At 72.2% G+C, this 53690-nt stretch carries 53 protein-coding genes and 8 pseudogenes (2 of these 61 only partly in view); 37 read left to right on the top strand and 24 right to left on the bottom strand.

Annotation, left to right across the window (positions count from 1 at the left end; genetic code table 11):
• Positions 1-897: the 5' portion of an MmgE/PrpD family protein gene (locus ACQ86J_RS30790; protein WP_431268488.1), read on the bottom strand. Its footprint begins 642 nt before the window's first position; 897 of the gene's 1539 nt are visible here — the first part of the coding sequence; its start codon is at positions 895-897; its stop codon lies off the left edge, out of view.
• A 160-nt stretch (positions 898-1057) separates the two neighbouring features.
• Between ACQ86J_RS30790 and ACQ86J_RS30785 the strand changes: the two genes are divergently transcribed.
• Both ACQ86J_RS30785 and ACQ86J_RS30780 read left to right on the top strand, forming a co-directional pair.
• The gene (locus tag ACQ86J_RS30785) at positions 1058-2077 is read left to right on the top strand and encodes a LysR family transcriptional regulator (RefSeq protein ID WP_431268487.1); all 1020 of its coding nucleotides are present in this window, start codon (positions 1058-1060) and stop codon (positions 2075-2077) included.
• Between the two features lie 31 nt (positions 2078-2108).
• Positions 2109-2573 (top strand): hypothetical protein, encoded by a 465-nt coding sequence (locus tag ACQ86J_RS30780; protein ID WP_431268486.1) that lies wholly within the window; start codon positions 2109-2111, stop codon positions 2571-2573.
• Here the strand turns inward: ACQ86J_RS30780 and ACQ86J_RS30775 are convergent.
• Positions 2568-2918, bottom strand: a complete 351-nt coding sequence (locus ACQ86J_RS30775; protein ID WP_431268485.1) for a hypothetical protein — start codon at positions 2916-2918, stop codon at positions 2568-2570. The genes ACQ86J_RS30780 and ACQ86J_RS30775 overlap by 6 nt on opposite strands.
• Positions 2919-3201: 283 nt before the next feature.
• Between ACQ86J_RS30775 and ACQ86J_RS30770 the strand changes: the two are divergent.
• Positions 3202-3357 (top strand): annotated as a pseudogene (locus ACQ86J_RS30770) (amidohydrolase family protein); the annotation flags it as partial.
• A 157-nt stretch (positions 3358-3514) separates the two neighbouring features.
• Positions 3515-4648: a nitrilase-related carbon-nitrogen hydrolase gene (locus ACQ86J_RS30765; protein ID WP_431268484.1), complete on the top strand. Its 1134-nt coding sequence runs from the start codon at positions 3515-3517 to the stop codon at positions 4646-4648.
• Here ACQ86J_RS30765 and ACQ86J_RS30760 read toward each other — a convergent pair.
• Positions 4623-5513: a DUF1186 domain-containing protein gene (locus tag ACQ86J_RS30760; RefSeq protein WP_431268483.1), complete on the bottom strand. Its 891-nt coding sequence runs from the start codon at positions 5511-5513 to the stop codon at positions 4623-4625. The two genes, ACQ86J_RS30765 and ACQ86J_RS30760, sit on opposite strands and share 26 nt — an antisense overlap.
• 65 nt (positions 5514-5578) lie before the next feature.
• Between ACQ86J_RS30760 and ACQ86J_RS30755 the strand changes: the two genes are divergently transcribed.
• A complete protein-coding gene (locus ACQ86J_RS30755) occupies positions 5579-6967 on the top strand; it encodes a carotenoid oxygenase family protein (protein ID WP_431268482.1) in 1389 nt (462 codons plus the stop codon).
• On the top strand, positions 6960-7430 hold the full coding sequence (locus ACQ86J_RS30750) for a DUF5662 family protein (RefSeq protein WP_431268481.1): 471 nt from the start codon (positions 6960-6962) through the stop codon (positions 7428-7430). The genes ACQ86J_RS30755 and ACQ86J_RS30750 overlap by 8 nt, the downstream gene beginning before the upstream one ends.
• Here the strand turns inward: ACQ86J_RS30750 and ACQ86J_RS30745 are convergent, their stop codons facing one another.
• Positions 7431-8858, bottom strand: a complete 1428-nt coding sequence (locus tag ACQ86J_RS30745; RefSeq protein ID WP_431268480.1) for an alkaline phosphatase family protein — start codon at positions 8856-8858, stop codon at positions 7431-7433.
• Between the two features lie 99 nt (positions 8859-8957).
• On the opposite strand from ACQ86J_RS30745, the gene ACQ86J_RS30740 reads away from it, so the two are divergent.
• Positions 8958-9158, top strand: a complete 201-nt coding sequence (locus ACQ86J_RS30740) for a hypothetical protein (RefSeq protein ID WP_431268479.1) — start codon at positions 8958-8960, stop codon at positions 9156-9158.
• The gene (locus tag ACQ86J_RS30735) at positions 9110-9781 is read left to right on the top strand and encodes a class I SAM-dependent methyltransferase (protein WP_431268478.1); all 672 of its coding nucleotides are present in this window, start codon (positions 9110-9112) and stop codon (positions 9779-9781) included. Before ACQ86J_RS30740 ends, ACQ86J_RS30735 begins: the two co-directional genes overlap by 49 nt.
• 29 nt (positions 9782-9810) lie before the next feature.
• On the opposite strand, the gene ACQ86J_RS30730 is transcribed toward ACQ86J_RS30735, so the two are convergent.
• Complete coding sequence (locus ACQ86J_RS30730) at positions 9811-10686, bottom strand: Bug family tripartite tricarboxylate transporter substrate binding protein (protein WP_431268477.1); 876 nt, start codon at positions 10684-10686, stop codon at positions 9811-9813.
• Positions 10687-11320: 634 nt separating this feature from the next.
• On the opposite strand from ACQ86J_RS30730, the gene ACQ86J_RS30725 reads away from it, so the two are divergent.
• Both ACQ86J_RS30725 and ACQ86J_RS30720 read left to right on the top strand, forming a co-directional pair.
• On the top strand, positions 11321-12262 hold the full coding sequence (locus ACQ86J_RS30725) for a calcium-binding protein (protein ID WP_431268476.1): 942 nt from the start codon (positions 11321-11323) through the stop codon (positions 12260-12262).
• Between the two features lie 224 nt (positions 12263-12486).
• Entirely contained in the window at positions 12487-12666 is a 180-nt protein-coding gene (locus ACQ86J_RS30720; protein WP_431268475.1) for a hypothetical protein, read from the top strand.
• Between the two features lie 40 nt (positions 12667-12706).
• Here the strand turns inward: ACQ86J_RS30720 and ACQ86J_RS30715 are convergent, their stop codons facing one another.
• From ACQ86J_RS30715 to ACQ86J_RS30700, 4 genes and pseudogenes are all read right to left on the bottom strand, one after another.
• On the bottom strand, positions 12707-13090 hold the full coding sequence (locus ACQ86J_RS30715) for a response regulator (RefSeq protein ID WP_431268474.1): 384 nt from the start codon (positions 13088-13090) through the stop codon (positions 12707-12709).
• Between the two features lie 112 nt (positions 13091-13202).
• Positions 13203-13439 (bottom strand): annotated as a pseudogene (locus ACQ86J_RS30710) (ATP-binding protein); the annotation flags it as partial.
• A gap of 17 nt (positions 13440-13456) precedes the next feature.
• Positions 13457-15469 (bottom strand): PAS-domain containing protein, encoded by a 2013-nt coding sequence (locus tag ACQ86J_RS30705; RefSeq protein ID WP_431268473.1) that lies wholly within the window; start codon positions 15467-15469, stop codon positions 13457-13459.
• A 274-nt stretch (positions 15470-15743) separates the two neighbouring features.
• The gene (locus ACQ86J_RS30700) at positions 15744-16499 is read right to left on the bottom strand and encodes an aspartate/glutamate racemase family protein (RefSeq protein ID WP_431268472.1); all 756 of its coding nucleotides are present in this window, start codon (positions 16497-16499) and stop codon (positions 15744-15746) included.
• An 89-nt stretch (positions 16500-16588) separates the two neighbouring features.
• Between ACQ86J_RS30700 and ACQ86J_RS30695 the strand changes: the two are divergent.
• A pseudogene (locus tag ACQ86J_RS30695) lies at positions 16589-16939 on the top strand (DUF983 domain-containing protein); the annotation flags it as partial.
• Between the two features lie 134 nt (positions 16940-17073).
• Positions 17074-17602, top strand: a pseudogene (locus tag ACQ86J_RS30690) (UPF0262 family protein).
• A gap of 82 nt (positions 17603-17684) precedes the next feature.
• Here ACQ86J_RS30690 and pal read toward each other — a convergent pair.
• Positions 17685-18206 carry a peptidoglycan-associated lipoprotein Pal gene (gene pal / locus ACQ86J_RS30685; protein WP_431268471.1) on the bottom strand — a complete coding sequence of 174 codons (522 nt, stop codon included), beginning with the start codon at positions 18204-18206 and terminating at the stop codon, positions 17685-17687.
• A 131-nt stretch (positions 18207-18337) separates the two neighbouring features.
• On the opposite strand from pal, the gene ACQ86J_RS30680 reads away from it, so the two are divergent.
• From ACQ86J_RS30680 to ACQ86J_RS30655, 6 genes and pseudogenes are all read left to right on the top strand, one after another.
• The gene (locus tag ACQ86J_RS30680) at positions 18338-18682 is read left to right on the top strand and encodes a glutathione S-transferase N-terminal domain-containing protein (RefSeq protein ID WP_431268470.1); all 345 of its coding nucleotides are present in this window, start codon (positions 18338-18340) and stop codon (positions 18680-18682) included.
• The gene (locus tag ACQ86J_RS30675) at positions 18676-18981 is read left to right on the top strand and encodes a glutathione S-transferase C-terminal domain-containing protein (RefSeq protein ID WP_431268469.1); all 306 of its coding nucleotides are present in this window, start codon (positions 18676-18678) and stop codon (positions 18979-18981) included. The genes ACQ86J_RS30680 and ACQ86J_RS30675 overlap by 7 nt, the downstream gene beginning before the upstream one ends.
• Positions 18982-19070: 89 nt before the next feature.
• Complete coding sequence (gene mtnA / locus ACQ86J_RS30670) at positions 19071-20162, top strand: S-methyl-5-thioribose-1-phosphate isomerase (RefSeq protein ID WP_431268468.1); 1092 nt, start codon at positions 19071-19073, stop codon at positions 20160-20162.
• A 124-nt stretch (positions 20163-20286) separates the two neighbouring features.
• On the top strand, positions 20287-22380 hold the full coding sequence (locus tag ACQ86J_RS30665; protein ID WP_431268467.1) for a porin: 2094 nt from the start codon (positions 20287-20289) through the stop codon (positions 22378-22380).
• Between the two features lie 20 nt (positions 22381-22400).
• The gene (locus tag ACQ86J_RS30660; protein ID WP_431268466.1) at positions 22401-23267 is read left to right on the top strand and encodes a transporter substrate-binding domain-containing protein; all 867 of its coding nucleotides are present in this window, start codon (positions 22401-22403) and stop codon (positions 23265-23267) included.
• A pseudogene (locus ACQ86J_RS30655) lies at positions 23153-23725 on the top strand (amino acid ABC transporter ATP-binding protein); the annotation flags it as partial. The gene ACQ86J_RS30660 and the pseudogene ACQ86J_RS30655, both read left to right, overlap by 115 nt.
• Here the strand turns inward: ACQ86J_RS30655 and ACQ86J_RS30650 are convergent.
• The 3 genes from ACQ86J_RS30650 to ACQ86J_RS30640 all read right to left on the bottom strand — a co-directional run bounded on the left by ACQ86J_RS30650 (position 23699) and on the right by ACQ86J_RS30640 (position 24625).
• On the bottom strand, positions 23699-23998 hold the full coding sequence (locus ACQ86J_RS30650) for a hypothetical protein (protein WP_431272759.1): 300 nt from the start codon (positions 23996-23998) through the stop codon (positions 23699-23701). The pseudogene ACQ86J_RS30655 and the gene ACQ86J_RS30650 sit on opposite strands and share 27 nt — an antisense overlap.
• Positions 23999-24040: 42 nt before the next feature.
• Positions 24041-24283 (bottom strand): hypothetical protein, encoded by a 243-nt coding sequence (locus ACQ86J_RS30645; RefSeq protein WP_431272758.1) that lies wholly within the window; start codon positions 24281-24283, stop codon positions 24041-24043.
• Positions 24284-24355: 72 nt separating this feature from the next.
• A complete protein-coding gene (locus ACQ86J_RS30640; protein WP_431272757.1) occupies positions 24356-24625 on the bottom strand; it encodes a hypothetical protein in 270 nt (89 codons plus the stop codon).
• A gap of 83 nt (positions 24626-24708) precedes the next feature.
• Between ACQ86J_RS30640 and ACQ86J_RS30635 the strand changes: the two genes are divergently transcribed.
• From ACQ86J_RS30635 to ACQ86J_RS30605, 7 genes and pseudogenes are all read left to right on the top strand, one after another.
• Positions 24709-25389 (top strand): amino acid ABC transporter permease, encoded by a 681-nt coding sequence (locus tag ACQ86J_RS30635; protein ID WP_431268465.1) that lies wholly within the window; start codon positions 24709-24711, stop codon positions 25387-25389.
• 7 nt (positions 25390-25396) lie between these two features.
• A complete protein-coding gene (locus tag ACQ86J_RS30630) occupies positions 25397-25633 on the top strand; it encodes a hypothetical protein (protein WP_431268464.1) in 237 nt (78 codons plus the stop codon).
• A gap of 124 nt (positions 25634-25757) precedes the next feature.
• Positions 25758-26075 carry an ABC transporter permease subunit gene (locus ACQ86J_RS30625; RefSeq protein ID WP_431268463.1) on the top strand — a complete coding sequence of 106 codons (318 nt, stop codon included), beginning with the start codon at positions 25758-25760 and terminating at the stop codon, positions 26073-26075.
• A 693-nt stretch (positions 26076-26768) separates the two neighbouring features.
• On the top strand, positions 26769-27881 hold the full coding sequence (locus ACQ86J_RS30620) for an MBL fold metallo-hydrolase (RefSeq protein WP_431268462.1): 1113 nt from the start codon (positions 26769-26771) through the stop codon (positions 27879-27881).
• 756 nt (positions 27882-28637) lie between these two features.
• Positions 28638-28913, top strand: a pseudogene (locus ACQ86J_RS30615) (tripartite tricarboxylate transporter substrate-binding protein); the annotation flags it as partial.
• A 91-nt stretch (positions 28914-29004) separates the two neighbouring features.
• Entirely contained in the window at positions 29005-29190 is a 186-nt protein-coding gene (locus ACQ86J_RS30610) for a hypothetical protein (RefSeq protein WP_431272756.1), read from the top strand.
• A complete protein-coding gene (locus ACQ86J_RS30605) occupies positions 29184-29588 on the top strand; it encodes a tripartite tricarboxylate transporter substrate-binding protein (RefSeq protein ID WP_431272591.1) in 405 nt (134 codons plus the stop codon). Before ACQ86J_RS30610 ends, ACQ86J_RS30605 begins: the two co-directional genes overlap by 7 nt.
• A gap of 302 nt (positions 29589-29890) precedes the next feature.
• Here ACQ86J_RS30605 and ACQ86J_RS30600 read toward each other — a convergent pair.
• Positions 29891-30505, bottom strand: a pseudogene (locus ACQ86J_RS30600) (NAD(P)-dependent oxidoreductase); the annotation flags it as partial.
• Positions 30506-30695: 190 nt separating this feature from the next.
• Between ACQ86J_RS30600 and ACQ86J_RS30595 the strand changes: the two are divergent.
• Both ACQ86J_RS30595 and ACQ86J_RS30590 read left to right on the top strand, forming a co-directional pair.
• Positions 30696-31361: an aldolase gene (locus ACQ86J_RS30595; RefSeq protein ID WP_431268461.1), complete on the top strand. Its 666-nt coding sequence runs from the start codon at positions 30696-30698 to the stop codon at positions 31359-31361.
• Between the two features lie 129 nt (positions 31362-31490).
• Complete coding sequence (locus ACQ86J_RS30590; protein WP_431268460.1) at positions 31491-32396, top strand: GGDEF domain-containing protein; 906 nt, start codon at positions 31491-31493, stop codon at positions 32394-32396.
• On the opposite strand, the gene ACQ86J_RS30585 is transcribed toward ACQ86J_RS30590, so the two are convergent.
• Together ACQ86J_RS30585 and ACQ86J_RS30580 are read right to left on the bottom strand one after the other, a co-directional pair.
• Positions 32381-32695, bottom strand: a complete 315-nt coding sequence (locus tag ACQ86J_RS30585; RefSeq protein ID WP_431268459.1) for a DUF3237 domain-containing protein — start codon at positions 32693-32695, stop codon at positions 32381-32383. The genes ACQ86J_RS30590 and ACQ86J_RS30585 overlap by 16 nt on opposite strands.
• Positions 32696-32876: 181 nt before the next feature.
• The gene (locus ACQ86J_RS30580; RefSeq protein WP_431268458.1) at positions 32877-33293 is read right to left on the bottom strand and encodes a rhodanese-like domain-containing protein; all 417 of its coding nucleotides are present in this window, start codon (positions 33291-33293) and stop codon (positions 32877-32879) included.
• A 217-nt stretch (positions 33294-33510) separates the two neighbouring features.
• On the opposite strand from ACQ86J_RS30580, the gene ACQ86J_RS30575 reads away from it, so the two are divergent.
• Positions 33511-33960, top strand: coding sequence for a hypothetical protein (locus ACQ86J_RS30575; protein ID WP_431268457.1), 450 nt, complete (start codon positions 33511-33513; stop codon positions 33958-33960).
• A 411-nt stretch (positions 33961-34371) separates the two neighbouring features.
• Here the strand turns inward: ACQ86J_RS30575 and ACQ86J_RS30570 are convergent, their stop codons facing one another.
• Positions 34372-35376, bottom strand: coding sequence for a hypothetical protein (locus tag ACQ86J_RS30570; protein WP_431268456.1), 1005 nt, complete (start codon positions 35374-35376; stop codon positions 34372-34374).
• 343 nt (positions 35377-35719) lie between these two features.
• Here ACQ86J_RS30570 and ACQ86J_RS30565 point away from each other — a divergent pair, with 343 nt between their 5' ends.
• Positions 35720-36646, top strand: coding sequence for an FG-GAP repeat domain-containing protein (locus tag ACQ86J_RS30565; protein ID WP_431268455.1), 927 nt, complete (start codon positions 35720-35722; stop codon positions 36644-36646).
• Between the two features lie 327 nt (positions 36647-36973).
• Positions 36974-38332 (top strand): hypothetical protein, encoded by a 1359-nt coding sequence (locus ACQ86J_RS30560; RefSeq protein ID WP_431268454.1) that lies wholly within the window; start codon positions 36974-36976, stop codon positions 38330-38332.
• Between the two features lie 26 nt (positions 38333-38358).
• On the opposite strand, the gene ACQ86J_RS30555 is transcribed toward ACQ86J_RS30560, so the two are convergent.
• The 5 genes from ACQ86J_RS30555 to ACQ86J_RS30535 all read right to left on the bottom strand — a co-directional run bounded on the left by ACQ86J_RS30555 (position 38359) and on the right by ACQ86J_RS30535 (position 41284).
• Positions 38359-39177: a dienelactone hydrolase family protein gene (locus ACQ86J_RS30555; RefSeq protein WP_431268453.1), complete on the bottom strand. Its 819-nt coding sequence runs from the start codon at positions 39175-39177 to the stop codon at positions 38359-38361.
• A 115-nt stretch (positions 39178-39292) separates the two neighbouring features.
• A complete protein-coding gene (locus tag ACQ86J_RS30550) occupies positions 39293-39787 on the bottom strand; it encodes a gluconate 2-dehydrogenase subunit 3 family protein (protein WP_431268452.1) in 495 nt (164 codons plus the stop codon).
• A 12-nt stretch (positions 39788-39799) separates the two neighbouring features.
• Complete coding sequence (locus ACQ86J_RS30545; RefSeq protein WP_431268451.1) at positions 39800-40174, bottom strand: GMC oxidoreductase; 375 nt, start codon at positions 40172-40174, stop codon at positions 39800-39802.
• The gene (locus ACQ86J_RS30540; protein WP_431268450.1) at positions 40168-40863 is read right to left on the bottom strand and encodes a GMC family oxidoreductase N-terminal domain-containing protein; all 696 of its coding nucleotides are present in this window, start codon (positions 40861-40863) and stop codon (positions 40168-40170) included. The genes ACQ86J_RS30545 and ACQ86J_RS30540 overlap by 7 nt, the downstream gene beginning before the upstream one ends.
• Before the next feature lie 19 nt (positions 40864-40882).
• Entirely contained in the window at positions 40883-41284 is a 402-nt protein-coding gene (locus tag ACQ86J_RS30535; protein ID WP_431268449.1) for a hypothetical protein, read from the bottom strand.
• 254 nt (positions 41285-41538) lie between these two features.
• Between ACQ86J_RS30535 and ACQ86J_RS30530 the strand changes: the two genes are divergently transcribed.
• The 3 genes from ACQ86J_RS30530 (at position 41539) to ACQ86J_RS30520 (ending at position 46132) form a co-directional block, all read left to right on the top strand.
• A complete protein-coding gene (locus tag ACQ86J_RS30530) occupies positions 41539-42309 on the top strand; it encodes a maleate cis-trans isomerase family protein (RefSeq protein WP_431268448.1) in 771 nt (256 codons plus the stop codon).
• 9 nt (positions 42310-42318) lie between these two features.
• Positions 42319-44409 (top strand): TonB-dependent receptor, encoded by a 2091-nt coding sequence (locus ACQ86J_RS30525; RefSeq protein ID WP_431268447.1) that lies wholly within the window; start codon positions 42319-42321, stop codon positions 44407-44409.
• A 142-nt stretch (positions 44410-44551) separates the two neighbouring features.
• A complete protein-coding gene (locus ACQ86J_RS30520) occupies positions 44552-46132 on the top strand; it encodes an FG-GAP-like repeat-containing protein (RefSeq protein ID WP_431268446.1) in 1581 nt (526 codons plus the stop codon).
• Between the two features lie 75 nt (positions 46133-46207).
• Here ACQ86J_RS30520 and pncA read toward each other — a convergent pair whose 3' ends face one another.
• Complete coding sequence (gene pncA, locus ACQ86J_RS30515; protein WP_431268445.1) at positions 46208-46861, bottom strand: bifunctional nicotinamidase/pyrazinamidase; 654 nt, start codon at positions 46859-46861, stop codon at positions 46208-46210.
• Positions 46862-47066: 205 nt separating this feature from the next.
• Between pncA and ggt the strand changes: the two are divergent.
• The 4 genes and pseudogenes from ggt to ACQ86J_RS30495 all read left to right on the top strand — a co-directional run bounded on the left by ggt (position 47067) and on the right by ACQ86J_RS30495 (position 52149).
• Positions 47067-48778, top strand: a pseudogene (gene ggt, locus ACQ86J_RS30510) (gamma-glutamyltransferase).
• Positions 48779-48885: 107 nt separating this feature from the next.
• Positions 48886-50766 carry a response regulator gene (locus tag ACQ86J_RS30505; RefSeq protein ID WP_431268444.1) on the top strand — a complete coding sequence of 627 codons (1881 nt, stop codon included), beginning with the start codon at positions 48886-48888 and terminating at the stop codon, positions 50764-50766.
• A 63-nt stretch (positions 50767-50829) separates the two neighbouring features.
• Positions 50830-51459 carry an LLM class flavin-dependent oxidoreductase gene (locus ACQ86J_RS30500; protein WP_431268443.1) on the top strand — a complete coding sequence of 210 codons (630 nt, stop codon included), beginning with the start codon at positions 50830-50832 and terminating at the stop codon, positions 51457-51459.
• A gap of 102 nt (positions 51460-51561) precedes the next feature.
• Positions 51562-52149 carry an LLM class flavin-dependent oxidoreductase gene (locus ACQ86J_RS30495; protein WP_431268442.1) on the top strand — a complete coding sequence of 196 codons (588 nt, stop codon included), beginning with the start codon at positions 51562-51564 and terminating at the stop codon, positions 52147-52149.
• A 732-nt stretch (positions 52150-52881) separates the two neighbouring features.
• Here ACQ86J_RS30495 and ACQ86J_RS30490 read toward each other — a convergent pair.
• Positions 52882-53690, bottom strand: the 3' portion of a protein-coding gene (locus ACQ86J_RS30490) for an FG-GAP repeat domain-containing protein (RefSeq protein ID WP_431268441.1). Its footprint extends 343 nt past the window's final position; the window shows 809 of its 1152 coding nt (coding positions 344-1152); its start codon lies off the right edge, out of view; its stop codon occupies positions 52882-52884.

Here is a 53690-nt window from a genome sequence, read left to right as displayed (position 1 = left end):
ATGCTCCTTGGTGTAGCTGTCCATGATGGCGCGCTTGGCCTCGCCCGGGCCGGGCAGCGGCACGGTGTAGTAGACCTGCTCGTAGGCGGCGGCGCGGCCCTTCTTGTCGGCCTCGGTGCGGCCCGAGAGGATCCAGCCGATGACGCTGTCCTCGCCCTCGTAGATCGGCGACGGGGCGCCCTCGCCGCGCATGGCGCGGTCGGCGGCCTCGATCGCCAGCTTGCCGGCATGTGCCGGAGCGAAGGCCTTCCAGGTGCTGATCTCGCCCTTGCGGGACTGCCGGGTGCTGACCGAGACGTGCAGCGCCTGCTGGATTGCCTGGAAGATGACGTCCTGCTTCAGGCCGAGCAGCGTGCCGATGCCGGCGGCGGCCGAGGGGCAGAGATGCGCGATGTGGTCGATCCGGTGCTCGTGCAGGCAGATGGCGCGGACCAGGTCGATCTGCAGCTCGTAGCCGGTGGCGAGGCCGCGGATCAGGTCCTTGCCGGACTTCTCCATGGTCTGGGCGACCGCCAGGATCGGCGGGATGTTGTCGCCGGGGTGGGAGTAGTCGGCGGCCAGGAAGGTGTCGTGGAAGTCGAGCTCGCGCACCGCGGTGCCGTTCGCCCAGGCCGCCCATTCCGGTGAGAAGCCTTTCGCAGAAGGCATGCCGAAGATGGTGGCGCCGCCCTTCCGCGGGTGGCCGAGCGCCATGGCGCGGGCCGAGACGACCGGGCGGCGGTTCACCGAGGCGATGGCGACCGAGGCATTGTCGATGATCCGGTTGATGATCATCGCCTGCACGTCGCGCTCGACGGCGACCTTGTCGGCGGCGACGCCGGCCATCTTCCAGGCCAGCTGATCCTCGCGCTTGAGCAGCGCCTTGGATGGGTAGAGCTTGACGGGATGCATCTGCATGGCGGCTGTGGTTCCCCCTGGGTTCGGCCGGGTGGCGAGTCGGACGGCGGCTTTGTCCTGCCGTGGGCGCTATACGTCCATTCCGAATGATGGCGTAGTCCGATAGGGTTTCCGTATCGCCGAAACCGCGCAAGCCCAGGCCCGACAGGACCACCGACGCATGGACTTCCGCATCCTCCGCCGCATGGCGCATTTCCTCGCCGTCGCGGAGGAAGGCCATTTCGGCCGCGCCGCCGCGCGGCTCGGCCTCTCGCAGCCGCCGCTTTCGGCGCAGATCCAGGCGCTCGAGGCCGAGCTCGGTGTCAAGCTGCTCGAGCGCACCCGCAAGGGCGCCCGGCCAACGCGGGAGGGCGAGGCGCTGCTGCCGGTCATCCGTCGGCTTGCCGAGGACGCCAAGCAGGTCGAGGCGCTGGCGCGCGAGCTGCGCACGGGGCGGCAGATGCCGATGGCGCTGGCCTGCGTCACCTCCGCCCTTTTCGATTTCCTGCCGCCTTTGGTGCGCGCCTTGCGGGACACCCAGCCCGATGCAGCGATGGCGGTACAGGAGATGGACACGGCGGACGCGGTCGAGGCGCTGCGCCGCGGCGAGGTGGATTTCGCGCTCGCCCGGCTCGACCGCGACCGGCCGCCACTGCGCGTGCTGCGGCTCGGGGTCGACGCGCTGGTGGTGGCGCTGCCGGAGGGGCATGCACTGCTCGGCCGGCCCGGGCCGCTGCCGCTCTCAGCCCTGGCGCGGGAGCCGCTGATGCTGCTGCCGCGCAGCATCAGCCCGGCCTATTTCGACGCGCAGGTCAGCGCCTGCCGCGCGGCGGGAGTTCGAGCCGGTGGCGGTGCGCGAGGTCTCCTCGGCCATGGCGCAGCTCGCCTTCGTCGCCGCCGGGCTCGGCGTCGCGCTGGTCTCCTCCGGCATGGCGGTGCTGGCGGCCGCCCGGCGTCGGCTTCCGCGAGCTGGCCGGGCCGGTGGCCTCCGTCGGCGTCGCGCTGGTCTGGAATGCCGAGCGGGACTCGGAAGCGGCGTGAAGCTGGCGGTGGCGGTGGCGAAGCGGGTCTTCCCGCACAGCGCCGGCCTCGCCCCCGGCGCCGCAACCGGCTGACCCCGCGAGGCCCGCAGCCTGCGCGGGCAAGCGGGCCGGGCCGGGCCGGGCCGCGACGGATTGGAAGCCCGGCCCGCCCGGCCTAGCATCCCGGCAACAGCCCCGCCGGAGTCCGCCATGCCATCCGCCCCCTTCGATCGCGTCATCCTCGGCGACCTCGTGCTGCCCGATGGGCTGCTGCCCGACGGCTGGGTGGCGATCCGTGGCGAGACCATCGCCGGCCTCGGCCAGGGCACGCCACCGCCCGCCGCGGCCACCGCCGACCCATGCGGGGATGCTGATCCTGCCGGGACTGGTCGACTGGCCACATGCATACCTCGAGCAGCACCGGCTGGGCGGGGATCGAGGGCGCGTCCATGTCGGCTCGCCGCCGGTGGCGTCACCACCTGCGTCGACATGCCCTACGACGTGCCGCGCCCGGTCACCGATGCCGGCATCCTGCGCGAGAAGGTCGCGGTGGTGGAGGCGACCAGCCATGTCGACATGGCGCTCTACGGCACCATCACCAAGGCGGGCGGCGTCGAGGCGATCGCCGGCCTGGCCGAGGCCGGCGTCTGCTCCTTCAAGCTCTCCACCCTATGAATACGACGCGGTGCGCTTCCCGCGCATCGACCATCCGACCATGCTGGCCGCCTTCCGCGCGAGATCGCCCGAACCGGGCTGATGTGTGCCATCCACAACGAGGACCAGGAACTGGTCATCCGCCTGACCGAGGAGGCGAAGGCGGCCGGCCGAACCGATCCCATCATGCATGCCCGCACCCGGCCGCCGCTGGCCGAGAGCATGGCCGACCTCGAGATCTTCGAGATGGCGGTCGAAACCGGCTGCCATGTCCACATCGCGCACAGCGTCGATCGCGCGGGGCTTCGACCTGGCCGCCGCCTTCCGCCAGATGGAGGGGGCGAAGACCAGCGGCGAGGCCTGCATCCAGTACCCCTCTGCATGACCGAGGAGGACCTGGTCCGATTGGAGGGCTTCGGGAAGTGCAACCCACCCTTCCGCACCGCCGAGGAGGTGGAGCGGGTCTGGCAGCGGCTGGTCGACGCGGCAAGGTCGCCTATGTCTCGACCGACCATGCCCCCCTGGCCGCGCGAGCGGAAGGTCTACAAGGGCGACATCTTCGCCCCCGGCGCCGGGCTCACCGGGCTGCAGAGCTTCGCGCCGCTGATGTACACCCTGCTGGCCGAGCGCGCGCCTGCCGCCGACGCTGATGGCGCGCTACTGCGCCGAGCGTCCGGCGCGCTTCCACGGCCTGTTCCCGAAGAAGGGCGCCATCCGCGTCGGCGCGGATGCCGACCTGCTGGTGCTGGAACGCGGCGCCTTCCGCTTCGACGAGGCCTCGATCCAGGACCGCGAGGATGCGAAGTGGTCGCCCTACCATGGCCGCGCCATGCAGGCGCGCGTCGCCGCCACCTGGCTGCGCGGGGGCTGCATCTGGGACGGCACCACCGTGCTGGCGAGGCCCGGCACCGGCCGCTTCGTCCCCCGCCAGCACCGCGACACCTATCTCGGGAAGACTGAGCATGTCCCGTATCCTGCGCGTGGCCGGCGCCCAGATGGGCCCGAACCAGCGGGCCGACGACCGCGCCGCGATCCTGGCGCGGATGATCGCGATGCTCGAGCAGGCGGCCGGTGCCGGCGCGAAGCTGGTGGTCTTCCCCGAGCTCGCCTTCACCACCTTCTTCCCGCGCTGGCCGATGGACCGCGATAGCCCGGAACTGCTGGCGAGCTTCGAGACGGCGATGCCCAACCCCGCGGTGCAGCCGCTATTCGACCGGGCGAAGGCGCTCGGGGTCGGCTTCTATGTGGGCTATGCCGAGCTGACGCCGGAGGGCCAGCGCTTCAACAGCGCCGTCACGGTGGGGCCGAACGGCGACATCCTGTTCAAGTACCGCAAGATTCACCTGCCTGGCTCGGACTCGGTGAAGCCCGGCCAGCGCTATCAGCAACTCGAGAAGATGTATTTCGAGTACGGCGACATGGGTTTCCCCGCGAAGCGCGGCCCGGCCGAATGGGGTGCGCCGGTGCTCGGCATGCTGGTCTGCAACGACCGCCGCTGGCCGGAGGGCTGGCGGGTGCTTGGGCTGCAGGGGGTGGAGCTAGTGATGGTCGGCTACAACTCCGCCGCCTACGACCCCAATGGCGGGGAAGGCGAGAGCGCCGAGATGCGCACCTTCCACTCGACTCTCGCCACCCAGGCCAATGCCTACATGAACGCCACCTGGGCAGTCGCGGTGGCCAAGGCGGGCGTCGAGGATGGCGCCGGGCTGATCGGCGGGTCCTGCATCGTCGACCCGAACGGGATGGTGGTGGCGCAGGCGAAGACGCTGGGGGACGAGGTGATCCTGGCGGATGTGAATTCTCGACGCCTGCCGGCAGGGCAAGGAGAAGATGTTCAACTTCGCCGCCCATCGGCGGCCGCAGTGGTACGGGATGATCACCGAACGGGTGGGGGCGCAGGCCCCGAGGTAAGGCTGGGGGAGAAGGTATTTTCCCCGTTGGACGCATGCGTCCAACCCCTCATCTATTTCTGTAAGTCTGGCACCCTCCGCGCGGCGGCACCCGCCTCACAAAAGGGAAGGGTGGGGCTTGGGGAGGGAATACCTGTTTCCCTCCCCAACCTTCCTTCCCTCACGCCGCCAGGCAGCACTTCTTGAACTTCTTCCCGCTGCCGCAGGGGCACGAGTCGTTGCGGCCGACATCGCGGTTGGGGTTCACCGCGGTCGTTGGTGCAACGGCTGCCCGCGCGGCGCGCGCCGCCCGCTTCGCCACCTCCTCCTCGCGCGCAGGCGCTGCCACTCGGCGAAAAGCTCCACGACATCGCCGAGCGGCGTAACGCCCTGCTCCTCCAGCAGCTCCAGCCGGTCGATGCCGGGCTCCAGGCCGTCCTTCAGGTCTGCCTCGAAATCCTTGGCAGACATGATCGAGCGGTCGATCTTCCCGGCGCGGAACAGCGCCATCGCCTCCGCCCGCAGCGGGGCGAGTCCCGAGCATCGCCACCGCCTGCTGCCAGCCGACCCAGACCCAGTCGGGCGCTTCGCCGGCCAGCAGGAGGCGGCCGTGCAACTCGCGCAGCACCGGCTCGGCCCGCGCCATCGGCAGGACGCAAGTGGCGAAGAGCAGCGTCAGCGCCTCGATCGCCGCGTGCCGCACCATCTCGTCCGCGGCGCCATCCAGCACCAGCGCCAGCAGCCCCTCCAGGTCGCCGTCGAAGCAGGCCGCCAGGATGCCGGGGAAATCCTCGGTCAGCCCGTCGCCGATGGTGGCGTCCAGCGCCTCCGCGTCCCGCGCCAGCCGGAGCAGCAGCGGGAAGGCCCGCCGTTCCCGCGCCTGCGCCGCCAGGTAGATGACGTGGAGGGCCGCCGAGGCCGCCGCCTCGCCACGCTCCCGTCCCTCGGCAAAGCTCGCCAGCGCCGCCAGCAGCGGCGGCGCCGCGGCTTCCCAGCGGGACAGCGCCTGCTCCATCGCCGCGCGCGGAAATCCCTCGCCGGCAGAGGCGAAGGCGTGGAGGATGTCGTCCATGGGCCTGTCCTTTGCGCCTGGCCGCCCGATGTAGCGCAGGAACCCCGAATCGCGGAGCGCCACGCATGGAGGACGCCCAGCCTTTCTTCGCCAGCGGCAACTACGCGCCGATCGCCACCGAGCACGACGTCACGGATCTGCCCATTCGCGGCGAGATCCCGCACGGCTTGCGGGGCACCCTGTTCCGCAACGGGCCGAACCCGCAATCTGCCGCGCCTGATCCCGCAGCGCATCACTGGTTCCTCGGCGACGGCATGGTGCACGGCTTCACCCTGGGCGAGGGCCGGGCCTCCTGGCGCAACCGGTGGGTCCGCACCGACAAGTTCCTCGCCGAGCGCGCCGCCGGCCGTGCCCTCTCGATCGGCTTCGGCGGAGCGCGCGAGACCGGCATCCCCGATACCGGCCTGGCCAATACCAGCCTGGTCCACCATGCCGGCCGCCTTCTGGCGCTGGAGGAGGCGCACCTGCCCTGGGCGCTGGACCCGGCGACGCTGGAAACCCGCGGCGTCGAGGATTTCGGCGGCCAGATACGGCGCTTCACCGCCCATCCGAAGGCCGACCCGGCGACCGGGGAGCTGGTCTTCTTCGGCTATTCCACCGCCGGCCCGCTGAGCGCCGAGATGGCCTGGGGCACGCTCTCCCCGGCCGGCGCGGTGACGCGGCACGAGCGCTTCCCGGTGCCCTTCTGCGCCATGGTGCACGATTTCGCGGTGACCGAGCGCCACGTGCTCTTCCCGCTGATGCCGCTGACCGGCAGCCTGCCGCGGGCCATGCGCGGCGGCCCGGCCTTTGCCTGGGAGCCGGAGCTCGGCGGCCATGTCGGACTGCTGCGACGGGCGGATGGCGTCGCCTCGCTGCGCTGGTTCCGGGCGGAGGCCTGCTACGCCTTCCACGTGCTGAACGCCTGGGAGGACGCGGCCGGCCGGGTGCTGGCCGATGTGATGGAATCTCGCCGCCCCGCCGCTCTTCCCCCGTGCCGATGGCAGCCCGAGCCCGAAGGCGGCGACCCAGGCCCACCTGACCCGCTGGGTGCTGGACCCGGCGGCGGGCACGGATGCCTTCCGGCGCGAGCGGCTGGACGACCTGCCCGGCGAGTTCCCCCGGATGGACGACCGCCGCGCCGGCCTGCCCAACCGCCACGGCGCCTATATGGGCCAGTCGCGCGGCGAGGGGCTCGACACCCTCGCCTGGTGCGACCTGGCGACCGGGGGCGGCGCCACTTCACGGTGCCGGCGGGCGATGCGCTGTCCGAGGCGGTCTTCGTCCCCCGTAGCGCCGCGGCGGAGGAGGGGGATGGCTGGCTGATGACGGTCGCCTGGCGCGCGACGGAGGGGCGCAGCGAGCTGCTGGTGCTGGACAGCCAGGACGTCGCGGCTGGGCCGGTCGCCACGGTGGCGCTGCCCGGCCGCGTGCCGCACGGCTTCCATGGAACCTGGGTGCCGGCCGATGGCTGAGGACACCGCCGGCGGCCATGACAGCCGCGCCGAGACGCTCGCGCATATCCACCGGGTGCGCGACCATATCGGCACCTTCCTCTCCGTCATGCTGGCCCGCGCCGCGGCGCATGACGCCAGTAAGCTGGCCGAGCCGGAGAAGAGCGCCTTCGATCAGCTGCTGCCGCGACTGCGCGGCATCCGCTACGGCTCGGCCGAGTTCCGCGCGGCGGAGGCCGAGATGGCCGAGCCGATTGCCCGGCACCACGCCGCCAATTCCCACCACCCCGAGCACTACGGCAACCGCGGCATCGCCGGGATGGACCTGTTCGACCTGGTCGAGATGGTCTGCGACTGGATGGCGGCGGCGGAGCGGCACCCGGAGGACGGCGTGCGGCTCGACATCAACGTCGCGCAATACGCCATTGCGCCGCAGCTGGCAGCCATCATCGCCAATACCCTGGCGCGCTGGCCGAAGGGCTGATCAGCCCGCCCGGCGCAGCGCGGTCGGGTAGAGCCGGCCGCCCGGCGCGGCCCGCATCGCCTCCAGCAGGAAGCCGCCATGCAACTCGAGCAGCTCGGGCAGCGGCGCGGCATCGGCCGCAGCGTCGAAGGCGGCGCGGAGCGGGCGTCCCTCCATACCCTCGGTCCCCTGCCCCAGCATGTGCAGCACGGTGGGGACGATGTCGGTCAGGTCGGCTGCTTCCTGCGCGACCGCGCCGGCGCGGCAAGGGCCGCCCTGCATCACCAGCACCGTCGCCAGCTTCGCCCGGTGCAGCCCGCCATGCATGCCGCCGCCCTCCGGCACGTCGGCCGTGTCGAAGCCGGCGGTGCCGGGCAGGCCCCAACCATCCGCGGCCTCGCTGCCGGCGAAGGTGGCGACGAGGTCGGCGCTGCGGGCATGCCCACTGCCCAGCACCGCCAAGGGCAGGGCGCGGCCGGGTGGCAGGATGGTGGGGTCGCGCGCCAGCAGCGGGCCGGCCCAGGCCTGGCCATCCAGGAAATCGGCGATCTGCGGCGCCAGGCCCGGGTCGCGCAGCCAGATCCCCGGCGCGGCGGCCGGCGCCACCACCACGTCGATCCCCGGCCCCATCCCCTCCCCCGCGCGGAAGCCGGCGCGGCACAACGCCTCCCGCAGCGACCGATTGCCGCGGCCGGTGACATGGCCGTGGTCCGACAGCACGATGATGGCGATCTCCGCCGCATCCGGCTGCGCGTCGCGCCAGGCGACGATCCGCCCGAGCACCGCATCCGCCGCCCGCAGCGCCGCCAGCGTCGCGGCATGCCCAAGGCCGAGATAGTGGAAGGCGATGTCGGGCTCCGAAAGCCAGAGCAGCGCCACATCGGGGCGCAGCACCGGCAGGACGTGCTCCAGTAGGATGCGGCCGGCGAAGTCCACGCGCGCGGCATTGGGCACCCCGGCCGACGGTGTCGGGCCGAATCGGGCGCGCATCGCCGCCGCGGTGGCGCCCTCAGTGTCCTCGACATTCCAGCGGAAGCTGCCGAGCCGCTCGACCGCCGGGTGCAGCAGCGTCGCGGCGCCATGTGTGCCGGCGCTGACCAGGGCAAAGGACCTGCCCGCGGGCGCCAGGCGCTCGGCGAGCGAGGGGCGCTGCAGCGGACTTTCCCCGCCTTGCGCCATGGCGACCACATCGGCCACCAGCTTGGTGCGCAGCAGCCGGTCGGGCGCGACCGCGGCGTCGAAGACGGTGTTCGCCACCAGCCCGTGCCCGCCCGGGCGGCAGCCGGTGATCAGGCTAGGCGTCGCGACGCGCGTCTCGGAGGGAAAGACGCTGCGGGCATTGGCGAAGCGGGTGCCGCGGGCGGCCAGGGCGCAGAGGTTCGGCGTCAGGTCAGGCTTCGCCATGTCCGGCCGGAGCCCGTCCAGCGCGACCAGGATGCAGCGGGTCATCGGCGGCTCCCTTCCCTGCCGCAGCTTGCCGCGCGCGGTCGTGTGCCGGCAATCCCGCCGCAATCCGCGTCGCCACGGCTTCACCTCGAGGACATGCCGGTGCGGGAGGGGATGATGGCGGACGATACAGGCTTCACTGGCTCAATCCCGGAGACCTACGACCGCTGCCTCGGCGCCGCGATGTTCGGCCCGCATGCCGAGGTGGTCGCACGTCGCCTTTCCGACCTGCGCGGCGGCGCGCTGTGCTGGAGGTGGCGGCGGGCACCGGCCTCGCCACCGCGGCCCTGGTCGCCGGGCTGACACCGGCAGTCGCCGTCACCGCGACCGACCTGAATCAGGCCATGCTGGACTGCGCCGCGCGCAAGCCGGCGCTCGCCCCCGTGACCTTCCGCCAGGCCGATGCACTGGCCCTGCCCTTCCCCGATGCAGCGTTCGATGCCGTGGTCTGCCAGTTCGGCGCCATGTTCTACCCCGACCGGCGGCGCGGCCACGCCGAGGCGCGGCGGGTGCTGAGACCGGGCGGGCGCTACCTGCTCAGCCTCTGGGACCGGCTGGCGCTGAACCCGGTGGCGGCGCTGATCCAGGACGCGGTGGCGGCGCTCTGGCCCGCCGACCCGCCCGGCTTCATCGGCCGCGCGCCCTTCGGCCATCATGACCCGGCGGTGCTGCGCGCCGATCTCGCCGCGGCGGGGTTCGGCGAGATCCGCATCGAGACGGTGCCGGCGACCTGGCGCTCGGCCTCCGCCCGCGAGGCGGCTATTGGCTATTGCCGGGGTTCGCCGCTGCGGGCGGAGCTCGAGGCGCGGGACCCGGAAGGCCCGGCGCGAGCGACAGAGGCGGCGACGCGGGCGATCGCCGCCCGGTATGGCGAGGGGCCGCTCGCCACGCCGATCCAGGCGCTGGTGGCCGAGGCGCGCGGCTGACGCGGCCGGTCCGGGGCGTGAGTCCCCGGCTATTCCACCCGGATGTCTGCCTTGCGGATCACCGGCTCCCAGCGCCGGCCGTCCTCCTCGATGATGCGGGCGACCGTGGCGCCATCGGCGAAGCTCGACTCGATCCCGCGCGCGGCGAGCGCGGCGCGGCCTTCGGGCGTGTCCACCGCCTGGCGGGCGGCCGCCTCGAGCTTGACGCGGATCGGCTCCGGCAGGCCGGCCGGGGCGAGGATGGCGCCCCAGTTGTCCACCGCATAGCCGGGCAGGCCGGCAGCCGCCGCCACGGTCGGCACGCCCGGCATAAGCGGGCTGTCCTGGCCGGCGAGGTTGCCGAGCGCCCGCAGCCGGCCGGCCTTGACCAGCTCGTCCACGGCGGAGAGCGGGGCCGAGACCAGCTCGACCTCACCGCTGACGCAGGCGGTCACCGCCGGGCCGGTGCCGCGGTAGTGCACATGGGTCAGCTTGCCGCCTGACATGGCGTCCATCAGCTCGGCGCTGACATGGGTGATGGTGCCGAGCCCGGGGGTGCCGTGGTTGAGCAGGCCGGGGCTGCGCCGGGTGATCTCCACCACCTCCCGCAGGTCACGGGCCTGCAGCTTCGGCCCGCCGCAGATCAGCGTCGGTGCCAGCGCCACCTTGGCGATCGGCAGCAGGTCACGCTTCAGGTCGAAGGGCAGCTTCGCATAGACGAATTGGTTGACCACGATGGTGTTGAAGACGGTGACCAGGGTATAGCCGTCGGGCGGTGCCTTCGCGACCGCATCGGTACCGATATTGCCGCCGGCGCCGGAGCGGTTCTCCGGCACCACGGGCTGGCCCAGCGCCTCGCCGATCCGCTGGGCGAGCAGGCGGCCGAGGATGTCGCTGCCGCCACCCGGCGGGAAGGGGATCACCATCTTGAGCGGCCGGTTGGGAAAGTCGCCCTGCGCCAGCGCGGGCGCGGCGAGCGGGCGGCGGCGAGCGCGAGGACCGCGCGGCGGGTAGTGTGCGTCATGGCCTCCTGATGCCGGAGGGCGGCGGGCCGGGCAAGCGGCGGTCCGGAGGATCGATCCGGGACGGCGACGGCAGGGCCGCCCGACGGGCCCGGGCGGGGCATATTGCCGACCCGGCTTAGTGTCGACAACCGCAACACCTTAAAATATTTTCTTGAATCAACCCATAGGTGTATCAGACACAGCAACCCTAGGTTGTTTTGTTAAGATTCAGTCAGCAAACGGTTGTGAAAAGCAGGCCTTGCTCGCGCCTCGCGCGGGCTCTCCTGGCGGAGGCTGCCAATCATGGGTGATTTCGCATCGGTCATCGGATCCGGACCGATCGTCGGTCTCGATGACATCCCGAACAACCTGAGTGCCTATTACCAGATCGTCTCGGCCGGGACGGTGCTGGACCTGTCCCATCATACGGCCGGGAACATCATCGACGGCCATCTCGACGCCTTCGATCTGACCGTCATCTCGGGCTCGGGCGCCGACTACATCTTCGGCGCCTACGGCAATCGACGACCTGGCCGGCGGTGGCGGCAACGACACGATGTACGGCTACATCGGCAACGACAAGGTCGATGGCGGCGACGGCAACGACTGGCTCTCGGGCGGCCTCGGCGACGACACCGTCCTGGGCGGCAAGGGCGACGACACCATCAACGGCGACGAGGGCGACGACAGCATCTCGGGCGGCGACGGCAGCGACTGGCTGGTCGGCGGCAGCGGCGACGACACCATCTCCGGCGACAAGGGCGACGACACCGTCTACGCCGGGAGCGGCGACGATGTGGTGCATGGCGGCGCCGGTGCGGATCTGCTGGTCGGCGGTGAAGGCGACGACACCCTCTATGGCGATGCCGGCGTCGACATCATCCTGGGCGGCGATGGCGACGACAGCATCTCGGGCGGCGACGGCAACGACTGGCTGGTCGGCGAGAGCGGCAACGACACCATCTCCGGCGACAACGGCGACGACACCGTCTATGCCGGTATTGGCGACGATGCGGTGCATGGCGGCGCAGGCTCGGACTCGCTCATCGGCGATATCGGCAACGACACGCTCTGGGGCGATGCCGGCAACGATATCCTGGACGGCGGTATAGGCAACGACCGACTGGATGGCGGGACTGGCGACGACTGGCTGATGGGCGGCAGCGGTGAGGACCTGCTGCTCGGCGGCGAAGGCGCCGACACGCTGATCGGCGGCGCCGGCAATGACACCATGGGAGGCGGCAACGGCAGCGACACCTTCCTGTTCGACAGCGGCTTCGGCGACGACCGGATCGCCGATTTCAGCAAGGCCGACCAGATCTGGCTGACCGCCAACATCAACAACTCCGGCATCAACAACGCCCGCGACGTCGCGCAATACGTCTCCGGCGATGCCAGCCACACCACGATCAAGATCGGCGAGGACAGCATCCGCCTGGATGGCGTCGGCAAGGACGACTTCCTGGCGCACCTGACCAACTGGGTGAAGATCGTCTGAGCCGCGCCTGGCGAGGCGCGCCGGCAACCGCAGGGGGCCGGCGCGCTGCGCCTGCGGGCGCCGCCCATGGCGCCGGGAGATCCACCCGCCATGCGCCGACCGCCGCTGCTCGCCTTCCTCCTCCTCCTCGCCGCGGCGCTCCTCGCCCGGGCCCGGACCAGCCTCGCCGAGACCCCGGCCGGAACAGGCCTCCCGCCAATTGCAGCAGGAGATCCGGCAGGACCGTGCGGCCGAGGCCGGCGCGGCGGCCGCGCCGCGTCCCCTGCCGCCACCCCGACCACCAGCGCGATCGAGGCCGACCGCCGGTCCTCCAGCCCGATGTCGGCCGGCCGGAGGAAGCCGGCGCGCCGATCACCGGCGGCGAGCGCGCCGCGACCGGCGGCGGCCGCAACCCGCAGCGCTGAGCCCACCCGGGCGGCCAGCCCCCTTTGGAGCGGCCCCGCCCTAGCCCGCGGCCCGCGCCTCCAGCACCGCGGCGATTGCCGCCCGCAGCGCATCCGGGCCGATCGGCTTGGTCTCGAAGCGGTCCGCCCCGGCGGCGCGGCAATCCGCCTCCGCCTCCGACGAGCCGTGCGCGGTCAGCGCGATGACTGGGACGCGGCCAGTCGGGGGCGGCAGGGCACGGATCGCCCGGGTCGCCGCCAGCCCATCCATCACCGGCATCATCATGTCCACCACCACCAGGTCGAAGGGCGCGGCCGCCCCGGCCGCGTGCACCGCCGCCAACGCCTCCGCCCCGTTCCCCACCGCCTCCACCACATGGCCGAGCCGCTGCAGGGTATGGGTGATCAGCAGCCGGTTGGCCGGGATGTCCTCCGCGACCAGCACGCGTAGCGGCCGGCCCCGCCTCGGCCGGCGGCGCGACGGGCGCGGCTCGGCGCAGCGTCACCTCGCAGCGGAACCGGCTGCCGCGGCCCGCCGCGCTCTCGACTGCGATGCCGCCGCCCATGCGTTCCAGCAGCATGCGGCAGATCGCCAGCCCCAGCCCGGCCCCGCCAAAGCGCCGGGCGGCGCCGCTGTCGGCCTGCACGAAAGCGTCGAAGAGCCGCGCCTGCGCCTCCGGCGCGATGCCGATCCCGGTATCCGCCACGCACAGCCCCAGCCGCACCATGCCCTCGCGCGACGCCTCGGTTGCTGTCAGCGTCACCTCGATGCTGCCGGCATCGGTGAACTTCACCGCATTGCCAAGGAGGTTCAGCAGCACCTGGCGCAGCCGCGCCGCATCGCCGACCAAGCGCTGCGGCACCGCCGCGGCGACCTGCAGGCGCAGCGCCAGCCCCTTCTCCTCGCCTGGCGCCGCATCAGCTGCACCGCCGCGCCGAAGGTCTGGCGCGGGTCGAAGGGCTCCTCCTGCAGCGGCAGCTGGCCGCGCTCCAGCCGGGTGACGTCCAGGATGTCGTTGACCAGCGCCAGCAGGTGGTCGCCCGCCTCGCGGATAAGCCGAAGGTGCTGCGCCTGCGGCTCGGGCAGTCCCTGCTCCAGCAGCAGCCCGGACAGCCCGATCACCGCGTTCAGCGGGGTGCGCAGCTCGTGGCTGACCATGGCGAGGAACTCGGTACGCGACCGCGCATGCGCCTCGGCCGCCAGCCGTGCCGCCTCCTGGGCCTCGGCCGCGGCGCGGCGCTCGGTCACGTCGGTATAGGTGCGGACCGCGCGACCATCCGGCAGCACCGTGCTGCGCACCTCGATCACCCGGCCGTTGCGCAGCGTGCGCTCATAAGTCGGGATGACGGCCGGCCGCGCGGCCAGCGCCATACGGGTGCCGCCGCCGATATCCGGCGCCTGGGCCAGGTCGCCGCGGGCGACCTGCAGCTGGTAGAGCTCCTGCACATCGGTGCCCGGCCGGCCGAGTTCCGCCGGCAGGTCGAGCATCTCAAGCGCCCGGCGGGTCAGCACCACGACGCGGTTCCCGGCATCCACCATCAGCACGCCATGCGGCACGTTCTCGACCGTCGCCGCCAGCGCCGCCTCAGCCGCCAGCGCCCGGTCGCGCGCCTCGACGATGCTCTCGGCCGCGCGGCGCGGCGCGGTCAGGTCCGTATAGGTGCGGACATGGCTGCCATCGGCCAGGTGCTCGGTGCGGATCTCCAGCACCGTGCCGTTCGGCCGTACCCGCTCGTGGATGTCCGGCGGCGCGCCGGGCGCGGCCGAGAGGCTGCGGTAGCGGGTCTCGGGCGGCGGCGCGCCGCCGAACTCGCCGGCCGCGGTCTGCCAGGCGATGATGTCGCGCAGCGGCCGACCCGGCACCGCGAGGCCGGGCGGCAGGCCGAGCAGCTCGATCGCCCGGGCATTCACCAGTGCGACGCGGCCGGCCGGATCGACCATCAGGATGCCCTGGCCGATATGGCCGACCGCGGCCTCCAGCACCGCCCTCGCCTGCCCGGCGGCGCGGCGCTTCTGCGCCAGCATGACCGTGACGACGCCGACCAGCAGGGTCAGCAGCGCACCGAAGACGGCCTGCCGCCGGGCATCGGCCCAGGTCGGAGCAAGCACCTCCGCCGCCGGCAGGCCGACCGAGACCAGCAGGTCCTGCCCGGCGACCCGGCGCAGGGTGGTGAAGCGCTCGACGCCGTCCACCGCGCTGACCATGCGGCGGGAGACCTGCGGCGCGCCCTGGCGGATCTGCGCCGCGGGCGGGCGCGGCAGCTGCCGGCCGACCCCCTCCTCGGGATTTGGGGCCCAGGCGCGGATGATGCCGTCGAAGCCGATCAGGGCGATGACGCCTTGGCCAATGTCGAGGCTGAGATAGAGCCGCGAGAAGCTCCCGGCATCGACCCCGAGCAGCACCGCCCCGGCCGGCGCCCCGTCGCGCCTCAGCGGGCGGGAGAAGACCAGCAGGCTACGGTCGAGGCCCTGCGGGCGGATCGGCGCGCCGATCTGCAGCCGGTCCTCCTGTGGCGCCTCCGGATGGGCCCGCAGGGTGTCGCGGCCCAGCCGGTCGGCGGCGTCCCGCGCCAGCCCGCCGGCATCCACCAGGGCCTTGCCGTCCGGCCCGACCACCACGCCGGCGGCGATGTCGCCGCGCGGGTCGATGCCGCTCCAGGCGCCGAAGCGGAAGGCTCCCCCGTCCCGCTCGTACAGCATCTGGGCGAAGCGCAGCCTGGCGTCGATCGCCTCGATCTCGCCCGGCGATCTGCGCCTCGACCGTGCGGGCCATGTTGGCGGTGTCGCGGAAGGCCGCTTCAGTGGCGGCCCGGTACTCGGCATGGATCGACAGGCCGATTCCGCCCCAGGCGAGCAGCACCACCGCCGCGGCGATGCCGAGCGCACTGGCGGTGAGGCCGGCCCGGATGCCGGTCAGCATCCGCGCCCCGCCGCCGGGCTGAGCCGCCGTCCCAGCGAGGGACGGCCTCGCGGCGGCCCAGCAGGTGGAAAAAGGGCTAGGGCGGCTGGTGGCATGACCCGAAAAGGAGTGCGGCGCGGCGGGAAATGCAACCCTTGGGCGCGTCGCCTCGGCACGCTACCGGCAGCGCCCCGCCGGTCAGGGCCGCAGCGCGGCAAGCAGCGCCAGGGCGCCGGCGGCCTCGCAGGGCTCGATGACGGGCAGGCCTGATGCCTCGGCGGCCAACGCGGCATGGCCGGCCAAGCCGGTGCAGCCGAGGATGATCGCCTCCGCCCCCTGCTCCGCCAGCCGGCGGGCGGCGGCGGCGATCCGCTGCCGCGGCGCCTGGGCATCGCAGAGCACCTCCATCGGCAGGTCGAGCGGCTCCCAGGCGGCGAGGCGGGATTCGAGCCCCATGCCCTGAAGGGCGCGGCGCTGTCGGGCTTGGCTGGCGGCGACGAAGCCGATGATGCCGAAGCGCTCGGCCCGGGTCACGGCGGCGGCGACGGCACAGCGGAACATGCCGAGCACCGGCCGGCGGGTCGCCGCCCGCACCGCCTCGAGCCCCGGGTCGGAGACGCAGGCGATGACATAGGCCGCGGCGGCTTCGCGCTCGACCAGGCGACAGAGCGGGAGGGCGACGCTGTGCCAGTCCTCCCAGCTGGCGATGGCCGGGGGCCTTCGGCCAGGTGCGTCACCTCCAGCGACAGGCCGGGCGGCAGCGGCAGCGGCGCCAGGGCGGCGGCGATGCCCTGGGTGCAGGCCAGGGAGGCATTCGGGTTGATGACCAGGATGCGGCGGGACATGCCGGAGCCTTGCCTTCCCGCTTGTGGGCGCGCAAGCCCCGCGGCAGCCCTTCCCCGGCGGTGGCCCTGGCAGGGAACGCGGGGCGGCGCCGCGGCGCTGAACCGGCATGGGTTGCGGGCCGATATTGCATCGCACAAGACGCCAGTGACTACGCCACCACCCGGACAAGGCCGGCACACCGGCCAGGAGACCACATCATGCGCTGGACCCCCGAAGGCGCCGTCACGACGCCGGCCACCGGCAGCCTGGCCACTGGCCCCCTGGCCACCGGCACGGTCGCGACCGGCACACCGCCGCTCTGGGTCGCGGTGCGGCGGGGCCTCGCCAATCGCTGCCCCTTTTGCGGCGTCGGCAGGGTATTCTCCGGCTACCTGACGGTGACGCGGGAATGCAGCAACTGCCATGCGCCGCTCGGCCTGCTGCGGGCGGATGACGCGCCGCCCTACTTCACCATCTTCCTGGCCGGCCACATCCTGGTGCCCGGCGTGCTCTGGGTGGAGAAGGTCTACGAGCCGCCCATGTGGCTGCACATGGTGGTCTGGTTGCCGCTTTTCGCGATCATCTGCACACTGCTGCTGCGGCCCATCAAGGGCGCGGTGGTGGGGTGGATGAGCACGCTCGGATTCTGTCGCGCAGGAGCAGGAGGCCGAGGCCGAGCGGGAGGCCGCGGCGCGTGCCCCGCATGCCTGACCGGACGCGGCCCGCATCCGGCGGCGACGTGGCACTGCCCGAGGAAGACCCGGCGCTGCGGCGGCTGGAGAACATCGTGCTGCCGGATGCGACCGCGCTGCTCTCGGCTCTATGCCGAGGCCGACCGGCGCCAAGCCGTGGCCGACCTGCTGGGGGAGAACCGCTTCGACCCGACCGGCGTGCCCGGCGGCCCCTTCGCGCTGCACCTCTGCGTCCGCGACGGCCGGCTTGTCTTCGACATCCGTGACGCGCTGGACAGGCCGGTGCGTGCGGTGGTCCTCGCGCTAGGGCCGTTCCGACGGCTGATCAAGGACTACCACATGATCGTCGCGAGCCATGAGCAGGTGGTGGCGGAAGGCGGGCACGAGGCGCGGATCCAGGCAATCGACATGGGCCGCCGCGGCCTGCACAACGAGGGGGCCGAGTTGCTGACCGCGAGGCTTGAGGGCCGGATCGGTCTCGACTTCGAGACGGCGCGGCGGCTCTTCACCCTGGTCTGCGCGCTGCACCAGCGGATCTGAGCCGTTCCGAACCCCGCCACGGTCCGAGCCGGAACGCCACCGCCGGGAGAAGGCCGGGGAGACCACCGTCCCCCGGTTCCGCCTACTGGACAGTCGTCACCGCGCGCCGGTTCCGCGCCCAGGCCTCCTCGTTCGAGCCGAGTTCGGCCGGCCGGTCCTTGCCGTAGCTGATCGTCCGCAGCCGCGACCCGGCGACGCCGTTGCTGACCAGCAGGTCGCGCGCCGCATTCGCCCGGCGCTGACCGAGCGCCAGGTTGTACTCCCGCGTGCCGCGTTCGTCGGCATGGCCCTCGATCACTGCCTGCACCTGGCGGTACTGCCCCAGCCATTGCGCCTGGCGCTGCAGCACCGGCCGCTGGTCGGCACCGACCGAGGCGCTATCGGTGACGAAGTAGACCCGGTCGCCGGCGGTCGCGGCCAGGTCTTCCTGGCTGCCGGGCTGGCCGGCGCCGGCCCGCAAGCCGCCGGCGGTGCCGCCCAGGGCGGAACCCGCGGCACCGTTCGGATCGGCCGCGGCATTGCCGGTACTGGCGGTATCGGTGCTGTCCGAACATGCGGCGGCCAGGAGGCCGAGCACCAGGGCCGCGGCGGGGGCGAACTTCATGGCAATATCTCGCTTCCGTAAGGATGGGCCGCTGCAATCGGATGCCCCGAATCGGGCCGGCCCCCATCCCAAGGCTTGCCTCCACCGGCCCCGGCGGTGCAAGCCGGATCAACGAAGCCGGAGGAGATGCCATGCTGACCGTGCACCACCTGGGCAAGTCGCAATCGGAACGCATCGTCTGGCTCTGCGAGGAGCTCGGGCTCGATTACGACCTGAAGCACCATGTCCGCGACGCCCGGACCATGCTCTCGCCGCCGGCGTTGAGGGCGCTGCACCCGATCGGCTCCGCCCCGGTGATCACTGAGGGAGCCATGGTGCTGGCCGAGATCCGGTGCCTGCGTGGAGTACATCCTCGCCCGGCATGGCGGCGGCCGGCTGGTTCTGACGCCGGACCATCCCGGCTATCCCGACTTCCTCTACTGGCTGCACGAGGCCAACGGATCCCTGCAGCCGGCGATGGAGCCGGCGGATGCTGATCGGCCGGCTGCAGGTTCAGCCGGAGAACCCGGTGCGGCAGGCGGCGGAGGAGCGGCTGGACCGCGCGCTGCGCTTCCTCGATTCCCGCGTGGCGGCGGTGCCCTGGCTGGCGGGCGAGGAATTCACCGCCGCCGACATCATGATGGGCTTCCCGCTGACGACGATGCGGTACTTCGCGCCGCTCGACCTCTCGCCCTATCCGGGCATCCTGGCCTACCTGCAGAGGATCGCGGCGCGGGAAGGCTATCAGCGCGCCATGGCGAAAGGCGACCCGGGGATGCCGCTGCTCCTGACCTGAGCGGCCGGGGAGCCGCCTGGCCCCGGCCGCCGCCGCCCTCCACGGGGCGCGGGTTTACTTTCGGGCATCGCCGCCGCATCTGACCGGCCATGAAGATCGACGGCACCCCTTATCGCAGCGTCTGGGTGGATGCGGATGGCTGGTCCGTCCGCATCCTCGACCAGACGAAGCTGCCCTGGCAGCTCGACATCCTCCGGCTGACCGATGCCGGGCAGGTGGCGCATGCCATCCGCTCGATGCAGGTGCGCGGGGCGCCGCTGATCGGCGCGGTCGCCGCCTATGGCGTGGCCCTGGCGCTGCGGGCGGACGCCTCCACCGAGGCGCTCGACCGCGCGGTGGCGATGCTGGGCGAGACCCGGCCGACCGCCATCAACCTGCGCTGGGCGCTCGACCGCATGCGCGCCCGGCTGCACAACCTGCCCGCGGGCGACCGCGTGGCGGCCGCCTATGCCGAGGCGCTGGCCATCGCCGACGACGATGCCGAGACCTGCCGCCGCATCGGCGCGAACGGCCTGCCGCTGCTGCAGGAGATCGCCGCCCGCAAGCCCGGCGAGACGGTGAATGTCCTCACCCACTGCAACGCCGGCTGGCTGGCGACGGTGGATTACGGCACCGCCCTGTCGCCGATCTACCAGGCGCATGACGCCGGCATCCCGGTCCATGTCTGGGTGGACGAGACACGGCCGCGCAACCAGGGCGCGGCGCTGACCGCCTTCGAGCTCGGCAAGCACGGCGTGCGGCATACCGTCATCGCCGACAATGCCGGCGGCCACCTGATGCAGCATGCCGAGGTCGATATCTGCATCGTCGGCACCGACCGCGTGACGCGGCAGGGCGACGTCGCCAACAAGATCGGCACCTACCTGAAGGCGCTCGCGGCGCGCGACAACGGCATCCCCTTCTGGGTGGCGACGCCGCATTCGACCATCGACTGGCGGGTCGGCGACGGTGTCGCCGAGATCCCGATCGAGGAGCGCGCCGAGACCGAGGTCACCGACCTGACCGGCCGCACCGCCGATGGACGGCTCGAGACCATCCGCGTTGCCGCCGAGGGCAGCCCCGCCGCAAACCCGGCCTTCGACGTGACGCCCGCCCGGCTGGTCACCGGGCTGATCACCGAACGCGGCCGCTGCGAGGCCTCCGCCGGGGGTTTGCGCGGGCTCTACCCCGAGGCCGGCTGAGCCCCAGGCGCCGGCCTGGCGCGCCGCTGCCGCAAGGTCACGGAAACGACCGAATCAGCCCGAGGTCCCGGCAACCGGGAGCGGGCAGAATGTCTTCTCAGCAGGATTGCGGAGAGGACGACCGATGGCCACCACCACGCCTCGTGCCGAAGCCCGGCTCGCCGTCGGCACGATAGGGCTGAGCCTCGCCCTGATCCTCACCGCACCGCCGGCCCGCGCACAGGACGCCGCGCGGATGGAGGCGATCGAGCGGCAGATCCGCTCGCTGCAATCCGAGCTGGGCAGGATGCGCCGCGAGATGCAGGCGCGCGAAAGCGAAACTCGGCTGGCCAAGCGGGACGCCGCGCAGGCCCGCGCCGAGGCCCAGGCCGCGCAGCGCCGGGTCGACACCACGCAGCGCCAGGTGGAAACCGCGCAGCGCCAGCCCGAGGCCGCGCCGCGCCTGACCGCGCAGCCGCCGGCCGACCAGGTGCGCTTCGGCCTGCCGAACAACCGGCCGACCATCACCTCCGCCGATGGCCGCTTCAGCGCCTATCTCGGCGCCCAATTCCAGTATGACATCGGCGGCGCCCTGCAGGGCGACCGCCCCGCGGGCGCGCCGAAGTTAAACAGCTTCGGCGAGAATCTCCGCCGCGGCCGGCTGTTCTTCGGCTTCAAGTACGATGACCTGCTGCTGAGCGTGACGCCCGACTTCGGTGGCTCGCCCGACGGCTCGCCGACGCTGTACGAGGCCAACCTGACCTGGACCCCGGTCAAGCCGCTGGCGCTGACCTTCGGCTACTACAAGCCCTATTACGGCCTGGCTGATTCCATGAGCTCGAACGACTTCCTGTTCCTCGAGCGGCCGAGCATCATGGAAATCTCGCGCAACATCGTCGCCGGTGACAGCCGCGCCTCGGTCGGCGGGCGCTGGGCCGCCGACCGCTGGTTCGCCGCCGGCTACTTCACCGGCGACAGCTATGGCTCGAACAACACCCAGGCGACCAGCGGCCAGACCGGCTTCGTCGGCCGGGTCGCGGGCCGCCCCTATGCCGATGCCGATACCGACCTGCATCTCGGCTTCACCGGTTCCTATGCCTTCGATCTGCGGCGACAGTCGGACGGGCAGGCGCTGCGGCTGCGCGACCGGCCGGAATGGCGCGCCGGCGATCCCTCCACCCGGCTGATCGATACCGGCAGCATCTCGGCCGACCATGCCGGCACCTGGGGTCCAGAGGCCGGTCTGCGCTGGCGCAACTTCATGCTGCAGGGCGAATACCAGCGGATCAGCCTGGAACAGGCCCAGGCGCGCGGCGCGCTCCGGCCCGACCTGACCTTCGACGGCGGCTATGTCGAGGCGAGCTCGGGTGATGACCGGCGAGCCGCGACGCTACAGCACCGCTGTGGGCGCCTTCGGCCGGCCCAGCCCGGTGCATGCCTTCGACTTCCATGGTGGCGGCTGGGGCGCCTGGGAGCTAATGGCGCGCTACAGCGTCGCCGACCTGAACGACAAGGTCACCCGAGGCCTGGCGCAGACCGCGACCGGCGGCGTCTATGGCGGGCGGCAGGAGGTGGTCGGGCTCGGCCTGTCCTGGTACCCCACGGACTATCTGCGCTTCATGTTCGACTGGAACATCGTCAACGTGAACCGGCTGAACGCCGCCGGCACGCAGCAGATCGGCGACCGCTTTCATACCCTCGGGCTGCGGACGCAGATGGCCTTCTGATGGACCCCGGGCCGGATCAGCCGAGATCGGGCAAGCCGAGGGAGGCGTGGGGCGAGGCGGATGCCCCGCCGGCCCATTCCAGCAGAACCAGCCCGCCCACCAAACTGAGTCCGGCGCCGCAGGCGGCCCAGAAGGCCAGCATTGGCGGCACCCGGCCGGGGGCCAACGCGTCGCTCAGCAGCAGTGCGACGAGGGCGGTGATCACGACCAGGGCGCTCCCGATCAGCGCGCAGGCAATGCGTTGCATGAGTCCTGTCCTTCGACGTTCCGGCGGCATCCGGGCCGGTGCGAAGCGTCCGGCCTGCCCCTTGAACACCCAGGGCTGGGCGCGAAGGGGCCGGAGGTGGGGCAATTCTGTGGCACGTGCCATCCGGACGCGATGCGCAGCCCTTGAGCAGCCGGACGCGCCGGCGCCCAAGCGGCAGCCAGTCCGCGGTCCCGGACGGGCCGAAGCCGCGCCCGGGGCCGATTGCGCCGCCGCGATGGATGCGGGAGGCTGCCGGCAACGATAGACCGCCGGAGCCCAGACCCTATGCGCCTGCTGCTTGCCGCCCTCACGCTCACCGCCGGCCTCGCCTCGGTCGCCGGGGCGCAGACCATCACCGTGGGGGCTGCCGGCTCGGGGCAGCCGCCGTTGCGCTGCGGCGTCGACGGCACCTTTGCGCCGCATGCCTTCCCTTCGCTGCAGGGTGGCGTGCAGGGCTTCCAGATCGACCTCTTCGACGCGGTGGCGAAGAAGCTGGGCCGGCCGCTCGAGATCACCTCGGCCAGCTTCTCCGGCCTGATCCCGGCGCTGAATGCCGGGCGCTACGACTTCCTCTGCGCCCCGACCACGGTGACGCCGGAGCGCGCCGCCAACCTGCTGTTCACCGAGGGCTATCTCTGGACCGAGCTGCAGTCCGGCATCAAGCGCGGCACCCCGCCGATCAAGTCCGAGGAGGACCTGCGCGGCAAGGCGATCAGCGTGAACAAGGGCACCCCCTACGAGCAATGGGTGACCCGGAACGCCGAGCGGCTGAACCTTACGCTGCTTGCCTTCGACAGCCAGGCGGATGCGGCGCAGGCGGTGATCCAGGGCCGCGCCTATGCCAACCTGTCGGGCAATACTGTCATCAAGTACAGCGCGTCGCGCACCCCGCAATACGTCGCCGATTTCAGCCTGCCCGGCACCCGCTTCCACTGGGCGACGCCCTTCCGCCAGGACAGCGGCGCGCTGCGCAACCAGGTGGAGCAGGTGATCGAGTGCCTGAAGAAGGACGGCACCATCGCCGCCCTGTCGAAGAAGTGGTTCGGCGCCGAGCCGAAGGAGGACGACGCCGAGCGGGTGGTCTTCCCCGGCTTCGGCCCGCCCGGCCTGCCCGGCTACGACGAGAAGCCGAACACTGCCGCCTGCTCGTGACGGCGGCGCCCGCCGCGCGCCCGATCGTCGAGGCGCGCGGCATCCGCAAGCAGTTCGGCCAGCTCCATGTCCTCAAGGGCGTGGACCTGGTGGTGGCGGAGCGCGAGCTGGTCTTCGTCATCGGCCCATCCGGGTCGGGCAAGTCCACCCTGCTGCGCTGCCTGAACCGGCTGGAGGAACCCTCCGCCGGCATCATCACGGTAGACGGCATCGACATGCTGGACCGCCGCACCGACATCAACGCCGCACGGCAGCGGATCGGGATGGTCTTCCAGTCCTTCAACCTCTACCCGCACATGACCGCGCTCGGGAACGTTGCGCTGGCGCTGCGCAAGGTGCAGGGCAAGCCGAAGGCCGAGGCGGCCGAGCGGGCCCGGGCTGCGCTGGCGCGGGTCGACCTCGCCGACCGGGCCGACCACTATCCGGGCCAGCTATCCGGCGGGCAGCAGCAGCGCGTCGCCATCGCCCGGGCCATCGCGCTCGAGCCCCGCGTCATGCTGTTCGACGAGCCGACCTCGGCGCTCGACCCCGAGCTGGTCGGCGGCGTGCTGCAGGCGATGCGCGAGCTGCGGAAGGACGGCATGACCATGGTCGTGGTCAGCCACGAGATGGCCTTCGCCCGCGCCGCCGCCGACCGGGTGGTGTTCATGGCGGATGGCATGATCGTCGAGCAGGGACCGCCGGCGGCCATCTTCCGGTGCCCCGCAGCACGAGCGCACCCGGGCCTTCATCGGCCAGATCGAGCGCCACTGATGGCGTCAGGTGCCCAGGGGTCAGGTAGCCGGGCTGTCGCAGCTCTTCGGCGCGCGGGTGAAGGCGATCCAAGCATTGCCGGCGCGGAGGCACCCGAGCTCCCACTTCCCCTCGAAGACCTTGCCGTCGATGCTGAGCCGGCCCTGGCCATGCGGGCCGCTGAGGAACCAGCCGCCCTCATAGACCAGCCCGGCGGCGGGGACGGAGAAGCGGCCGCCGGTGAAGCGGTCCTCGTGATAGGCGCCCTCCTCCTGCACCCGCAAGCTCGCCGGCCTCGTAGTGCGAGAGGCGGCCGGTGCCCTCCGCCTTGCCGCGGCGGAGCGGGCCTTCGTAGATCATCTGCTTCTCCCGCCCGGCCTCCCGCCAGGAGTGACGGCGCGGCCCTCGCCCTCGGCCGGGCCCTCCGGGCAGGGGCCGGTCCAGGTGGCGGTCAGGTCGCGCGTCTCGGCGCTCAGGCCGCCGACCCAGAGCCAGCAGCCGCCGGCGCCGTCGCTGACGAAGCCATCGCGGCCGCCCGGGACGGCGCGCTCGGCCTCCGGCGGCGGGGCGGCAGCGCCGAGCAGCAGGGCGAGCAGCGCGAGGGCGGGGCGGGTGGCTGGCGGCATCGAGGCACGATCCTTCGGCGATACGTCCCCGTCTGCACCCGTGGCACGGCGCCCGGCAAGCATGACGTGGCGGGGGGCGCGGCATGAGCAATTGGGACCGCTTCCTCAACTCCTTCTTCAACGCCCGGGTTGCCTGGGACTACCTGCCGAAGATCGCCGACGGCTTCGTGCTGACGGTGGTGCTGGCGCTGTGCGTGATCGCCACCGGGCTGGTCGCGGGGCTGCTGCTGGCGGTGGTGCGGGCCTTCGGGATCCGGCCGCTGAACTGGCTGATCATCTTCGTGGTCGACCTGTTCCGTGCCTTGCCGCCCCTGGTCATCATCGCCCTCCTCTATTTCGGCCTGCCGGCGGCGGGGATGTCGCTGTCCGGCTTCGCCGCGACCTGGCTGTCGCTGTCCTGCGTGCTGATGGCCTTCTCCGAGGAGATCTTCTGGGCCGGCATCACCGCGACGCCGAAGGGGCAATGGGAGGCGGCGCGCTCGACCGGGCTTTCGTTCCTGAAGACCCTGGGCTGGGTGGTGCTGCCGCAGGCGGTGCGGATGGTGATCCCGCCGCTGACCAACCGGACCATCGCCATCACCAAGGGCACGGCGCTGGGCTCGGTCGTCGCGGTCTCCGAGATCCTCGGCGCGGCGCAGGCCGGCGTGTCCTTCAGCTTCAACCCGACGCCGCTGACGCTGGGCGCCGCGGCCTATGTTGTGCTGTTCGTCCCGGTGGTCATCCTCGGCCGCTGGATCGAGACGCGCTTCGCGTGGAAGAGGTGACGCGGGCATGACCCTGGACGACTTCCTCCTCGCCTTCTTCTCGCTCGAGATCCTCGAGCAGGCCTGGCCGATCCTCTGGCAGGGCTTCAAGATGACCCTGCTGCTCTCGGTCATCGTCGTGCCGCTCGGGCTGGCCGGCGGCATCATCCTGGCGCTGCTGTCCACCGTGCGGCATCCGCTGGTGCGCTGGCCGCTGATGGCCTGGGTGGACCTGTTCCGCGCCCTGCCCCCCTCGTCCTGCTGATCTTCGTCTATGCCGGCCTGCCCTTCGCCGGGCTCGAGGTCTCGGCGATCGGCGCGGTCGCCATCGGCTTCTTCCTCAATACCGGCGCCTATTACGGGAGGTCCTGCGGGCCGGGATCGAGAGCGTGCCGCGCGGCCAGCAGGAGGCCGCGCGCAGCACCGGCCTGACGCGGTGGCAGACCATGGCCTATGTCGTCCTGCCCCAGGCGGTGCGGAACGTGCTGCCGGATTTGATCAGCAACACGCTGGAGGTGGTCAAGCTGACCTCCATCGCCTCCGTGGTGGCGCTGCCGGAGCTGCTGTTCCAGGCCCGCCAGGCGCAGAGCGTGACCTACAACGCGACGCCGATCATGGCCGCGGCGGTGATCTATTTCCTGCTGCTCTGGCCGGTGGTGCGGCTGCTGAGCCGGCTGGAGAACCGGCAGCTCGCCAGCGGGCGCTGAGGCGGGACACAAGGGAAGGTTGGGGTGGGAAACAGGTGTTCCCTCCCCAAGCCCCACCCTTCCCTTTTGTGGGTCGGGTGCCGCCGCGCGGCGAGGTGCTAGACCTCGGAAAAATAGATGAGGGGTCCGGGGAGAATACCTTCTCCCCGGCCTTCCTTTCAGCCGCGGTGCTCCGGCGAGGATCGGCAGGTTGGTGGCCGGGTTGGTGTCGTGGCGGGAGAGGCGGACCGGCAGCCCCGCCAGCAGCGGCAGCAGCGCCGCCTCCAGCGCGTCGGCCTCGGCGGGCGGGTAGACTTCCCTCCCCGATCCGCAGCGCGAAGGACGCCGCGTGCTTCCGCCGCTTCGCCGGGTCGGCCAGGGTCGCGCGGGTCCAGCGGGCCAGCGGGTCGGCCTCGTCCGTGACCTCGGCCAGGTAGGCCTCGAAGGCAGAGAGCTGACTGACCGGCACCGCGTCCTGCGCCGCCAGCGCCGCGGCCAGCGGCTGCAGCGCCGGGGCGGCGAAGCCGGCCTCGGCCATCTCCTCCGGCAGATGGAGGCGGAGCTGGTGCTGCCATGCGACCGTCATCGGCGGGCTCCCCGGGTATTGCGCCAAGGGTGGGGGCGGCGCGGCGCCGGGGCAAGGACGGAAGGCGCGACCGCGGCGCGCGGCCGTGCCATGATCCGCCGAAACATGGCCAGAGGGAGCGTCGCCCGATGATCTTCCGCCAGCTCTTCGACAGCACCTCCTCCACCTATACCTACCTGCTCGCCAGCCGGCATGGCGGGGAGGCGCTGATCATCGACCCGGTGCTGGACCGGGTGGACCGCTATCTCAAGCTGATCGAGGAGCTGGACCTGCGGCTGGTCAAGGCGGTGGACACCCACCTGCATGCCGACCACATCACCGGGCTCGGCGCGCTGCGCGACCACACCAAATGCATCACCGTGATGGGCGAGCAGAGCGGGGTCGATGTCGTCTCCATGCGCGTCGCGGACGGCGACCGGCTGACGATCGAGGGGATCAGCCTCGGCGTCATCTACACGCCCGGGCATACCGACGACAGCTACTGCTTCACGCTGGAGGACCGGGTCTTCACCGGCGACACGCTGCTGATCCGCGGCACCGGCCGCTGCGACTTCCAGAACGGCAGTGCCCGAGCGCAGTACGAGAGCATCTTCAACCGGCTGCTGCGGCTGCCGGACGAGACGCTGGTCTTCCCGGCGCATGACTACAAGGGCGACAGCGTCAGCACCATCGCCGAGGAGCGGGCGCACAACCCGCGGCTGCAGGTGAAGAGCGTGGAGGAATACGAGGCGCTGATGGCGGGCCTCAAGCTGGCGAACCCGAAGATGATGGACGTGGCGGTGCCGGCGAACATGCGCCAGGGCCTGCACCAGGAGGAGGTGGCGAAGCGCGGCTGGGCGGTGGATGCGCGGGCGGCGCAGGCGATGCTCGGCCGGCGCGACGTGGTGATGGTGGATTTGCGGGAGCGCGGCGAGCGGGAGCGGCATGGCTGCATCCCCGGCGCGCTGCATGCGCCCTATCCCGGGCTGATGGAGAGCCTGGCGCCGGGCGGGATGCTGTTCGAGCTGGCGCATGCGACGGGGAAGCGGCTGGTGTTCTTCTGCGCGTTTGGCGAGCGGTCGGCGATGGCGGTGCAGGCGGCGCAGGATGCGGGGTTGCGAGACGCGTGCCATGTGGAGGGGGGATGGGGGCTTGGAAGAAGCTGGCGGGGTAAGGCTGCTGTAGGGACAGAACAGCCGCTTCCAACCCGCTGCGGACGTTCGGCTGGCGTGGCCGCAATCCGTGACGTGCTATGGACGTGATCCGCTTAACAACGTGCCTTCGAGCAAGAAATCGATGTATATTCTTCATGCCTCCCCCGGATCGAGCGCCTTCGCTCCACACATCGTCCTTGAAGAAATAGGCGTCCCCTACAAGACGGTGATGATGTCCGCTGGGCACCCCGAGACTAAGTCTGCGGAGTTCCGGCAGATCAATCCGAAGCGGCCGCATCCCCGTGCTGACCGCAGATGGGTTCCTACTTCGACCGAGGCACCCGCGATCCTTCTGCATCTCGGGCTGACCAACCCTGCTGCCGGTCTCATGGGGTCAGACACCGACAGCATCGTACGCGCGGTCGAGTGGACCAACTGGCTGTCGGGCGCCGTCCACGCAGTTGCGGTTCGGATGATATGGAAGACGGACTACTTCGTACCCGACGCTTCCATGCACGGCTCGCTTATAGAACGGGGCATGGAGCACCTGCGATCGGCATTCGCTCTGGTCGAGGACAAGATGCATGGTCGCCAGTACGCACTCGGCGATACATACTCGGTGGTCGATCCTATCTGCTTGTGTTCTTCCGGTGGGGGAACCGGATGCACATTGATATGCAAGGCCAGTACCCGACCTGGACTGCGCATGCACGGCGGCTGGAAGCACGGGACGCTGTGCAGCGCACAATCGCCCAGGAAGGCATTTCGATCTGGAAGTAAATATGCCTGCTTCCCGCCCTTCTCGGACATTTCCAGTAACGTGGTCACGACGTCATAGCTGAGTAGACGAGCTGGAAATTCGCGATGCCCCCCTCCCCGCCGCACCCTCCTCGCCCTCCCCCTCGCCACCCCCGCCCTCGCCCAACCCTCGCGCCCCATCCGCCTCCTCGTCGGCTTCCCGCCCTCCGCCATCCCCGACCTCGTCTCCCGCATCTTCGCCCCGGCGCTGACGGGAAGCTCCTCGGCCAGCCCGTCCTGGTCGAGAACCGCCCCGGCGCCGGCGGCGCCCTGGCCGCCGAGGCGCTGCTGCGCGCCCCGGCCGATGGCCAGACGCTGATGATGATGGCCCAGTACCTGCCCGTCCTGCCCGCGGTGCAGCGCGCCGTGCCGTTCGAGGTGGCGGAGGTCCTGCCGCTCGCCGGCACCGCCCAGGCGCCCGCTGATCCTGCTGGTGCCGCCCGGGCTCGGCGTCGCCGATCTCGCCGGCTTCGTCGCGCTCGCCAAGGCGCGCGGCGAGGGCCTGGCCTATGGCCATTCCGGGCCTGGCCAGCGCGCCCAACCTCTCGATGGCGCTGCTGTCCGAGAGCGCCGGCATCGCCCCTCGCGGTCGCCTACAAGGGGGAGCCGGAGGTGCTGAACGGCCTGCTGACCGGCGCGGTGCACTGCGGCTTCGGCTTCCTCGCCGGCGCCAGCGCGCAGATCGGCGCTGGCCGGCTGCGCGGCCTCGGCATCACCACGGAAGCGCGCGCCGCGCTGCTGCCGGATGTCCCCACATTCGCCGAGCTTGGCCATCCCGCGGTGCGGATCGGCGCCTGGTGGGCGGTGGCGGTCCCGCGCGCGACGCCGCCGGCGATCCAGGCCCGCATCGCCGAGGCGGTGACCCGCGTCCGCGCCCTGGCCGAGACCCGCGCCCGCCTGCAGGCGGCGGGCTGCCTGCCCCTGGACCTCGAAGGCCCGCCCCTGCTGGCGCACATGGCCGCCGAGAGCGACCGCCAGCTCAAGTTGTTCGCCCGCCTCGGCGTCCGCCCCGAATAGCCGGCGGCCAAACCCACAGAAATAGATGAGGGGGCTCGGGGGAGAATACCTTCTCCCCCGATCTTACTGCTTCCGCTCCGGCAGCTCCGCCCCCGACAGCTGCGCATAGACCCGCGCCAGCGAGCTGTCGTCGTCCCGCCCCATCCCCGCCCCGGCCGCCGCCAGGTACATCTGCAGCGAGGCCGCGGCGAGCGGCACCGGGTAGCGTTCGCTCCGCGCCATGTCCTGGATGATGCCGAGGTCCTGACGAAGATCTCGACCGCGCTGGCCGGCCGGTAGTCGCCGTCCAGCACATGCGGCATGCGGTTCTCGAACATCCAGGAATTGCCGGCGGACGCCGTGATGACCTCGTAGACCTTGCGCAGGTCGAGCCCCTGCTTGGCCGCCAGCGTCATCGCCTCGCAGGCCGCGGCGATGTGCACGCCGGCCAGCAGCTGGTTGATCATCTTGAAGGCGGCGCCGGTGCCGGCGGCGTCGCCGAGCTCGTAGACCTTCACCGCCATGGCCTCGAGCGCCGGGCGGGCGGCCGAGAAGGCGTCCGGGGTGCCGGAGGCCATGATGGTCAGCTCGCCCTTGGCCGCGCGCGCCGCGCCGCCCGAGATCGGCGCGTCGAGGTAGTGGCGCCCCGTCGCCTCAAGCCGCGCCGCGAGGCGGCGGGCTACGCCTGGGTCCATGGTGGCGGAGGAGACGAAGACCGCGCCGGGGCGCATGGCCTCCGCGATGCCGCCTTCCCCGAACAGCACGGCCTCGGTCTGCTGCGCATTGACGACGACCGAGACGACGATGTCGGCCTGCGCCACGGCGGTCGCGGCATCGGGCGCGCCGCGGCCGCCGGCTTCGGCGAAGCGGGCGATGGCGTCCGGGTTCACGTCGGTGCCCGTGGTCTCGAGCCCGGCGCGGAGGCAGCTCCCGGCCATGCCGGCGCCCATGGAGCCGAGGCCGATGACGGCGACGCGGGGCAGGTTGGTGGTCATCTCGGGGGGTCCTCCCTGGGCGGCGGGCGGTCGGCGCCGCCTGCCATGGCCCTCGATAGCGGATCGGCGCGCCAGCGTCTTGGGGCCGGCCCCCGCCGGGCGGTATGCTCCGCCGACGGGAATGGAGGCGAGGATGTCCGAGACCAGGCTGCGCGAGGCGATCTGCCGCTTCGGCCGTTCGCTGTTCGAACGCGGGCTGACCCCCGGCTCCTCCGGCAACATCTCGGTCCGGTGCGAGGATGGCGGCTGGCTGGTGACGCCGACCAATGCCTCGCTCGGCTGGCTCGACCCGGCGCGGCTGTCGAAGCTGGATGCGGTGGGGCGGCTGGTCTCCGGCGACAAGCCGACCAAGGAGATCCCGCTGCACAGCGCGGTCTACGAGACGCGCGGGGCGGCGCAGGCGATCGTCCACCTGCACTCGACCCATGCGGTGGCGCTGACCATGCTGCCGGAGATCGACCCGCGCGCGGCGCTGCCGCCGATGACGCCCTACTACCTGATGAAGGCCGGGCAGACCGCGCTGCTGCCCTATTTCCGCCCGGGCGACCCGGCCGTCGCGGACGCCATCCGCGGGCTGGCGGGGCGCTACAGCTCGGTCCTGCTGGCCAACCACGGGCCGGTCGTGGCCGGCGACACGCTGGAAGCCGCCGTCTTCGCCACCGAGGAGCTGGAGGAGACGGCGAAGCTCTACCTGCTGCTCCGCAACCTCAACCCCCGCTATCTCTCGCCGGCGCAGGTGCAGGACCTGGTCAGCCATTTCGGGGTGGAGCTGCCGGCCGAGACGCATGACCATGGCTGACCGGCCCATGTGTCGTGTTTTCTGGACCAGCCGCGGATATGCGGCAAAACTCTCAATCGACGGTAGATCAGCTTGCATTTATGAACCGGTAAGTGCACAAATCAGGTGCGCCTCCACGGATTGACACACATGCTCGGCTCCGGCGAGCTCCTGTATATCGGCATGCGGGTGGTGCTGGTCGGGCTATGGCTGATGGCCGCGCTGGCCGCCGCCCGCTTCACCCGCCAGCTGGACGCCCGGCCGCGGCGCTTGGCGCTGTGCGGGACCGTGCTGCTGGTGCTGCCGGCGGCGATGTCGGCCTACGACATCTGGGACAATGCCGTGGCGCGGCCGCTCGACCCGGTGGGCCCCGGCAGCTGGGTCTGGCTGGTCTTCGACGGGCTCGCGCCGATCTTCTGCCTGCTGCTGCTGCGCACGCTCGATGAACGCAACGCGGCGCAGGAGGCGCTGCGGACCCTTGCCGCGACCGACCCGCTCACCGGCCTCGCCAATCGCCGCGGCTTCTTCGCCCAGGTCACCGCACCGCTCGCCGCGGCGCGCCGCCAGGGCCAGGGCGCCACCCTGCTGCTGCTCGACCTCGACCGCTTCAAGGCGATCAACGATGCCTGCGGCCACCCAGCGGGGGACGAGGTGCTGCGCCATGCCGCCGCCGTGCTGCGCGGCGTGCTGCGCGCCAGCGACCTGCCGGTGCGCTGGGGCGGCGAGGAATTCGCCGTCCTCCTCCCCTTCACCACCCCGGCCGAGGCGGCGACCCTGGCCGAGCGGCTGCGCCTGGCGCTGCGCGCCAAGGTGCCGCACCCGGCCGGCGGCGATGCCGTGGTCACCGCCAGCTTCGGCCTCGCCCCGGTCGGCGGCGACGGGGCGGAAGCCGCGCTGGCCCAGGCGATCCGCGACGCCGACCGGGCGCTCTACCGCGCCAAGGCCGGCGGGCGGGACCGGGTGGTGATCGACATGGGCGAGCCGGACCCGCTGGTGGTGCCCGGCCTTGCCTGGGTCGACCCGAACTGGCGGACCCCCGCCTACCGCACCACGTAGACGTCGTAGGTCGGCCCTGCCGGCGGCCGCTGGCCGACGCCGACCGCTAGCACCCGGTTCAACCAGGCGAGCTCCGGGTCGCTCGTCTCGAAGCGGATGGCGATGCGGAAATAGTAGTCCGCCGGGTCCACCGCCTCGCCCCGGCCGAGCCGCGCCAGCACCTCGGGCGGGCCGTGCCGCACCCCGCTGTACTGCATGAAGAAATGCTGGCCGCGGTCGGTCCGCATCACCAGCCGGACATCCATGTGCGAGGTGCCGTCGGGCTCCGAGCGCAGCCAGTCGGCGGTGGTGCCGGGCACCAGCTTCGCCCTTCAGCGACGGCCCTTCGAAGCTCCCGCCGGTGACCGGGATCACCCGCAGTTCCTTGCCGCCGGAGGTCGCCGCCATCTGCGGCGCGCCGGCATGCAGGACCATGCGGAACAGGAATTCGCTGTTCAGCGGCAGCGGGGTGGTGGCCATGTTTCTCTCCCTTCCTGTCGGTCAGCGCTGCCGCCAGGGCAGCCCATCGGCCTTCCAGCCGGCGACCTTGCCGCGATGCCCCTCGGCATCCACCGGCCCCTCGAAGCCGTCGGCGACGTTGAAGGCGTGCGGGAAGCCCTCCGCCTGCGCCGCCATCCCGGCCGAGAGGCTGCGGGCGCCGGAGCGGCAGATGAAGAACAGCTTGTTCTGCGGCGCCAGCCCGGCCCGCCGCAGGTGCTCGGCGAAGGCGCCGTTGACCTGCATCGAGGGATAGACCTGCCAGGGGATCAGCAGCGGCTGCTTCCCCGCCTCCGACAGGTCGGGCAAGCCGACGAAATTCCACTCGGCATCCGTGCGCACGTCGATCAGCACGGCATCGGGGTCGGCGCGCAGCGCCTCCCAGGTTTCGGCGGGGGTGATGTCGGGCACGCCGGGCATGCGGCTACGGGCTCCTCAGTAGGGGGCGGAGCATGGAGCGGGCGGCGCGCAGGGGCAATCGGAGCGTTTTCGGACAAAGCCCCGGGCGGGCGGATCGCGGCCGGCGTCGCGACGCCTTTCGAGAGACCGACGGCGATTGCCCTGCGCATCGATCCTGCCCTAACGTCACCATCCCGGTTTCGGAAGGGACAGGCGCCGTGAAATACGGGCGAAGGGCATGACGATCCAGCTGGCCAGGGCTCCCGTCGCGCTCTCCCTGGCGCTCGGGCTCGGCGTGGCGGGCTGTGCCGATCAGGCGCCGCAGCCGATGCCGCCGCCGGCGGCCGCGATCTCGTACGACGGGACCTATACCGGCACGATCCGGGTGACCGGTGCCGCCACCAGCATGCAGGAGAGCGACTGCGCCACCGATCCGCGCTTCGCCGTGGTCGTCGCGGGGAACCAATTCTCCTTCCCGCTGCCGCACCCGGCGGCGTCGAGGAACACGCCGTCGCTGCGCCAGGTGGCGACGCCGGTCTACAATGCCTCGATCGGGCCGGACGGGACCATCAAGGGTCTCAGCAACGACACCAACACGCCGATGAGCGGGCGGGTGACCGGCACCCGCATGACTGGGCAGGTCGATGGCCTGCTCTGCAACTATGCCTTCACCGCCGACCGCGGCTGAGCCACCCGGCCGGGCGGCGTGACCCACGCCCGGGCCCCGGCGCGCGTCGGCCCGGAGCGAAGCAGCGGTGGAAGGGTGGCGGGCGAAGGCTTCGTCGGACGACATCGGCGGGGGCTCCGTGGCCGCGGCAGGACGGAGCAGGATAAAGGATTATATTCCTTTCCGCAATCGGAATGCGGCCCGGCTGCCTGCCCGGAGCCAGAGGCGCCTTCCAGGCCGCGGGCAGGCCCCGCCCTTCAGCGCCGCTCCGGCAGCATGGCCCCGGCGGGCCCCGCAGCACGAGCGTGAGCAGCTCCGCCTGCCGATGCGTGCCGGTGCGCTCGAAGGCCCGTTGAAGCAAGGTCTTCACCGTGTTGACCGTGACGCCCATCGCCTCCGCTGCCGCCTTGAGGTCGCGCCCGGCCAGCAGGTTCAGGACCAGCTCGGCCTCGGCCGGCGGCAGGTTGTGCAGCCGCCCGACCAGCGCCGCCGCGGGCACCTGCCGCAGCTCCGGATCCGACAGGACGAGGAGCGCCGCGGCGGCGGTGCCCGGCTCCCCCAGCCGCCGGCCGAGGCCGCGCGCCGCAGCGGCGCCACCAGCACGGACAGCGCCGCGCGGCCAGAGGGACGCGGCAGCGCCAGGGCGCCGCCGCCATCGGCGGCGCGCTCGCCTGCCGCCGTCGCCAGGCCGTCGCGCCGCAGGGCGACGGCGGCCGCCCCCGCGATGAGCCGCGCCAGGGCAGAGGCCTCGGCGGTGCGGGCGGTGCGAAGCGCGCCGCCGCGGGCGAGCGCCAGGCCATCGGCCTCGGCGAGGATCGCGCGGGCTGCGGCATTGGCGTGCAGGACGCGGCCTGCCTTGTCCGCCAGCACGATGCCCGGCGCGAGCGCGTCGAGCGCCGTCAGGCTCGCGCCGAGGCGGTCCCGCAGCGCGCCGAGCCGCGTCGCCACCCGCAGCGCCCGCTGGAGGTGCGGCGCGATGGCGCGCAGCAGTGCGGTCTCGCCATCCTCGAAAGCACGGGCCCGGTACAGGCCGACCACCGCGTACCCGGCCGTGTCCTTGACCAGCGGTGTGACCAGCCCGTCCCAGAGCTGCTGCGGCCGGAGGAAGTTGCGGTAGATCGGGTCCGCCATCCAGGCATGGTCCGGCACCACGGCCTGACGCCAGAGCACCTCGCCGGCGCGCATGGCGTTGAGTTGGCGGATGTAGTCGTTCTCCTCGGCCGAGCCATGCTCGGCCGCGAACCGGGCGAAGAGGTCGCGATCGCACCGGGAGGCCTCCAGGAGATGCGGGCCGCCATCATGGTGGTTGGTGGCAAGCAGGGCGCTGGCGCCGCCGAAGGCATCCCCCAGCTGCGCGAGCGCCTCCGGCCAGAAGCCCGGCTCGAGCGCCGCCTCGTGGAAGGGATCGGTCAGCGACAGGATGCGGTCGGTGTCCATCGGCGATGGGGATCCCGGCCCGAGGGGTGTCCGGGAAGGGTTGCATGCTATGGAATGCGATCCGCAAGGCGCGCGGCCGTCACATGACACCAATGTTATCGAGGCTGGCGAGGATGGCTGTCCGCAACTTCCCGGCATGTCGGGCGCGATGCGCCGGCGGGGGGGAGACTGCCGGGCCCGGGCCTCCTCGCCTGCTGACGCCCCGCGCCGCCGGCGGGCCGTGGCCGCCGCCTGTCATCCGTCCGGGTGACACGCTCCGCCCGCCGAGCGGGCCAGCATGCCTCGGCGTCCACCGCCACGAGGCGGCCGCGCATCTGAGCACGCGATTGAGGAGGCCCAAGCCATGGTGCGAAACGGATTCACGGATGTGACAGGCGACGGCAGGGCCGATGCCGTCGTGGTCAATGCGGACACGGTCACGGTCCGCATCTCGTCCGGCGACGACTACTTCGGCTTCTACCCGAACAAGGACTGGACCCACGGGCCCTATTACGGCCTCGTCGACGGCGGCGTGCACTTTGCCGATGTGGATGGCGACCGCCGGGCCGACGCCATCGTGGTGAACGGCGACACCGTCACGGTGCGCCCCTCGGACGGCCGCCAGTTCACGGCCAACGAGGACTGGACCCACGGCGCCTACTACGGCACGCGCGGCACCTTCTTCGCCGACGTCACCGGCGACCACCGGGCCGACGCCATCGTGGTGAACGACGACACGGTCACGGTGCGCCGCTCCGACGGCACCCAGTTCACGCCCAACGAGGACTGGACCCATGGCGCCTATTACGGCAGCCGCGGCACCTACTTCGCCGACGTCACCGGCGACGGCCGGGCCGACGCCATCGTGGTCAACGACGACACGGTCACGGTGCGCCGCTCCGACGGCACCCAGTTCACGCCCAACGAGGACTGGACCCATGGCGCCTATTACGGCAGCCGCGGCACCTACTTCGCCGACGTCACCGGCGATGGCCGGGCCGACGCCATCGTGGTGAACGACGACACGGTCACGGTGCGCCGCTCCGACGGCACCCAGTTCACGCCCAACGAGGACTGGACGCACGGCGCCTTCTACGGCTCGCTCGGCACCTATTTCGAGGACGTGACCGGCGACGGGACAGCCGATGCCATCGCGGTCAACGCCGGGGCGGTGACGGTCCGCCCGTCGGATGGGGGCCAGTTCCTCGGCAACCAGGACTGGATCTCGGGCGGTTACTGGGGCTCGCTGCACAGCTATGTCGGCGGCGAGCGCTGGGACCCGCTGTTCTGACCTGAGCGCCGGCCCACCCAAGCCGGCCGGTGCCGATGGGCCGGGCCCGACCTGGCCCATCCATCCGCCGGCGGACGGGGCGCTCCGGCCGGCATCGGCGGCCGCGCAGCCGGCCAGCCCCGGCCCGTATGCCGGCGGGCGGGGCACCGGCCGGACGCGGCACGCGCGGCCCGGCGGATCCGGCGCCGCGGCAAGGTCCTGGGCGGAGGGTGGTGCGCGGGGCCGCGGCCGGGCAGGCTGCCCATGCGGCACTCCCGCACGCGCGGTGCCCTTCCCCCTGCCCCCTTGCGGCCCCATATGCAGCGGGTGACCGCAAAATATCCCCCCATGCCGCCCCAAGCCGCCGAAGACGCCGCCGCCCAGGCCGCGTCCCTGGCCGAGGATGTCGCGGCCGAGCTCGACGCCGTCCTCCTCACCCACTTCCCCGATGCCGATACCCTCGACCTGCTGCGGCCCGGCGGGCCGGACCTCGCCACCAGCCGCGCGGTGAACCGCGCGGTGGCGGCGACGCTCGCCGCCGAGGGGGTCGAGATCTTCGTCCAGACCGCCGATCGCGGCGCCTTCCGGCGCTGGCTGCAGGACCACCCTGACAGCGCCGAAGCGCGCCGCGCCTGGGTCGACCGCGGCCGGGTGCTGCGCGGCGCCGCGGCGCACCGGCTGCTCGGCATCGCCCCGCCCGCACCGCCGCCGCCGCCCGCCAGGTTCCCCCAGGCCCCCGGCCCGGTGGCCGACCGGCTGCTGGCGCTGCTCGAGGCCGATGACGGCGGCGCGATCGACGACCTGGTGCAGGCGCTGCTCGAGGCCGGGCGGGCCGACATCCTCGACCTCGCCCTCCGCAAGATCGGCCACCGCTATGGCGACGACGCGTCGGACGAGTTGGAGGGCAACCTGCTGGCCGCCGCCGAGGGCGCCCGCATGGGCCCCTCCGGCTGGGCCGAGCTGGTGACGCTGCCGGTGGCGCTGCCGCCCGAGGGCATGCCCGACGCCGCGGCGATGGGCGCCAGCCTGGTCGCCGCCGGCCTTCTGGCCGAGACGGTGGAGGTGCGCTTCCTGCCCGGCTGGCGCTCGCCCGACGCGGTGGCGGCGCTCTCGCCCATCGCGCTGCGCCGGGTGCTGCTCGACCTGCTGGCCGGGGAGGAGCCGCGCGACCTGCCGCCCGGCGACACTGACGCGCTCGGCCAGCGCGGCTTCGCGGTGCTGGTCGGGCTGCAGCTCGATTGGGCGATCCCGAGCTGGGAGACCATCACCGCCGAGGGCCCGCCCGACGCGCCGGAGGAGGACGAGGACGGCACGACGCCCGAGCAGGCGCGGCGCGCCGCGCTGTTCGACGGCTGGCGCGGCGCGGTCTTCGAGGCGAGCGGCGGCGGCGTGCCGCTGGCCCTGGTGCCACCCTCCGAGGTCGGCGCCGAGATCGCCGAATTCCTCGAGGAAGCGAGCGGCCATGTCGGCGGCCTCGAGGAGATCCGCGACTTCGTCGCCCGGGCGCGGGACGAGGCTGGCGGCGAGGCGGTGGTCTGCCGGGCGGAGGTGGTCGGCGAGGCGCTGGAGCTGGCGATCTACGGCGAGAGCGGCCGCTTCCTCGACAGCCTGACCCTGCCCGCCGCGCGGCTGCCGGCGCGGGCCGAGGAGATGCCGCGGCTGATCCAGGGCTTCGTCCGCATCGTCAAGGACGCGCCGGGGCGCTGACCGCGCGCCGCGCGGGGGCGCGCTGATCAGCGCCCGACGGCGGCCAGCACGAAGCCGAGCACCCGGTCGGCGGCGACCATGGTCGTCGTCATGTCCGGGCGGGACCAGGTGCGGCGGGCGGTGCCGGCCGGGTCCTGCAGCCGGGTGAGGCCGCCGGGCCGCACCAGGTCATAGGCGTCCCAGCCATAGCTGGCGCCCGCCAGCACGCTGTGCCGCACCGCTTCGGGCTGCGGGAAGGCGGCGGCCAGCCGGGCGCAGTCGGCCGGCTGGTTGGCGGCGTCCTCGTCGCCATGCAGCAGCAGCACCGGCCCCGCCGCCCTGGCCGCGGCGGCGGCCAGGGCAGCGTCGCAGCCGGGATAGAGCAGCGCCAGCGGCAAGCCCGCCGCCATCGCCGCTTGGCCGAGCAGGGCTGCGCGCCCGCCCTCCCCCAGACCCACCACCGCAAGGCGCCGGGGATCGAGCCTGGGGTCGGCGTCGACCGCCGCGACCGCCAGGGCCAGGCGGGCGGCGGCGGGCGGCAGCGGCATGTCCTCGGCCAGGCCGCCGAGGAAATCCGGCTCCAGCAGGGCGATGCCGTTCTCCAGCAGGCGCTGGCCATAGAGCGCGCTGCGCGGGCCGAGGCCATCGGCATCCGGCAGCAGCACCACCACCGCCAGCGGCCGGCCGGGCGCGGCGCCGGGCGGCAGGGTCAGGGTGGCGGAGGTGCCGGGGCCGATGCGGACCAGTTCGGTCCGGGTGTCGAGGCCTGGCATCCGCTCCTGCGCCGCGGCCAGCCGGGCGGGCAGCAGCAAAGCGAGGAAGGCGGAGGCCATGCGGATGCGGCGGCTGGTGGTCTGTCGCGGCATTGGCCCGTCTCCGTTGCGGGTTATCCTGCGACGGATGTTGCCGTAAGCGAACCAGTAACGACGATGCGCCAGCGCACATGGTCGTTAGGATATTGTATCGCGATGGCGCGACCGGTCAGCCTCGGATGCGGCCGGACGCGTCGCGCCAGATCCGGCCACGCGCCCGCACCGGATCGAGCAACGACCAGTCGCCCTGCGGCAATCCGTGACCCTTCGGGAAGGGCGGGCGCGGCTCCATCCCCAGCGAGCGCATCACCCGGTCGTCGCGGTAGTAGCATTGCAGGACGAGGCGACCGAGGGCGGCGAAGCCGGCGCTGGCCTCGGCCCGCAGCGTGGCGCATGCCGCATCCTGCCGCGCCGCCGGCAGCGCGGCGAAGCCGCCGCCGGCGATGCGGTCGAGCAGAGCGAGCGTGTCGTGCACCGCCTGCGCGTCGCGGCCGAGGCTGCGGGCGATGTCGGCCTGGACCAGTGGGTCGTCGGCGCCCGGGACCCCGTAGGCCGCGCTGGCCGGGATCATGCGGGCGCAGAGCGCGGCGAGGGTACGCGCCTCGGCCTCCGTCAGATGCGGGTCGCCCCAGGCGGGCGGCGGGGCGGTGGTGGTGTTCGACATGCCGCGGCCTCCTCAGTCGAACAGGGTGGCCAGGCGCTGCTTCATCTGGTCGGCGACATAGAGCGCGAGCGCCTGGATGGTGGAGGTCGGGTTGACCCCGCCCGAGGTGACGAAGATCGAGCCGTCCACGATGAAGAGGTTCCGCACGTCGTGGCTGCGGCCCCACTCGTTGACCACGGAGCGGTCCGGGTCGGTGCCCATGCGCGCGGTGCCGAGCAGGTGCCACCCCGAATTCGGCGTCGGCGTCAGCGTGCCGATATCGGTGGCGCCTGCCGCCAGCAGGATCTCGCTGGCGCGGGCCACGCCGTGCGCCATCATCCGCTTGCTGTTCTCGGACAGGGTGTAGTCGATCCTCGGCGCCGGGATGCCGTGCGCGTCCTTCAGCACCGGGTCGAGCGTGACCCGGTTGTGCTCCTCCGGCAGGTCCTCGCAAACTGCGGCGATGCGGAGGCGGCGGTTGAACAGCCGCTCGCGGAAGGTGCGGTGATGGTCCTCGCCCCAGGGCAGCCGTCCCTCCTCGGTCGCCGCCACGGCTTCCGAGACCACGCCGCTGCCGCGGAGGAATGCAGGGTGTAGCCGCGCAGGAAGCCGCGCGCGGGATCGGTCTCGTAGAACTCCTTGCTCCAGAGCGAGAGCGGCAAGCCGCGATAGCCGTCGATCTCCTCCGCGGCGAAACCATAGGCCTGGGCGAAGGGGTGGAACATCAGGTTCCGCCCGACCAGGCCGGAGGAATTGGCGAGGCCATTGGGGTATTTGCCGGAGGTGGAGTTGAGCAGGATGCGCGGCGTGCCGACGCCGTTGCAGGCGAGGATGACGATATGCGCGGGCTGGAAGCATTCCGCGCCCGCGGCGTCGTAGTAGACGGCGCCGGTCGCCATGCCCGCCGCGTCGGTGGTGATCTCCCGCACCCGGCAATCCGGCCGCAGTTCCACGCCGGCGCGGAGGGCGGCGGGCCAGTAGGTGATGTCGGGCGAGGCCTTGGCCCCTGCGCGCAACCATGCGTGCAGTGGCCGAGGTTGATGCAGGGCGCGCGCCCCTCGTATTCCGTCGTGGCGAGCGCGGTGTCGGAGGGCCACCAGTGCCAGCCCAGCCGGTTCATCGCCCCGGCGAAGGCGGCGCCGGACCGGCCGAGCGGCAGCGGCGGCATCTGCGGCTGGCGCGGCGGGAAGCCCGGGTCGCCCGCCAGGCCGGAGACGCCGACCATCCGGTCGTTCTCGGCGAAGTAGGGCTCCAGCGTGTCGTAGTCGATGGGCCAGTCATCGGCCACGCCGTCCAGCGTGCGGACCCGGAAGTCCGAGGGTGCAGCCGCGGGAAATGCCCGGTGTAGATGATGGTGCTGCCGCCGACGGCGTTGAAGTTCAGCACCTTGATCGGCGAGTTCGCGTCATTGACCGGATAGTCCGCCGGCCGGGCGCGGCGGTTGGGCGAGGTGGCGAAGTCGCCGAACTGCCGGGCCTCCCAGTCGCGGCCGTTGCTGGGATAGTCCGTCGGCTTCATCCAGCCGCCCTGTTCCAGGCAGAGGATCTCGCATCCGCGTGTCGGCCAGGCTCCAGGCGACTGCGGCCCCCGACGCGCCGGCACCGATGATCAGGACGTCGACGGGATCGGTCATGCGGCGGGACCCAATCTGCGCGGGGTGGAGCCAGCGGTCACGGCATCAGCCACGCCATTGCGCTCCCGCCCGGTCGCGCCTGTCAAACCATTCCGGCAGCCCCGTTGACGGCCGGCCGCGCGGCGCGGAACAAGGCCGCATGACCACTCCCCTCCGCCTCGGCATGCTCACCCCCTCCTCCAACACGGTGCTGGAGCCGCTGACGGCCGCCATGCTGGCCGCGCTGCCCGGCGCCTCGGCGCATTTCGCCCGCTTCCGGGTTGTGGCGATCGACCTCGGCGATGGCTCGCGCGCGCAGTTCAACCTCTCCCCGGTCGTGGCGGCGGCGGAGCTGCTGGCGGATGCCAAGGTGCATGCGATCTGCTGGAACGGCACCAGCGGCTCCTGGCTCGGCCTGCAGCAGGACCACGCGCTCTGCGCCGAGATCACCGCTCGCACCGGCATCCCGGCGACCACCGCGACGCTCGCCCTGATGCGCGCCTTCCAGGCCCTCGGCGCGAAGCGGATCGGGCTGGTGACGCCGTATCTCGCCGAGGTGCAGCAGGCCATCACCGCGCGCTGGGCCGCGGCCGGACTCGACTGCGTCACCGAGCGGCACCTGGAGGATCCCGGCAACTACAGTTTCGCCGAGCACCCGGAGACCACGGTCGCCCGGCTGGTGCGGAGGTCGCGGCGGCGCGGCCGGAGGCGATCGCCATCCACTGCACCAACTTCCGCGGCGGCCGGATCGCCGCGGGGCTGGAGGCCGAGCTCGGCATCCCGGTGCTCGACAGCGTCGCCGTCTCCCTCTGGGGCGCGATCGGCACGGCTGGCGCGGACGCCTCGCCATTGGCGGCGCAGGGGCGGGTCTTCGGCCTGCCCTGGTAACCTCCCGCCGCGGTGGGTTGCCGGTGCGGATGTTATATCATAACATCCGTCCATGCCGCGTCGCCTCCTGCCGCTCCTGCTGCTCTCCCTGCCGGCCGCCGCCCAGCCGGCGGCCGAGCCCGCGCCCGAGGCCACCCTGCCCGACCTGGTTGTCGAGGCGCAGCGCGCCGCAACGGCGCGGCAAGGCATCCTCGCCCGCTTCGGCAGCCGCGAGACCACGGTGGACCGCGAGACGATCGAGGCGCTGCCCGGCGGCGGCGCCCAGCCGCTCAACCAGGTCCTGCTGCAGACCCCCGGCGTGGTGCAGGACAGCTTCGGGGAGGTGCATGTCCGTGGCGAGCACCGCAACCTGCAATATCGCCTCAACGGCGTCGCCCTGCCCGAGGGCCTGTCCGGCTTCGGCCAGGTCTTCGACGCCCGGGCGATGCGCAGCGTCGGCGTCCTGACCGGCGCGCTCCCCGCGCAATCCGGCTTCCGTACCAATGCGGTGATCGAGCTCGAGACGCGCAGCGGCGCGCTCGACCCGGGCGGCAGCATCGGCGTCCAGGGCGGCTCGCGCGGCACGATCCAGCCCTATGCGAACTGGGCCGGCTTCCTCGGCGGCTGGGACGTCTTCGCCACCGGCACCTTCCTGCGCAGCGACCAGGGGATCGAGAACCCGACCAGCAGCTTCACCGCGATCAATGGCCAGACGCAGCAGACCCGCGGCCTAGCCTATGCGGCGCGGCAGCTCGACGACACGACGCGGCTCTCGGTGATCGCCGGCACCTCGCTGAACCGCTTCCGCATCCCGGTGACGCGCGGGGTGGAACCGGAATCCACCGCCTTCGGCCTCTCGGACTACGACAGCGCCGCGCTGCGCGCCCGGCAATGGGAGCGGAGCTGGTACGGCACCGCGGCGCTGCAGAAATCCTGGGGCGACGTCGATGTGCAAGTGGCGCCCTTTATCCGCTCATCCTCCATCCACTACGTCCCGAGCGTGGTGGGCGAGACGGTGATCAACGGCGTGGCGTCGGACGTCTATCGCGGCAGCCTGGCGATGGGGATGCAGTCCGACGCCGCCTGGCGCGTCGCCGCCGACCACACGCTGCGGGCGGGGTTCCAGTTCACCGGGGAGCGCGCCCGCTTCCGCAGCGCCACCACGGTGCTGCCGCTGGATGGCGCCGGCAGCGCCATCGACGACCCGCTGACGCTGACCGACCGCTTCGGCCGCACCGGCTGGCTCTATGGAGGCTATGTGCAGGACGAGTGGCGGCTGACCGAGGCGGTGACGCTCAACCTCGGCCTGCGCTGGGACCAGATGGCGGAATACGTCACCGCCGGGCAGCTCTCCCCGCGCGCCAACCTGGTCTGGCGGGCGAGCGAGACGACGACGTTGCATGCCGGCTACGCCCGCACCTTCACCCCGCCTGCATCTGAGCTGGTCTCGAGCGGCACCATCGCGCAGTCCCAGGGCACCACCGGCGCCGCCCCGGGCACGCAGAACGACCCGGTGCGGCCGGAACGCGCGCACCGCTTCGATGCCGGCGTGTCGCAGAAGCTGGGCGAGAACCTCACCCTCGGCGTCGATGCCTACTACAAGGACGTGCGCGACCTGCTCGATTTTGGGCAGTTCGGCAATGCGCTGATCTTCACCCCCTTCAACTACCGCCAGGGCAAGATCTACGGCGTCGAGTTCAGCGGCAATTGGCGGACCGAGCGCTGGCTGGCCTATGCCAACCTCGCGGTCAGCCGCTCCGCCGGACGCGACATCACCTCCGCGCAGTTCACCTTCGACCCGGCGGAGCTGACCTATATCGCCGGCAAGTATGTCCGCACCGACCACGACCAGCTCCTCACCGGCTCGGCCGGCGCGGTGTGGAAGGGTTGGGAGGGCGGGCGCCTGTCGGCTTCCATGCTCTATGGCAACGGGCTGCGGAAAGGCTTCGCCAATTCCGAGAAGATGGCCGCCTATGCCAGCTTCAACTTCGGCGTCGCGCAAGATTTCGAGGGGCCGGACAAGGGCATCTGGACCGCGCGGCTCGACCTGATCAATGCCTTCGACACCGTCTACCAGCTGCGCGACGGCAGCGGGATCGGCGTCGGCGCGCCGCAATCTGGGCTGCGGCGGACGGTGCTGGCGGGGCTGAGCCGGGCCTTCTGACGCCGGCGCCGGGCTCCCGCCGGCGTGACAAGCGGCGCCCGCCTGCCCTGCGGAAGATCAAACCCTCTGCCCGCCGCCACGTGCTGCCTTGCTGCCGGGCTTCGGCCCGGATTTGCAGACGGCGCATTGCAGGAGGCAAGGCATGATGGATCTGCCGGCATGGCACAGCCATGGCTACGGCCAAGAGCACACGCATGGACACGCTCATCGGGAGGGCCATAGGGACGGCCATGGGCACGGCCATGGCGAACCGGAGCAGCCCCACGTCATCGCGCAACTCGGCCTTGGCGAGATCCTGGCCAGCGGCGAAGGCTTCAGGATCACCGAGGAGAGCCCGGGCGACCGCATCGGCTTCTCGCTGGCCACCAGCGCGGACATGAATGGCGATGGCCGCCCCGAGATCCTGATCGGCGCCTTCAACGCCGCGGCCGGGTCCGGCGCGTCCGACGGCGGCGCGACCTACGTTGTCTGGGGCCGGGACGGCACGGCGCCGCTTGGCCTGGACGAGGTTGCCGCTGGCCGGGGCGGCTTCAAGATCCTCGGCGAGGCAGCCGGCGACCAGGCTGGCCTGGGCCTGGCCGGCATCGGCGACCTGAATGGCGACGGCCTGCCGGAGGTGCTGGTCGGCGCCGGCTCGAACGGCGCTGGCGGTGCCTATGCCGGCGCGGCCTACGTGGTCTGGGGCAAGGCGGACGGGACCACGGTGCGGCTGGCGGAGGTCGCGCAGGGCATCGGCGGCTACGAAATCCAGGGCGCGACCGAACGCGGCCTGGCCGGCCAGGGGGTCGCTTCGGTCGGCGACCTGAACGGCGACGGCCTGCCGGAGGTCGTGGTCGGCGCCCCGGGCGAGAACGACCTGTATGTCGTCTGGGGCAAGACGGATGGCGCCGCGGTGCACCTGGCCGATGTCGCGGCCGGGCAGGGTGGCTTCCGCATCCTGGCCGAGGCGCCGGGCGACAATATCGGCCGCGCCATCGCCTCGATCGGCGACCTGAATGGTGACGGCCGGCCCGAAATCCTGGTCGGCGCCTCGCGCAACGACGGCGGCGGCAGCGACGCCGGTGCGGCCTACGTGGTCTGGGGCAAGGCGGATGGGGCGACGGTGCGACTGGCCGATGTCGCGCAGGGCGTCGGCGGCTTCAAGATCGAGGGCAGCGCGACGACGGCGGTGCTCGGAGAGGCGGTCGCCTCGATCGACGACCTGAACGGCGACGGGCTGCCCGAGGTGCTGGTCGGCGCGCCCGGGGGCGGCTCGCCGGCGGCGGCGCTCGTCATCTGGGGCAAGGGCGACGGCGCGACGGTGGATACAGCGGCGGTCCTCGCCGGCCAGGGCGGCTACGCCATCCTCAAGGGCCCGGTCGCCGACCTCGCCGGCTTCAAGCTCGGGACCGTGGGCGACCTGAATGGCGACGGGCTGCCGGAGGTGCTGCTCTCGGCGCCCTACGACGCCGCGGCGAATGGCCCCACCTACCTGGTCTGGGGCCGCCCGGACGGCAGCCCGGCGGAGCTGGCGCGGATCGCGGCCGGAATGGGGGATGGCATCCAGTTCGTCGGTGAGCCCGGGCAGGCCTTCTCCGGCGGCGCGGCCATCGGAATCGGCGACCTCGATGGCGATGGCCGGGACGAGCTGCTGCTCGGCGAGCCGGCCGGCTCCACCGACAGCTCCCCTGTCAGCGCTGTCTATGTGCTGTATTCGCAGGCTGACTGGATCGGCGCGGCCTGACCCAGGCGCATCGCGCCTGCCGCGACCGGAGGCGCGGCGCCGGGCGGCGCCGGGCGGCGCCGGCCGGTGGCAGGCTCAGCCGAGCTCGCCGCTCGCCACGAACCTCACCCCCATGCCTTCCAGCCGGCGCCGCGCGGCATCCATCGTCGTCCCGCCTTCCGGCAGCGGCAGGCCGATGCCGCGGCAGGCGTCCTCCACAACCAATGCCTCGTAGCCCAGCCGCGCCGCATCCTCGGCCGAAAAGCCGACGCAGTAATCGGTGGCGAGGCCGCAGAGGAAGAGACGGCGGAAGCCGCGCTCTCGCAGCCAGCCATGCAGTCCGGTCGGCGTGCTGCGGTCGTTCTCGAAGAAGGCGGAATAGCTGTCGATGTGGGGGTGGAAGCCCTTCCGCACCACGAGCTCGATCCGTGCCTGGTCGAGGCCGGGATGCAGCGCCGCCTCCGCGGTGCCCTGCACGCCGTGCTCGGGCCAGAGCACCTGCTCGCCATAGTGCAGCGCCACCGTCTCGTAGGGCTGGCGGCCATGCGTGGCGGCGAAGGAGGCATGCCCGGGCGGGTGCCAGTCCTGGGTGGCGAAGGCATGCCGGAACGGCCCGGCCAGCAGCCGGTTGATCACCGGCAGCACCGCATCGCCCTCCGCCACCGCCAGTGCGCCGCCCGGCATGAAGGTCGGCTGCACGTCGATGACGCCGAGGATGTCGGTCGCGGGGTCGATCGGGAGGACGGGCATGGGCGGGCTCCGGGGCGGCCGCCCTAGGCTAGAGCAGATGGCAGGAAGGCGTGAACGCCTGGACGCCTGAATCTGTTCTGGAGATGACGAGCTACGGCGGCGCGGCGTTCATCTTCGAACGCAAGCCGCTGGAGCGCCGCGCGCCCCGTCTTGCATCCGCCCTCGCAGGGCGCGACCCTCGCGCCGCAGCCCGAGGCCTTCCCGCATGACCACCCCCGATTGGCGCAGCCGCGCCGGCACCGTCTTCGCGCCCAGCAAGCGCCCCGCCATCGGCAGCCGCGGCATGGTCGTGACCAACCACCCGCTCGCCTCGGCCGCCGGGGCGGAGATGCTGGCCGCGGGCGGCAACGCCGTCGATGCGAGCATCGCCGCGCTCTTCGCCCTCAGCGTGGTCGAGCCGATGATGGTCGGGCTGCTCGGCGGCGGCATGGCGCATCTGCGGCTGGCCGACGGGACGCATGAGGTGCTGGACGGGCTCTCGACCGTGCCCGAAGCGGGCCGGCCGGACATGTACACCCCGGTCAGCCAGGCCTGGCCGGCGGCGCTCGAGACGGTGGGGCGGGCGAATGCCGTCGGCGCCACCTCGGTCGCGGTCCCCGGCAACCTGCTGGCCTGGTGCGCCGCGCTGGAACGGCACGGCACCCTCGGCCTCGCCGACGTCATGGCGCCGGCGATCCGCCTTGCCGCGCGCGGCTTCGCGGTCACGCCCTACCTGGCCGAATGCGTGGCGGAGGCGGCGCCCGACCTGGCGCGCGATCCCGCCATCGCCGCGCTGCTGCTGCCCGGCGGCGCGCCGATCCGCGCCGGCACGCGGCTGGTCAACGGCGCCCTGGCCGAGACGCTCTCGACCATCGCCCGGGACGGTCCCGGTGCGCTGCATGGCGGGCCGCTCGGCGCCATCCTCGGCGCCGACATCGCCCGCCGCGGCGGCCATCTGGCGGCGGCGGACCTGCGCGACGCGCGGCTGGCGGTGCGGGAGGCGGTGCGCGGCAGCTACCGCGGCATCGAGATCGTCGGCCCGCCGCCGCCCGCCTCGGGCGGGGTGCATGTCATCCAGATGCTGAACATCCTGGAGGGCTACGACCTGCAGCACCTCGGCTACGGCACCGCCGCCAGCTGCCACCTGATCGCCGAGGCCCTGAAGATCGCCTTCGCCGACCGCGCCGCCGCCACCGCCGACCCGGATTTCGTCGCCGTGCCGGTCGGCCGGCTGCTGTCGAAATCCTATGCGGCGGAGCGCCGGGCACGGATCAACCCCAACCGCGCCCAGGCCTGGTCGGCCGGGGTGCCGGCGGCGGGCGAGAGCGCCAACACCACCCACCTGACGGTGGCCGATGCCGATGGCCGCATCCTCTGCGCCACCCACACCATCAACAGCCTGTTCGGCGCCCGCTTCCTGGTCCCCGAACTGGGGCTGATCCCGAACAACTACATGGCGCTGTTCGATCCGCGGCCGGGCCATGCGCTGTCGATCGCCCCGGGCAAGCGCGTCACCACCAGCCAGGCGCCGCTGATCGCGCTGCGCGATGGAAAGCCCCTCGTGGCGCTCGGCCTGCCGGGGGACTGCGCATCTTCGGCAGCGCCATGCAGGCGCTGATCAACCTGATCGACCACGGCATGACCCTGCAGGAGGCGATCGAGGCGCCGCGGATCTGGACCCAGGGGCCGGGCGCGGCCGGGCCGGTCGAACTCGAATCCTGCATCGGCAGCGCCACCCAGGCCGGGCTGCAGGCCCTGGGCCATGCGGTCAGCCCGCAGCCGCATGTCGCAGGCGGGATGTGCGCCATCCGCTTCCATGAGGACGGGCTGCTGGAAGGCGCCGCCTGCTGGCGGGCGGACGGCACCCCGATCGGCCTCGGCGGCGGGCTGGCCCGGGCCGGGGTGCGGTTCTGGCCCGACGCGGCACCGCGGCGCTGACCCCTCACTCGCAGCGTCGCCTGAAGAACACACCCTCGGGTTGAAGGACCCATTGGCCGCACCCCGCGAATCATCCTATCCTCACGGCCGGCAATCCAGCCGGCGCCATGGCCACGCGCAGGCCGGCACGCCGCCGAGGGCGTCATCGCCCAGGGACCTCCATTGCCGGGGACCTCTCGCCTTTGCTGTTCTCCAACCCGCTACGCCTCGCCCTGGGCTTCGCCCTGGCCACCGCCTTCGCCTGGCTCTTCCTCTCGCTCTGGCGGCGGGACCGGGCGCAGCCGGCGCTCGGACTCTGGGGCGCGGCGCATGCCGTCTGGGCGGCCGCGGCGCTGCTCTTCGCGGCAGAGGCGCTGCTGCCCCCGCCGCTCGGCATCACCCTGGGCAACCTGGCGGTGGCGCTCGGCTACGGGCTAGTCTGGGCCGGGGCGCGGCGCTTCGCCGGCCGCCCGGCCCGGCCGGTGGCGGTCGCCGCGGGCCTCCTCGCCTGGACGCTGCTGACGCTGATTCCCGGCTTCGCGGCGCAGCTGCCGACGCGGGTCCTCGCCATCAGCATCATCGTCGTCGCCTATGACTGCGCCACCGCGCTCGTCTTCCGCCGGGGGATGCGGCAGCAGCGCCTGGCCTCGCATTTCACGGTCATCTTCCTGCTGCTGGCGCACGGCCTGACCTTCGCGCTGCGCGGCGCGCTGGTGCTGCCGGCGCTGCTGCCGCAGGCCGGCCTGCCCTTGGTGCAGGCGCCGGCCACCGTCGCCATCCTGCATATCCTCAGCCTGGCCTTCACCGCGGCGCTGACCGTCGCCCTGGTGGCGCTCAGCCAGGAGCAGGCGGCGCTCACCGCGCATGCCGTGCTGGCCGCGGCGCGCGACGCCGCCGCGGCGGCCAGCGCCGGCAAGTCCCGCTTCCTGGCGCGGATGAGCCACGAGTTGCGGACCCCGCTGAACGGGGTGCTCGGCATCGCCGAGGCGTTGGCCCGCGACCCCGGCCTCGGCCCGCGCCAGCGGGAGCAGGCCGCGACGCTGGAACGGGCGGGGCGGCACCTGCTGGCGATCGTCAACGACGCGCTGGACCTCGCCCGGGTCGAGGCGGGGCGGCTGGCGCTGGCGCCCGCCCCGGTGCGGCTGCGCAGGCTGCTGGAGGAGGCGCTGGAGCTGATCCAGCCGGCGGCCGCGGCCAAGCGCATCCGGCTACGGCTCGACCTCGACCCCGGCCTGCCCGAGGGCGTGCTGGCGGACAGCCTGCGGCTGCGCCAGGTGCTGCTGAACCTGCTGGGCAATGCGGTGGAATCCACCCCGGAGCACGGCCGGGTGCTGCTCTGCGCGGCGCCGGCCGGGCCGGGCCTGCTGCGCCTGGCGGTGGAGGATTCGGGTCCCGGCATCCCGGAGGCGCTGCGGCCGCGGCTGTTCGACGAGTTTGCCCAAGGCCCCCAATCCGAGGTGGGCGCCGGCCTCGGCCTCGCGATCTCCGCCGCCCTGGCGCGCGCGATGGGCGGAAGCCTGGACCATGCGCCGGGCCCGGGCGGCCAGGGCAGCCGCTTCGCCCTGACCGTGCCCCTGGCCGAGGCCGCGCCGCCGCCCGCCCCGCCGGCCGCGCCGGCGCCGGAGCTGCCGCGCCCGCTGCGCCTGCTGGTGGTGGACGACGCCCGGGTGAACCGGGAGGTGGTGCGCGCCCTGCTGCGCCCGGAAGGCCATCTGGTCGAGGAGGCCGCGAGCGGCGGCGATGCCATCGCCGCCCTGCGGCGCGGACCACTGCCCGATCTGGTGCTGATGGACCTCAACATGCCCGGCATGGACGGGCTCGAGGCGACCGCGGCGATCCGCGCGCTGGACGGCCCGGCGCGGCGGGTGCCGATCATCGCGCTGACCGGCGACGCGATGCCGGAGGCGGTGGCGGCGGGCCGCGCCGCGGGAATGGACGGGCACCTGACCAAGCCGCTGCAGCGCGCCCTGCTGCTGGCCGAGCTGGCCCGGCTGGCGCCCTCCGCCTGAAGGGGCACGGCTGGCATGGGGCATGCTAGCCTCCGGTCCCATCGCAGGACACGGAGCACCGTCATGCCCAGGCCCTTCCATCTCGGCTGGTTCCTGCAGGGATCCTCGGTCCAGGCCTGGGGCGAGCCCTGGACCGGCGCGATCGGCCGCGACTGGATGCGGCCGGACCTGTTCTGCGACATGGCCCGCGCGCTGGAAGCCGCCCGCTTCGACTACATCCTCATCGAGGACAGCTCCTATGTGGGCGAAAGCTATGGCGGCTCGCGCGAGATCTACCTGAAGCATGGCCTCGCGGTGCCGCGGCAGGACCCGGCGATCACCGCGACGCTGATGGCCGCCGCGACGCAGCGCATCGGCATCGTGCCGACCTTCGCCACCTTCACCCACCCGCCCTACCTGCTGGCGCGGATGGTGGCCTCGCTCGACCAGGTCTCGGCAGGGCGGATCGGCTGGAACATGGTGACCGGCAGCTCCGACGTGGCGGCGCGGAACTACGGCCTCGCCGGCGCTGCCTCGAGCACGACCTGCGCTACGACATGGCGGACGAGTACATGCAGGTGGTCAATGGGCTCTGGGACAGCTGGGAGCCGGGGGCGATCGTGGCGGATGCCGAGAGCGGCATGCTGGTCGACCACACCAAGGTGCATGCGGTGGATTTCGAGGGCCGCTGGTACCGCACCCATGGGCCGCTGAACTCGGGCCCCTGCCCGCAGGGCAGGCCGGTGATCGCCCAGGCCGGCGGCAGCCCGCGCGGCCGGCAATCTCGCCTCGGCCCATGCGGATACCATCGTCGCCATGATCAAGGGCACGGCGGGCATGAAGGCCTATCGCGACGACGTCCGCGCCCGTGCCGCGGCGCAGGGCCGCAACCCGGACCAGGTGAAGGTGCTGTACCTGGTCAACCCGCTGCTGGCGGAGACGCAGGCCGAGGCCGAGGCCCGGCGCGACGCGCGGCGGGCGCGGGCGGAAGCCTCCGTGCCGCAGCTGCTCGCCTTCTTCGGCAAGATCACCAACATCGACTTCGGCAAGTACGACCTCGACGCGCCGGTCGACACGCTCGACCTGCGGACCAATGGCCACCAGCAGAGCCTCGACGACTTCAAGCGCGTCGCCGGCAGCAGGTCGCTGCGGGACGCCATGCTGAGCTACCGCGGCACCAGCGGCTCGATCGAGCTGGTCGGCACGCCGGATGCGGTGGCCGGGCAGATGGCGGAGGCGATGCAGGAGGTCGGCGGCGACGGCTTCCTGTTCAGCATGGGCGATGTCAGCCGCCGGACCGTGGCGGAGGTGGCGGACGGGCTGGTGCCGGCGCTGCAGCGGCGGGGCCTGGTGCGCCGCGAGTATGCGCATGCGCAGTTCCGCGACAACCTGCTGGAGTTCTGAGCGGGCGCGCCCCCCGGGCCGGCCGGCCGACTCTCAAAAGAGAGCAGGGTCCAGGGAGCCTGGATCCGGCTGTACCGAACAACGGTTTGATCGTCGGTTTCGAAAACCGAAGGAGGTCCAAGCCCACCCTGGGTGCGAAGCCCAACCCCTTTCGCCCTCAGGTCCTGGTATGCTGCGGCTTACGGCGGAATCCGCTGCCGCCTATCCCATCTTCTTTCCCCTCTCGGGCGGACCATGTCCTTTCCACGAAGCGGCGTGGGGTCGCGCCGGGAGGTGCAGCCGCGCTCGATACCCGCACCGCATGAGCTAGATGGTGGAGAAAGGTCCACTGCGGCTGCGGTCGAGTAGGGCGGCTACCCATTCGGCTACTCGCCCCTCGATACGGCACACTGCCAAACTACTGGCGTCGGTCGCAAGGAGGCGGTGCGAGATATGCGGCGCTCGGCCAGAGTCGGCCGAGATCATCGACACGTCTGCGGGCGTGGCCGCAGGGTCGGGTGATCTGCCCAACGAAGCGCGGTTGGTTGGGTAGGGCGACGCCCGCTGCCCGCGCGAAGGTCAGCACAGTGGTGCTCGACTCGAACGGCGTCTGAGTGAAGCTCATGACACCGTTCGAAACTTCATCCTCGCCGCCGCCACCGCCCTGCTCAGGCGTCCAGCGAATGCATTATGGAGCGGGCTCTCAAATCCACAGTGCTACTGGCACTGTGTTCCAGCCGGGCAAGTGATTCACTAAACCAATATCTGCTCCACCCCGACCATCAAATTACCCACGATCGTCTCCACACCTGGGGTCGTTGCCCAGGCTGCGAAGTCACCGACAAATTCGTTATGGATTTCAAACCCGCTCGGGCGCGACAGGGCCACCGGCACAGTGCTCCAGCCGGCTCCGTGGTTGACCAGCGCAAGATCGGTCCTGCCGTCCCCGTCGAAATCGCCAGCGAGTGTTTCAACACCTGGGGTCGCTGCCCAGGCTGCGAAATCCCCGACGAATCGGTTGTCGATCGTGAAGCCATTTTGACCGGAGAAGGCCACCGGCACGGTATTCCAGCCGGCTCCGTGGTTGACCAGCGCAAGATCGGTCCTGCCGTCCCCGTCGAAATCGCCAGCGAGTGCTTCAACACCTGGGGTCGCTGCCCAGGCTGCGAAATCCCCGACGAATCGGTTGTCGATCGTGAAGCCATTTTGACCGGAGATGGCCACCGGCACGGTATTCCAGCCGGCTCCGTGGTTGACCAGCGCTATATCGGTCGTGCCGTTGCCATCGAAATCCCCAGCGAGTGCTTCAACACCTGGAGTCGCTGCCCAGCCTGCGAAATCCCCGACGAACCGGTTGTCGACGGAAAAGCCATTCTGATCTGAGAAGGCCACCGGCACGGTATTCCAGCCGGCTCCGTGGTTGATCAGCGCAATATCGGTCGTGCCGTTGCCGTTGAAATCACCAGCGAGTGCTTCAACACCTGGAGTCGCTGCCCAGCCTGCGAAATCCCCGACGAACCGGTTGTCGACGGAAAAGCCATTCTGATCTGAGAAGGCCACCG

The sequence above is a fragment of the Dankookia sp. P2 genome (assembly GCF_050632255.1).
Classification (GTDB): domain Bacteria; phylum Pseudomonadota; class Alphaproteobacteria; order Acetobacterales; family Acetobacteraceae; genus Paracraurococcus.
The sequence above is the reverse complement of the archived record's forward strand: the minus strand, read 5'-3'. Positions and strand labels throughout refer to the sequence as shown.

Bases quoted from the DNA above. Each gene is read 5' to 3' on its own strand.
- mtnA (WP_431268468.1), top strand. From the start codon at position 19,071: ATGAAGATCGACGGCACCCCTTATCGCAGCGTCTGGGTGGATGCGGAT.
- ACQ86J_RS30550 (WP_431268452.1), bottom strand. From the start codon at position 39,787: ATGTCGAACACCACCACCGCCCCGCCGCCCGCCTGGGGCGACCCGCAT.
- ACQ86J_RS30730 (WP_431268477.1), bottom strand. From the start codon at position 10,686: ATGGTGATCCCCTTCCCGCCGGGTGGCGGCAGCGACATCCTCGGCCGC.
- ACQ86J_RS30595 (WP_431268461.1), top strand. From the start codon at position 30,696: ATGTCCGAGACCAGGCTGCGCGAGGCGATCTGCCGCTTCGGCCGTTCG.
- ACQ86J_RS30500 (WP_431268443.1), top strand. From the start codon at position 50,830: ATGCCCAGGCCCTTCCATCTCGGCTGGTTCCTGCAGGGATCCTCGGTC.
- ACQ86J_RS30700 (WP_431268472.1), bottom strand. From the start codon at position 16,499: ATGCCGGTTCAGCGCCGCGGCGCCGCCCCGCGTTCCCTGCCAGGGCCA.
- ACQ86J_RS30635 (WP_431268465.1), top strand. From the start codon at position 24,709: ATGAGCAATTGGGACCGCTTCCTCAACTCCTTCTTCAACGCCCGGGTT.
- ACQ86J_RS30565 (WP_431268455.1), top strand. From the start codon at position 35,720: ATGGTGCGAAACGGATTCACGGATGTGACAGGCGACGGCAGGGCCGAT.
- ACQ86J_RS30785 (WP_431268487.1), top strand. From the start codon at position 1,058: ATGGACTTCCGCATCCTCCGCCGCATGGCGCATTTCCTCGCCGTCGCG.
- ACQ86J_RS30725 (WP_431268476.1), top strand. From the start codon at position 11,321: ATGTACGGCTACATCGGCAACGACAAGGTCGATGGCGGCGACGGCAAC.
- ACQ86J_RS30530 (WP_431268448.1), top strand. From the start codon at position 41,539: ATGACCACTCCCCTCCGCCTCGGCATGCTCACCCCCTCCTCCAACACG.
- ACQ86J_RS30555 (WP_431268453.1), bottom strand. From the start codon at position 39,177: ATGCCGCGACAGACCACCAGCCGCCGCATCCGCATGGCCTCCGCCTTC.
- ACQ86J_RS30535 (WP_431268449.1), bottom strand. From the start codon at position 41,284: ATGAAGCCGACGGACTATCCCAGCAACGGCCGCGACTGGGAGGCCCGG.
- pncA (WP_431268445.1), bottom strand. From the start codon at position 46,861: ATGCCCGTCCTCCCGATCGACCCCGCGACCGACATCCTCGGCGTCATC.
- ACQ86J_RS30665 (WP_431268467.1), top strand. From the start codon at position 20,287: ATGGCCACCACCACGCCTCGTGCCGAAGCCCGGCTCGCCGTCGGCACG.
- ACQ86J_RS30560 (WP_431268454.1), top strand. From the start codon at position 36,974: ATGCCGCCCCAAGCCGCCGAAGACGCCGCCGCCCAGGCCGCGTCCCTG.
- ACQ86J_RS30520 (WP_431268446.1), top strand. From the start codon at position 44,552: ATGATGGATCTGCCGGCATGGCACAGCCATGGCTACGGCCAAGAGCAC.
- ACQ86J_RS30660 (WP_431268466.1), top strand. From the start codon at position 22,401: ATGCGCCTGCTGCTTGCCGCCCTCACGCTCACCGCCGGCCTCGCCTCG.
- ACQ86J_RS30650 (WP_431272759.1), bottom strand. From the start codon at position 23,998: ATGAAGGCCCGGGTGCGCTCGTGCTGCGGGGCACCGGAAGATGGCCGC.
- ACQ86J_RS30570 (WP_431268456.1), bottom strand. From the start codon at position 35,376: ATGGACACCGACCGCATCCTGTCGCTGACCGATCCCTTCCACGAGGCG.
- ACQ86J_RS30590 (WP_431268460.1), top strand. From the start codon at position 31,491: ATGCTCGGCTCCGGCGAGCTCCTGTATATCGGCATGCGGGTGGTGCTG.
- ACQ86J_RS30755 (WP_431268482.1), top strand. From the start codon at position 5,579: ATGGAGGACGCCCAGCCTTTCTTCGCCAGCGGCAACTACGCGCCGATC.
- ACQ86J_RS30705 (WP_431268473.1), bottom strand. From the start codon at position 15,469: ATGCCGAGTACCGGGCCGCCACTGAAGCGGCCTTCCGCGACACCGCCA.
- ACQ86J_RS30580 (WP_431268458.1), bottom strand. From the start codon at position 33,293: ATGCCCGGCGTGCCCGACATCACCCCCGCCGAAACCTGGGAGGCGCTG.
- ACQ86J_RS30775 (WP_431268485.1), bottom strand. From the start codon at position 2,918: ATGCAGGCCTCGCCGCTGGTCTTCGCCCCCTCCATCTGGCGGAAGGCG.
- ACQ86J_RS30525 (WP_431268447.1), top strand. From the start codon at position 42,319: ATGCCGCGTCGCCTCCTGCCGCTCCTGCTGCTCTCCCTGCCGGCCGCC.
- ACQ86J_RS30745 (WP_431268480.1), bottom strand. From the start codon at position 8,858: ATGACCCGCTGCATCCTGGTCGCGCTGGACGGGCTCCGGCCGGACATG.
- ACQ86J_RS30750 (WP_431268481.1), top strand. From the start codon at position 6,960: ATGGCTGAGGACACCGCCGGCGGCCATGACAGCCGCGCCGAGACGCTC.
- ACQ86J_RS30675 (WP_431268469.1), top strand. From the start codon at position 18,676: ATGCTGATCGGCCGGCTGCAGGTTCAGCCGGAGAACCCGGTGCGGCAG.
- ACQ86J_RS30495 (WP_431268442.1), top strand. From the start codon at position 51,562: ATGATCAAGGGCACGGCGGGCATGAAGGCCTATCGCGACGACGTCCGC.
- ACQ86J_RS30780 (WP_431268486.1), top strand. From the start codon at position 2,109: ATGCCATCCGCCCCCTTCGATCGCGTCATCCTCGGCGACCTCGTGCTG.
- ACQ86J_RS30765 (WP_431268484.1), top strand. From the start codon at position 3,515: ATGTCCCGTATCCTGCGCGTGGCCGGCGCCCAGATGGGCCCGAACCAG.
- ACQ86J_RS30620 (WP_431268462.1), top strand. From the start codon at position 26,769: ATGATCTTCCGCCAGCTCTTCGACAGCACCTCCTCCACCTATACCTAC.
- ACQ86J_RS30680 (WP_431268470.1), top strand. From the start codon at position 18,338: ATGCTGACCGTGCACCACCTGGGCAAGTCGCAATCGGAACGCATCGTC.
- ACQ86J_RS30640 (WP_431272757.1), bottom strand. From the start codon at position 24,625: ATGCCGCCAGCCACCCGCCCCGCCCTCGCGCTGCTCGCCCTGCTGCTC.
- ACQ86J_RS30505 (WP_431268444.1), top strand. From the start codon at position 48,886: ATGGCCACGCGCAGGCCGGCACGCCGCCGAGGGCGTCATCGCCCAGGG.
- ACQ86J_RS30630 (WP_431268464.1), top strand. From the start codon at position 25,397: ATGACCCTGGACGACTTCCTCCTCGCCTTCTTCTCGCTCGAGATCCTC.
- ACQ86J_RS30575 (WP_431268457.1), top strand. From the start codon at position 33,511: ATGACGATCCAGCTGGCCAGGGCTCCCGTCGCGCTCTCCCTGGCGCTC.
- pal (WP_431268471.1), bottom strand. From the start codon at position 18,206: ATGAAGTTCGCCCCCGCCGCGGCCCTGGTGCTCGGCCTCCTGGCCGCC.
- ACQ86J_RS30760 (WP_431268483.1), bottom strand. From the start codon at position 5,513: ATGGACGACATCCTCCACGCCTTCGCCTCTGCCGGCGAGGGATTTCCG.